Below are 55,481 nucleotides of genomic sequence, written 5' to 3' on the forward strand. Positions count from 1 at the left end.
CGCCTGCTATAATTCGGCGGCTTCGCAGGACGGTTTTCGCAACCGCCCTGCGATTCCGTGCCAATACAGGCTGATTTTGCAGGGAACGTCCGCGTGCTCAATTCCGTCAACGCGGGCTGGCGGCTGGCGCTGCGGGTGGTGGTCTTCCAGATCATCGCCACGCTGGCGACGGCAGCAGCCTGCTACATCAGCGGTCCGCGGGCCGCGCTCGCCGCATTGGCGGGTGGTGGTGCGATGGCGCTGGGCAGCCTGTTGGCGGCCTGGGGTGCTTTCGGTGGCGGGGTTGCCGGTGCCGGCGTGGCGCTGGGGCGCCTGCTGCTGGGCACCGCGGTGAAGTGGCTGGTCGTGATCGTCGGGCTCTATCTGGCGATGGCGGTGTGGAAATTGCCGGCGGTGCCGGTACTGGCCGGGGCGGCGATGGCCGCGGCGGCCTTCGTGGTTTCGATGAAATTCGTGGCACAGCGCAGTACGACGAGGACGAACGCGTGATCCTGGAAGCTATGGGACTGGCACCTGAAGGCGGCGACACCGGCGGCGGCCTGACCGGCTATATCGTCCACCACCTGACCCACAACACCAAGCAGTTCTCGTTCGGCACGGTCCACATGGACTCGTGGGTGGTCGCGCTTGCGCTGGGTCTGCTCGCCAGCTTCTGGCTGTGGTGGTATGCCCGCAAGGCGACCGCTGGCGTGCCGTCGAAGGGGCAGGCATTCGTCGAGCTGGTGGTCGAGTTCGTCGACTCCGAAGTCAAGAACACCTTCCATGGTGACCGCCGCTTCATCGCGCCGCTGGCGCTGACCATCTTCATCTGGGTGGTCTTCATGAACGCGATGGACCTGCTGCCGCTGGACATCCCCAGCGCCGCCGTGCAGGCCGTGGCCGGCGAGGAAGTCGCCCACCACACCTACTTCCGCTGGGTGCCGACCGCCGACATCAACACCACCTTCGGCATGTCGCTCACCGTCCTGCTGCTGATCATCTTCTACTCGATCAAGGCCAAGGGCGCAGGTGGCTTCACCAAGGAGCTGTTTACCGCGCCGTTCCACGCCGAGGGCACCTTCGCCAAGATCGTGCTGGCGCTGCCGAACCTGTTCCTCAACGTGGTCGAGTACCTGTCCAAGCCGGTCAGCCTGGGCATGCGACTGTTCGGCAACATGTACGCCGGCGAGCTGGTGTTCATGCTGATCGCGGGCCTGTTCGTGTCGTGGTTCACCTTCCTGCCGGGCATCGTGTTCCAGTCGATGTGGGCGATCTTCCACATCCTGATCATCCTGCTGCAGGCTTACATCTTCATGGTGTTGACCGTCGTCTACCTGGCGATGGCGCACGAGCACCACTGATCCATCGCTGTACCCCGGTTCCGTTCCACCTTCCGTCGTTCCACCTTCAATTCACCGCAAGCACCGCAACTGGAGATCCACCATGGAATTCATCGCCCAAGTCCAGGCCTACACCGCCATCGCCATCGGCATCATCGTCGGCCTGGGTGCCCTCGCCGCCGCCCTCGGCATCGGCATCATGGGCAGCAAGTTCCTCGAGTCCGCCGCCCGCCAGCCGGAGCTGGTGCCGATGCTGCAGGGCCGCATGTTCCTGCTGGCCGGCCTGATCGACGCGGCGTTCCTGATCGGCGTCGGCGTCGCGATGATGTTCGCGTTCGCCAACCCGCTGCTGGCCGCCGTCCAGGCTGCTGCCGGCGCCTGATCGCGTCGCGTGGTGAAGGTGCGCGCCGCCCGTGGGTGGCGCGTGCCTGCAACATCGCGCCGCGGCATGTCGCCGCGGCGCAGCCTTGAAGAAAGCCCCGCAGCGCCGGGTCTTCTGAAACGTCAGGTCACGACATGAATCCGAATATCACCCTGCTGGGCCAGATGATCAGCTTCGCGATCCTCATCTGGTTCTCCGTCAAGTTCATCTGGCCGCCGCTGATCAAGGCGATCGAGGAGCGCCAGCAGAAGATCGCCGAAGGCCTGGCCGCCGCCGACAATGCGCAGAAGAACCTCGCGCAGGCCGACGCCAAGGTCGCCGACGAACTGAAGGCTGCCCGCGCCAAGGCCAACGAGATCATCGAACAGGCCCACCAGCGCGCCAATGCGCTGATCGACGCGGCCAAGGCCGATGCGATCGCCGAAGGTGCGCGCCAGAAGGCGCTGGCCGAAGCCGAGATCGAGGCCGCCGCCAACCGTGCCAAGGAAGACCTGCGCAAGCAGGTGTCCCTGCTCGCCGTCACCGGTGCCGAGAAGCTGCTCACGCGCGAGATCAATGCCAACGACCAGAAGGCGCTGATCGACGAACTGGCCGCGCAGCTCTGAGGCCCGGACCATGAGCCAGGCCCTCACTCTTGCCCGTCCCTACGCCCGCGCCGCATTCGCGGTGGCGCGCGAGGCCGGTGCGCTTGCCGGCTGGTCCGCCGCGCTGGGCTTCGCCGCCCGCGTCGCCGCCGAGCCGCAGGTCGCCGTGCTGCTGGACAACCCGAAGCTGACCCGCGCCGACGTGGTCGCCCTGCTGTCGCCCGATGGCGCTCAGGACGCGTTCCACAACCTGCTCGGCCTGCTGTTCGACAACCGCCGGCTACCGCTGCTGCCGGAGATCGCCGGCCTGTTCGACGAGCTCCGCTTCGAAGCCGAGCGCGTGGTGCGGGCGAAGGTCACTTCCGCCGCCACGCTGGCGGACGCCGAGCTCGAGACGATCAAGGCGGCGCTGCGCAAGCGCTTCGGCCGCGAGGTCGAGGTCGAAACCGCGATCGACGAAAGCCTGATCGGCGGCGCGCTGATCGACGCAGGCGATGTCGTGATCGATGGTTCGGTCAGGGGCAAGCTGGAGCGCCTGCAGTCGGCGCTGTCGAACTAATTCATTTGCATACGCGGGCGGCAACGCCGGCACCAAGGAAACCAAGATGGCCACCACCACGCTCAACCCGTCCGAAATCAGCGAACTGATCAAGACCCGCATCGAGAAGGTCGCGCTCGCCGCCGAAGCCCGCAACGAAGGCACCGTGACCTCGGTGTCCGACGGCATCGTGCGCATCCACGGCCTGGCCGACGTGATGCAGGGCGAAATGATCGAACTGCCGGGCAACACCACCGCGCTGGCGCTGAACCTGGAGCGCGATTCGGTGGGCGCAGTGGTGCTGGGCGACTACGAGCACCTGCGCGAAGGCGACGTGGCCAAGACCACCGGGCAGATCCTCTCCGTCCCGACCGGTCCCGAGCTGCTGGGCCGCGTGGTCAACGCGCTGGGCGAGCCGATCGACGGCAAGGGCCCGATCGACGCCAAGACCCATTCGCCGGTGGAAACCATCGCGCCGGGCGTGATCTGGCGCAAGTCGGTCGACCAGCCGGTGCAGACCGGCTACAAGTCGGTCGACAGCATGATCCCGATCGGCCGCGGCCAGCGCGAGCTGGTCATCGGCGACCGCCAGACCGGCAAGACCGCGCTGGCGATCGACGCGATCATCAACCAGAAGAACTCCGGCATCCGCTGCGTGTACGTGGCGATCGGCCAGAAGAACAGCACCATCGCCAACATCGTGCGCAAGCTCGAGGAGTTCGGCGCGATGGCCTACACCACCGTCGTCGCCGCCTCGGCTTCCGAATCGGCCGCGATGCAGTACATCAGTGCCTACTCGGGCTGCGCGATGGGCGAGTATTTCCGCGACCGCGGCGAAGACGCGCTGATCGTGTACGACGACCTGTCCAAGCAGGCCGTGGCCTACCGCCAGATCTCGCTGCTGCTGCGCCGCCCGCCGGGCCGCGAAGCCTACCCGGGCGACGTGTTCTACCTGCACAGCCGCCTGCTGGAGCGCGCCGCGCGCGTGTCCGAGGACTACGTCGAGAAGTTCACCAACGGCGCCGTGAAGGGCAAGACCGGTTCGCTGACCGCGCTGCCGATCATCGAGACCCAGGCCGGCGACGTGTCCGCGTTCGTGCCGACCAACGTGATCTCGATCACCGACGGCCAGATCTTCCTCGAGACCGACCTGTTCAACGCCGGCATCCGCCCGGCCGTGAACGCCGGCATCTCGGTGTCGCGCGTGGGTGGCGCGGCACAGACCAAGATCATGAAGAAGCTGTCCGGCGGCATCCGCATCGCGCTGGCGCAGTACCGCGAGCTGGCGGCGTTCGCGCAGTTCGCCTCCGACCTGGACGACGCCACCCGCAAGCAGCTGGAGCGTGGCCAGCGCGTCACCGAGCTGATGAAGCAGAAGCAGTACGCGCCGATGTCGGTCGCGCAGCAGGCGCTGTCGATCTACGCGGTGGACAAGGGCTACCTGGACGACGTGCCGGTGAACAAGGTGCTGGCGTTCGAGGAAGGCCTGCAGGCCCACTTCGCCAACACCGCCGGCGAGCTGGTCGCCCAGATCGACGCCACCGGCAACTGGAACGACGACATCGAGGCCGCTTTCAAGAAGGGCATCGAAGAGTTCAAGACGACCGGCAGCTGGTAATCCGGGCATCCATGTAGGAGGGGTTTCGGCCCCGACCGGATATGGCAGTCGCGGCTGAAGCCGCTCCTACAGAACAGCAGCAGCGAGAGAAGAGATGGCAGGCGGACGCGAAATCAAAACCAAGATCAAGAGCGTGCAGAACACCCGCAAGGTGACGCGCGCGCTTGAAATGGTCTCGGCCTCCAAGATCCGCAAGGCGCAGGACCGGATGAAGGCCTCGCGCCCCTATGCGCGGGCGATGAAGCAGCTGATCGGCCACCTGGCGCAGGCCAACACCGACTACCGCCATCCGTACCTGGTCCAGCGCGCGGACGTGAAGCGCGTCGGCTACGTCGTGGTGTCGTCGGATCGCGGCCTGGCCGGCGGCCTGAACAACAACATGTTCCGCAAGCTGCTGGTCGAGTTCCGTGCGCTGCAGGAGCAGGGCATCGAAGTCGACGTGGTCACGATCGGCCAGAAGGCGTCGGTGTTCTTCCGCCGGATCAAGGTCGGAATGCTGGCGTCGGTCACCCACCTCGGCGATGCGCCGAAGCTGGAGCAGCTGATCGGCGTGATCAAGGTGATGCTGGACGCCTACACGGACGGCAAGGTCGACAAGGTGTTCCTGGCCTACAACGACTTCGTCAACACCATGACCCAGAAGGCCACCTTCGACCAGCTGCTGCCGCTGCCGCCGGCGGAAACGCAGATGGCCAAGCACGAGTGGGATTACATCTACGAGCCGGACGCGGAGTCCGTGCTGGAGCACGTGCTGACCCGCTACATCGAGTCGCTGGTGTACCAGGCCGTGATGGAGAACGTGGCCTCCGAGCATGCCGCGCGCATGGTCGCGATGAAGGCGGCGAGCGACAACGCCAGCAAGCTGATCGATACCTTGAACCTCGTCTACAACAAGGCGCGGCAGGCGGCGATCACCCAGGAAATTTCCGAGATCGTCGGCGGCGCCGCGGCGGTTTGACCCAAACATTCCTGTAGGAGCGGCACCAGCCGCGACCGGGAACAGATCGCGGCGGATGCCGCTCCTACAAAAGCAGCATTAGAGAGTCTTGAGGAAACAACCATGAGCAACCAGGGCAAGGTCGTACAGATCATCGGCGCGGTCGTCGACGTCGAATTCCCGCGCGAGAGCGTGCCGAGGGTGTATGACGCGCTGAAGGTGCAGAACACCGCCATCACGCTGGAAGTGCAGCAGCAGCTGGGCGACGGCGTGGTGCGCACGATCGCCCTCGGCTCGACCGACGGCCTGAAGCGCAACCTGATTGCCGAAAACACCGGCCGCGCGATCTCGGTGCCGGTCGGCATCGGCACGCTGGGCCGCATCATGGACGTGCTGGGCAACCCGATCGACGAAGCCGGCCCGGTGCAGGCCGACGCGACCTGGGAAATCCACCGCGCGGCGCCGTCGTACGAAGACCAGGCCTCGACCACCGAGCTGCTGGAAACCGGCATCAAGGTGATCGACCTGATGTGCCCGTTCGCCAAGGGCGGCAAGGTCGGCCTGTTCGGCGGTGCCGGCGTGGGCAAGACCGTCAACATGATGGAGCTCATCAACAACATCGCGACCGAGCACAGCGGCCTGTCCGTGTTCGCCGGCGTGGGCGAGCGCACCCGCGAGGGCAACGACTTCTACCACGAGATGCAGGAGTCGGGCGTCGTCAACGTGCAGGAGCACGCCAAGTCCAAGGTGGCGATGGTGTACGGCCAGATGAACGAGCCGCCGGGCAACCGCCTGCGCGTGGCGCTGACCGGCCTGACCATGGCCGAGTACTTCCGCGATGAAGGCCGCGACGTGCTGCTGTTCGTCGACAACATCTACCGCTACACCCTGGCCGGTACCGAAGTGTCGGCGCTGCTGGGCCGCATGCCGTCGGCGGTGGGCTACCAGCCGACCCTGGCCGAGGAAATGGGCGTGCTGCAGGAGCGCATCACCTCCACCAAGACCGGTTCGATCACCTCGATCCAGGCCGTGTACGTGCCCGCGGACGACCTGACCGACCCGTCGCCGGCGACCACCTTCGCCCACCTTGACGCCACCGTCGTGCTGTCGCGCAACATCGCCTCGCTGGGTATCTACCCGGCGGTCGACCCGCTCGACTCGACCTCGCGCCAGCTGGACCCGAACGTGATCGGCAACGAGCACTACGAGACCGCGCGCCGCGTGCAATCCACCCTGCAGAAGTACAAGGAACTGAAGGACATCATCGCGATCCTGGGCATGGACGAGCTGTCCGAAGAGGACAAGCAGGCCGTGGCCCGCGCCCGCAAGATCGAGCGCTTCTTCAGCCAGCCGTTCCACGTGGCGGAAGTGTTCACCGGCTCGCCGGGCAAGTACGTGCCGCTGAAGGAAACCATCCGCGGCTTCAAGGGCATCGTGGACGGCGACTACGACCACCTGCCGGAGCAGGCGTTCTACATGGTCGGTTCGATCGATGAAGCGGTCGAGAAGGCCAAGAAGATCGCCGCCTAAGCGCAGGCGTCCGAGTAAGGGCGGGCTCCTGGCCCGCCGATGCGGCACACCCACGGCGGGCCCCGGCCCGCCATACGGAAACGAAAGACATGGCATCCACCATCCGTTGCGACATCGTCAGCGCCGAAGCCGAGATCTTCCACGGCGAAGCCGAACTGGTCGTCGCCACCGGCGAGCTGGGCGAGCTGGGCATCGCGCCCAAGCACGCGCCGCTGATCACCCGCCTGAAGCCGGGCAAGGTCGTCGTGACCCTGCCGGGTGGCGAAAAGCTCGACTTCGCGATTTCCGGCGGCATGCTGGAAGTGCAGCCGACGGTCGTGACCGTGCTGGCCGACACCGCGATCCGTGCCGACGAGATTGACGAGGCCGCGGTGCGCGCCGCCAAGGAAGAAGCCGAGCGCATCATCGCCCGCCGCGGCGAGGCGATGGAAATCGCCGAGGCCCAGCAGCGCCTGGCCGAGGTCACCGCGCAGCTGCAGGCGCTGGAGCGCCTGCGCAAGAACCTGCGCCACTGATCCGGGCTTCCCGCCGGCAGAATGCAGAACCCCGCTCCGGCGGGGTTTTGTTTTTTGCGCCGCCCGGCGTGCCGTCGTTCATGCGCCATCTCCACGCCGATGCGATCATCATGGGCCTACGTCCCGTCGGGAGAACCACCATGCGTTCCATCAGGATCCTTGCCTGCGCCTTGCTGGCCGCCGCCACGCTGGGGCTTTCCGCCTGCGCCACCGGCCCGATCGTGCGCACCGACGCGGACCCCACCGCCAGCTTCGCGCAGTACCGCACCTGGGGTTTCTACAAGCCGATCGCGATGGAGCAGTCCGGCTACTCCAGCTGGATCTCCGAGCGCATCCGCGAGGATGTGCGCAGGGAGATGGAAGCGCGCGGTTACCGCTACACGGCCGAAGGTGCGGACCTGCTGGTCAATTTCCAGGGCGTGGTGGAAGACCGCACCGCGGTCTGGAGCATGCCGCGCAGCGACGTGCAGTGGTTCTACAGCTATCGCCATCGCAGCTATGTCGCCGTGCCGGTGTGGTACGACGAAACCCAGGTGAGCCGGTACCGCGAAGGCACCCTGACCGTCGATCTGGTCGACGGCAAGCGCAACCGCATGGTGTGGACAGGCGCGGCCAGCGCGCCGGTGGCCGGCAAGAAGGCGCCGCCGGAGAAGCGCATGGCCGAGATCGACCGCGCCATCGCGGCCATCTTCGCCAAGTATCCGCACCGGGCAGCGCCGTAAGCGCCTGACTAACGCGGGCCATGGCGACCGGTTCGTGGCGTGCGCGGCGGTGGCGGGTGGTGGCCCGGCGCCACCCGTCCGCATTCCTGCTGGCGGCGCAGCTGCTGAGCCTGTTCGTCTATCCGCTGATGGATGACGGCAGTGGCGGGCGCCTGCTGTTCGGCGCTGTTGCCCTGGTGGTGGTGCCGCTGGCGCTGTGGGTAGTGATGCGCAGCCCGCTGATGAACTGGATCGGCTGGCTGCTGGCGATCCCGGCGATGGTGCTCACGGTGCTCGGGGTGCTGTTCGGCCACCAGTCGGTGCTGCCGTATTCCGCACTGCTGGAGGCTGCGCTGTATTTCTACGCCGCCGGCGGCCTGATGATCTACATGTTGGGTGACCACAAGGTCACGTCCGATGAGCTGTTTGCCGCAGGCGCCACATTCACCCTGCTGGCCTGGGGCTTCGGCTACGCATACCTGGCCTGCCAGGCGTGGTTTCCCGGCAGCTTCTCCGGCATCGAGCCGGAGCGGCAGCGGCGCTGGCTGGACCTGCTGTTCTACAGCTTCAGCAATCTGTCGGCGACCGGGCTGGGTGACACCCTGCCGCTGACCGCGCCGGCGAAAGTCCTGACCATGCTGGAGCAGTTCGCCGGCGTGGGCTACATCGCCACCGTGGTGTCGCGGTTGATCGGACTGACCGTCCTCCACCACGAGCGGCGCGACTGAGAACCCGCCGCGCCGCCTTTCCCCGGTGCGGGCGGCTCAGAACCTGGGCTTGTCGTCGCTGGCCTGGTAGCGCGCCATCGCGTCGATCAGGATCTGCTTGGCTTCCGCCGCGCCGCCCCAGCCGTCCAGTTTCACCCACTTGCCGTCTTCGAGGTCCTTGTAGTGCTCGAAGAAGTGGCCGATGCGCTGCAGCCAGTGCTTGCTGACTTTTTCGATGTCGTCGATGTGGGAATAGCCGGCGAACACCTTGTCGATCGGCACGGCGAGGATCTTCTCGTCGCTGCCGGCCTCGTCGCTCATCTTCAGCACGCCGACCGGGCGGCAGCGGATCACCGAGCCCGGCACCAGCGGCAGCGGCAGGATCACCAGCACGTCGGCGGGGTCGCCGTCGCCGCAGACGGTGTACGGCACGTAGCCGTAGTTGCACGGGTAGCGCATCGGCGTGGACAGGATGCGATCCACGAAGATCGCGCCCGAGGCCTTGTCCACCTCGTACTTGACCGGCTCGGCGTCCTTGGGGATTTCGATGATGACGTTGATTTCTTCCGGCGGGTTCTTGCCGGTGGGGACGAGGTCCAGGCCCATGTTGGTCGCTCCGACGTGCGTGCCGCACCCGGCTGGGCGCGGCTGTGAATAGAGGGGGGAGGCCTCGCATTTTACCCGTTGCGCGCGGTAGCGGTGCGCAGCGGAAGGAGCGCCGGGATAGAGCCTGTATCCTTGCAGCGCCCTTCGCCGACGCTTTCGCGGCGTGGCACGGGCGGATCCGCACCGTTTCAGGATGGCTCCGATGACGCAAAACCTCCGCATCGCGATGGCGCAGTTCGATTTCCCGGTCGGCGATGTCGCCGGGAACGCGGCGCGCATCGCCGAGATGATCGCCTTTGCCCGCGACGAATACGCCGCCGACCTGGTGCTGTTCCCCGAGCTGGCGCTGTCCGGCTATCCGCCGGAAGACCTGTTGCTGCGGCCGGCCTTCCTGCGTGCCTGCGAGACCGCGATGGCGGACATCGCGGCGCAGGCGCGCGGCATCGTCGCCGTGGTCGGCTGGCCGCAGGCGGCCGGCAGCGTGGTCTACAACGCCGCCAGCGTGTTGCGCGACGGCGCCATCGAGGCGACCTACCGCAAGCGCGAGCTGCCGAACTACGCGGTGTTCGACGAGCGCCGCTGGTTCGATGTCGACCCGGATCGCGAGGACTGCGTGTTCGAGGTCAACGGCACCCGGGTCGGCCTGGTGATCTGCGAGGACCTGTGGTTCGCCGAGCCCATCGCCTCCACCGTCGCCGCCGGCGCGCAGCTGGTGCTGGTGCCGAACGCCTCCCCCTACGAGCACGACAAGCACGCCGAGCGCGATGCCCTGCTGGCGCAGCGCGCCAGCGAGACCGGCGCCGCGTTCGCCTACCTCAACCTGGTCGGCGGGCAGGACGCGCTGGTGTTCGATGGCGCGTCGGTGGTGGCGGACGGCGACGGTACCGTGCATCCGGCCGCACTGGCGTTCGACGAGCAGTGGCTGGTGGTGGACTTCGACCCCGAGCTGCGCCGCTTCGCGCCGCTGCAGTGGACGGTGGATGGCGACGAAAGCCGCGATGCGCTGGCCTGGCGCGCGGTGGTGCGCGGTACCCGCGACTACTGCAGGAAGAACGGGTTCGACAAGGTCTGGCTGGGGCTGTCCGGCGGCATCGACTCGGCGCTGGTGCTGGCGATTGCCGCCGACGCGCTGGGCGCGGAGAACATCACCGCGGTGCGGATGCCCTCGCGCTATACCGCCGATCTGTCCAACGACCTGGCGCGCGAGCAGTGCGATGCGCTGGGCGTGGCGATGGTCACCCTGCCGATCGAAAAGCCGTTCCAGGGCTATCTGGAGGCGCTGGACCACGTCTTCGCCGGCCAGCCGGTGGACGTCACCGAGGAGAACCTGCAGTCAAGGGTGCGCGGGGCGCTGATGATGGCGCTGTCCAACAAGTTCGGCGGGCTGCTGCTGACCACCGGCAACAAGAGCGAATACGCCGTCGGCTACGCCACCATCTATGGCGACATGTGCGGCGGCTATGCGCCGCTCAAGGATCTGTACAAGACCGAGGTGTTCGCGCTGGCGCGCTGGCGCAATACGGTCGGCGACCGGGTGATCCCGCAGGCGGTGATCGACCGGCCGCCGTCCGCGGAGCTGCGGGAGAACCAGCTCGACCAGGATTCGCTGCCGCCCTACGACGTGCTCGACGCGATCCTGCAGCGGCACATCGACCAGGAGCAGTCGCGCGCCGACATCGTGGCCGCCGGCTTCGACGCCTCCACCGTGGACAGGGTGCTGCGACTGGTGCGGATCGGCGAGTGGAAGCGCCATCAGGCGGCGCCGGGGCCGAAGGTCAGCCGGCGTGCATTCGGTCGCGAGCGTCGTTATCCGGTCAGCAACGGCTGGCGCGAATGACCGCGCCGCACCCATGACGCAACAGGCCGGCGAAAGCCGGCCTGTCCATTTGCAGCCTGCGTTGCCGCTGGCTCAGCGCGATTCGCCGGTGAACGGGTTCAGGCGCTTGAGCATGTTCGGGTCCTTCGGCCAGTGGCCGGCCAGCCATGGGTGCTGCGGATCATTCTGCTCCAGCACGCGCTTGGCGTCGGCGGCCAAAACGGTATTGCCCAGCCGCGTATAGGCTTCGCCCAGCAGCGCCACCGCGTCGTTCTGGTATTCGCTTTGCGGGTAGGTTTCCAGCAGGTAGGTCGCGCGGTCGGCGGCAGAAACCCAGGCGCCGCGGCGCAGGTAGTACAGGCCGGTGTTCAGCTCGAAGCGGGCGAACTCGTTGCGCAGGAACACCATGCGCTGGCGGGCATCGCCGGCATAGGCACTGTTGGGGTAGCGGGTGGCGACGGTATTGAAGTCCGCGTAGGCCTGCTGCGGCGCGGCCAGGTCGCGGGTGCTGGTGTCGAGGTTGAACGCGCGTGCCATGAAGACCGTGTTGCGCGCCATGTTGGACAGGCCGCGCAGGTAGTACAGGTAAGCGATGTTCCTGTGGGTCGGGTAGGTGCGGATGAAGCGGTCGATGGTGGAGATCGCGTCCTCGTGCTTGCCGGCCTTGTACTGGGCGTAGGCCTGCTCCATCAGCGCCTGCTCGGTGAACGGGCCGTACGGATACTGCGCGATCAGCCGGCCGAAGACCTCGCTGGCATTGGCCCAGCGGCCCATCTGCATGTTCTCGTGGGCGCGGTCGTAGAGCTCGCCCACCGGCAGGCCCTCGTTCTTGTTCTTGTCCTTGAACATCGTCTTGATGCCCGAGCAGCCGCTGGCGGCGACGACGAGCGCAAGCACAAGGGCGGGGCGCAACAGGACGGAACGCTGGATCATGGGCATCGAACGGGCGCCGGGGGCATGAAGGCTGGATAATAGCAGCCCCCGGCGACGATCAAGGCCGGGCGCTTCCCGCCCCTGCCGGCGGCTAACGGAATCTTCATGCACCCGACCGGACCCCGCACCGCCCTTGTTCCCGACCACTGCGCCGGCCGCCGGCTCGACGCGGTCGTGGCCGAACTGTTTCCCGAATATTCCCGCTCGCGGCTGTCGGCCTGGATCAAGTCCGGCGACCTTGCCGTGGACGGCGCGCCCGCGCGACCGCGCGACCCGGTGCGTGGTGGCGAGACCATCGCCCTGACCGTGGTCGAGGACGTGCAGACCCATGCGGTGGCCGAGGACATTCCGCTGAGCGTGCTGTACGAGGACGAGCACGTCTTCGTGATCGACAAGCCCGCGGGGCTGGTGGTGCATCCCGGCGCGGGCAATCCCGCCGGCACCCTGGTGAACGCGCTGCTGCACCGTGATCCTGGCCTCGACAAGCTGCCGCGCGCCGGCATCGTCCACCGCCTGGACAAGGACACCAGCGGCGTGATGGTGGTGGCCCGCACCCTGCCGGCACATACCTCGCTGGTGGCGCAGCTGTCCGCGCGCGAGGTGCACCGGCAATACCTCGCGGTGGTGGTGGGCGCGCTGGTGTCGGGCGGCACCGTCAATGCGGCGATCGACCGCCACCCGCGCGACCGCCTGCGCATGGCCGTGCGCGAGGATGGCAAGGATGCGGTGACCCACTACCGCCTGCGCGAACGCTTCCGCGCCCATACCGCGCTGGAGTGCCGGCTGGAAACCGGTCGCACCCATCAGATCCGCGTGCACATGGCGCATCTGAAGCACCCGATCCTCGGCGATCCGCTGTACGGCGGATCGCTGCGGTTGCCGAAGGGCGCTTCGGAGGAGCTGATCGCCGTCCTGCGCGGCTTCCGGCGGCAGGCGCTGCATGCCGAGGTGCTGGAGTTCACGCATCCGGTCAGTGGCGAAGCGGTGCGCTGCGAGGCGCCGGTGCCGGAAGACATGCGCGAGCTGATGCGGGTGCTGCGCGAGGACGCCGCCGCGCACGTCGAAGCCGAGCGTACGCGGCGATGACCGCGTTCCTCCCGGCCGACTGGCCGGCGCCGCCCGGCGTGCGGGCGCTGACCACGCTGCGGCACGGGCTGGGCGGATCACAGTCGCCGTTCGATACCTTCAACCTCGGCTCGCGCTGTGGCGATGAGGTCATGGTGGTGGCGGAAAACCGCCGCCAGCTCGAAGCCGCGCTGGCGCTGCCGTCCCCGCCACGCTGGCTGCGCCAGGTGCATGGCATGGCGGTCGCCGTCGAGCCCGGGGACGACGAGCCCGAGGCCGATGCGGCGGTGACTGCCACGCCGGGCACCGTGCTTGCCATCCTCACCGCCGACTGCCTGCCGGTCGTGCTGGCGGCCAAGGATGGCGGCGAAATCGCCGCTGCCCACGCCGGCTGGCGTGGCCTGTGCACCGGCGTGCTGGAGTCCACGGTGGGGGCGATGCGCACGCCGCCCGACCAGCTGGTGGCCTGGCTCGGCCCGGCGGCCGGGCCGCAGGCGTATGAAATCGGCACAGAGGTCTTCGAGGCCTTCACCGCCCGCGACGGACGCGCGCGGATGGCCTTCGTGCCCACCCGCCCCGGCCACTGGCGGGTGGACCTGTACATGCTGGCGCGGCAGCGCCTGCTGGATGCCGGCATGACCGACGTCCACGGCGGCGGTCTGTGCACCATCTCCGATCCGTCCCGATTCTTCTCGCATCGTCGCGATGGCCGCAGCGGCCGCATCGCCACCCTGGCCTGGATCACGCCTTGACCGTCGCACCGGCGGCGACGCTGTTCCAGCAGGCACTGGGCGCGGCCTTTTACACCCTGCCCGAAGCAGTGCGCCGACTGCACGCGGTGCGCGGGACCACGCGCTATGCCGGCATCGCCAGCGTCGAGCGCGGCCGCAACCCGCTGGCCAGGCTGTGCGCGCGCATCGCCGGGCTGCCGAAGGCGATGCGGGACGTGCCGCTGGCCGTCGAGTTCACCGCCGACGCGAAACGCGAGACCTGGTGTCGTGATTTCGCTGGCACGCGCATGCAGACGCGGCTTGGGTGCAAGGGCGGCCTGCTGCGGGAACGGTTGGGGCCGCTGCAGTTCCGCTACCACCTGCATCCTGGCAACCAGGCGCTGTGGTGGCAGGTGGCCGGGGTGCGCCTGTTCGGCCTGCTGCCGCTGCCCGCAGGCTGGTTCGATGGCGTGCGTTGCCGCGAGCGTGAGCACGACGGCCGCTACGAGTTCCTGATCGAGGCGCGGCTGCCGCTGGTCGGACTGGTGGTGCGTTACGAAGGCTGGCTGGCGCCGGCCTGAGCGGCGTCGGCGCCGTCCAGCAGCCACGCCAGCTTGCGCTCGCGCGGCAGCTGCTTGAGCGCCCATTCCGCACGCAGCGCACTGCCACGGTCGGGATAGGCGCGGCTAGCGAGCACGCAGTCGGGCGGGTGCGCGCGGGTGTACTTCGCGCCCTTGCCGGCCGCGTGCTGGCGGAACCGGCGTTCGACGTCGGTGGCGATGCCGGCGTACAGGCTGCCGTCACGGCAGCGCAGCAGGTACAGGTGCCAGCCCGCGGTCATCGCGGCGTGCGCGCCAGCCGCCCCATCAGCACCGCGCTGCGCAACGCCTGCCGCTGGATGCTTGCCAGGTCGACCGTCTCGCCCTCGGCGTGCGCGCGCGACCCGGCTGCGCCCATCCCGGCAAGCACGTCCACGTCGGCGGCGACGAAGCTGGAGTCGGCGGCGCCGCGCTTGGCCGGGTCCCACTCACCCATCACCGGCAGGCCGAGATCGGTGTTGACCTGGTTGAGCAGGGCGAGCAGCGCGCGATTTCCGGCGGTGGGCGCCATCGGCGGATAGGCGTCCGCGAACACCAGCGTCGCGCCCGTCTTCGGCAGGTGCTGCGCCACGATCGCCTGCATCCGCGCGCGTGCGCGTGCTTCCTGCTCCGGCGTGAGCGCCCGCAGGTCGCCCACCGCGACCGCGCGTTCCGCCACGATGTTGGTCTTGCCTGCGGCGCTGCCGCGGGCGCCGTCCGGCGCGAGCGCCGCCGGCGTCCCGCCGACCATGAGGCCGACATTGAGGGTGAGGTTGGGCTCGGGGAGCTCGCGCCGGAATCCGTCGAGGATGCGCGCCAGTTCGTAGTTCGCACCGTAGCCGAGCGCGTCGCCGAACACGCCGCTGGAATGGCCGGTCAGGCCGGTGGCGGTGAGCTCCCAGTCGGCCACGCCGCGCCGCGCGATGGTCGCGTGGTCGCGGCCGCCATCGACGATCAGGCCCTCGTATTCCAGCGCCACGTCGGCCCATTTGCCGGCCGCGACGAGATCGGCGCGTGCCGCCTCCAGCGGCGTACCGGCGGACTCCTCGTCGCCGGTCAGCACCACCTTGATGTCGGCGTCGCGCAGCGTGCCGGCGGCATGCATGGCGCGCAGCGCGGCGACGATGATCACCACGCCGCCCTTGTCGTCGCCGATGCCGGGGCCGGTGGCGGTATCGCCGTTGCGGGCGAAGCGCTGGAACGGCGAGTCCGGCTCGAACACGGTGTCCAGGTGGCCGATCAGCAGGATGCGCTTGCCGCGCCCGTTGCCCGTATGGGTCGCGACGAGGTGGCCCGCGCGCCCGGTCGCGCGCATGTCGATCCATTGCACGTCGAAGCCCAGCGGCTCCAGCTCGGCGCGGACCATGTCACCCGCGGCCTTCACGCCGGGCAGGTTGAGCGTGCCCGAATTCTGGTTGACCAGCCGCTCGAGCAGCGCCACCGCGTGCGGCTGGTCGGCCTCGATCGAGGCGCGCAGGCGTTGCTCGCCGGACGGGGGCGTCGCCCCGGCACAGGGAGCGGCGGACAGTGCGAGCAGCAGGCCGAAGGCCAGGGCGCGGGTACGGGACATCGGGCAGGATTCCAGCAGGGAAAGCGGCGACCATAACCCAGTCTCAACGAGTGATGCGATTTGACTTGAATCACGGCGCGGCAGCCGCATGTGGAGGACATTGGGCCGCGCCGGCCCCGACTCACAGGATCCCGTCATGCGAATGGACAAGCTCACGTCGCGTTTCCAGCAGGCGATCAGCGACGCCCAGTCGCTGGCCGTCGGCCGCGACCACACCATCATCGAACCCGTCCACCTGCTGCTGGCGCTGCTGGACCAGCAGGGCGGCGGCACCCGGCCGCTGCTGGCGCAGGCCGGCGTCAACGTGCCGGTGCTGCGCGAGCGCCTGGCCGAGGCGCTGGATCGACTGCCCAAGGTCACCGGCCAGGCCGGCAACGTGCAGGCCGGCAACGATCTGGTCCGCCTGCTCAACGTGACCGACAAGCTGGCCCAGCAGCGCGGCGATGCCTACATCGCCAGCGAGCTGTTCCTGCTGGCGGCACTGGAGGAGTCCGGCGAGGCCGGCAAGGCGCTGAAGGCCGCCGGCGCCAACAAGGCGAAGCTGGAAGCGGCCATCGACAAGCTGCGGGGGGGCGAGAAAGTGACCGACGAGAATGCGGAAGACGCGCGCCAGGCGCTGGAGAAGTACACCATCGACATGACCGCCCGCGCGGAGAGCGGCAAGCTCGATCCGGTGGTGGGGCGCGACGAGGAGATCCGCCGCACCATCCAGGTGCTGCAGCGGCGCACCAAGAACAACCCGGTGCTGATCGGCGAACCCGGCGTGGGCAAGACCGCGATCGTGGAAGGCCTGGCCCAGCGCATCGTCAATGGCGAAGTGCCGGAAGGCCTGCGCGGCAAGCGCCTGCTGTCGCTGGACATGGGTGCGCTGATCGCCGGCGCCAAGTTCCGCGGCGAGTTCGAGGAGCGCCTGAAGGCGGTGCTCAACGACCTGTCGAAGAACGAGGGCCAGATCATCCTGTTCATCGACGAGCTGCACACCATGGTCGGCGCCGGCAAGGCCGAAGGCTCGATGGACGCCGGCAACATGCTCAAGCCCGCTCTCGCGCGGGGTGAACTGCACTGCATCGGCGCGACCACGCTGGACGAGTACCGCAAGTACGTGGAGAAGGACGCCGCGCTGGAGCGCCGCTTCCAGAAGGTGTTCGTGGGCGAGCCGTCGGTGGAAGACACCATCGCCATCCTGCGCGGCCTGAAGGAGCGCTATGCCGTGCACCACGGCGTGGAGATCACCGACCCGGCCATCGTCGCCGCGGCCACGTTGTCGAACCGCTACATCGCCGACCGCCAGCTGCCGGACAAGGCCATCGACCTGATGGACGAGGCGGCCTCGCGCATCCGCATGGAGATCGACTCCAAGCCGGAGGAGATGGATCGCAAGGAGCGCCGGCTGATCCAGCTGAAGATCCAGCGCGAGGCGCTGAAGAAGGAGAAGGACGCCGAGTCCAGGCAGCGCCTGGCCGACCTACAGACCGAGATCGACGCGCTGGAGCGCGAGTACAGCGACCTCGAGGAAGTGTGGAAGGCCGAAAAGGCGACCTTGCAGGGCGCGACGAAGATCAAGGAGCAGATCGAGGCCGCGCGCCTGGAACTGGAGGCTGCGCAGCGCAAGCAGGATTTCGCGGCGATGAGCGAGATCCAGTACGGCCGCATCCCCGAACTGGAAAAGCAGCTGGCCGCCGCGCAGGAAGCCGAGACCAAGGGCTTCACCCTCCTGCAGGACAAGGTCACCGCCGAGGAGATCGCACAGGTGGTGGCGCGCTGGACCGGCATTCCGGTCAGCAAAATGCTGGAGGGCGAGCGAGAGAAGCTGCTGCAGATGGAGGCGCAGCTGCACGCCCGCGTGGTGGGACAGGAGGAGGCCATCAAGGTGGTGTCCGATGCGGTGCGCCGCTCGCGCGCCGGCCTGTCCGATCCCAACCGGCCGTCCGGCTCGTTCCTGTTCCTGGGCCCCACTGGCGTCGGCAAGACCGAACTGTGCAAGGCGCTGGCCGAGTTCCTGTTCGACAGCAGCGACGCGATGGTCCGCATCGACATGAGCGAGTTCATGGAGAAGCACGCGGTGAGCCGGCTGGTCGGCGCGCCTCCGGGCTACGTGGGCTACGAGGAGGGCGGCTACCTGACGGAGGCGGTGCGCCGCCGCCCGTACAGCGTGATCCTGCTGGACGAGGTGGAGAAGGCACATCCGGACGTGTTCAACATCCTGCTGCAGGTGCTGGACGACGGTCGCCTGACCGACGGCCAGGGCCGCACGGTGGACTTCCGCAACACCGTGATCGTGATGACCTCCAACCTCGGCTCGCACCAGATCCAGGCGCTGGATGGCGACGATTCGCCGGAGGCCTATACCCAGATGAAGGCCGCGGTGATGGGCGTGGTGCAGGCGCACTTCCGGCCGGAATTCATCAACCGCCTCGACGACATCGTGGTCTTCCACGCGCTGGACAAGGCGCAGATCAAGGCCATCGCGCGGATCCAGCTGAAGGGCCTGGAGAAGCGGCTGGCGGAGCGCGGCATCCGCATCGAACTGACCGACAAGGCGTTCGACCTGCTGGGCAACGTCGGCTTCGACCCGGTGTACGGCGCCCGTCCGCTCAAGCGCGCGATCCAGCAGCAGCTGGAAAACCCGCTGGCCCAGCAGATCCTGTCGGGCGCGTTCGGCAGCGGCGACACCGTCCGCGTGGACGCCGACGGCGGGAAGCTGGTGTTCGTCAAGTAAGCCGCGAAACCCCGCCGGCAGCGGCGGGGTTCTCGTTTGGGTGGCGCTGGCCGGACTCTAGCCGGCTGCGGGCACCGTCGTCGCCCGCAGCGCCCGGTAGGGCGGCGTGGCCATCACCATTTCAGTCAGCGAATAGGCCAGCTCGCGCTCCGCCAGCACTGCCGCATCTGCGCCGTGTTCCAGCAGGTGCTTGACCTGGGCTTCGCTGTGGGCCCGGGCGAGCACGCTCAGTGCGGGATTGAGCGCCTTCAACCGTTCGATGGCCTCGCCGGCCTCGAGCGCCTGCGGCATCGCGAAGATCGCCAGGTTGGCGCGCTCGGGCGCCGCTTCCTGCATCACCCGCCGGTTGGCGACGTTGCCACGGACGGTGGGGAAGCCGCTGGCGCGCGCCTGCACCACGCGGTCGGCATCGTCCTCCACCACCACCACCGGGACGCCGCGCTCCTTGAGCAGCTGGGCCAGCTGGCTGCCGACGCGGCCGTAGCCGACCACGATCGCGTGGCCACCGATGTCCAGCGGCACCACGTCCGGCTCCGGCGGCGTGTTGGCGAGGACGCGCGCGTCCTCCCGCAGCTGCCAGCGGTCCAGCACCATGAACAGCAGCGGGTTGAGCATGATGGTGATCAGCGCGCCCGCCAGCACCAGGTCGTGGCCGTCCTTCGGAAGGATCTTCAGCGACAGGCCCAGCCCGGCGATGATGAAGGCGAACTCGCCGATCTGCGCCAGACTGGTGGAAATGGTCAGCGCGGTGGCATTGGGATGCCCGAACGCGCGCACGATGGCGTAGGCGGCGATCGACTTGCCGAACACGATGATCAGGGTGGTCGCCAGCACCTGTAGCGGATGCTCGACCAGGATGCGGGGGTCGAACAGCATGCCCACCGACACGAAGAACAGCACCGCGAAGGCGTCGCGCATCGGCAGCGAGTCCTGCGCGGCCTGGTGGCTGAACTCGGACTCGTTGAGCAGCATGCCGGCGAAGAACGCACCCAGCGCGAAGCTGACCCCGAACAGTTCCGCCGAGCCGAACGCCACGCCCATCGCGATCGACAGCACCGCCAGCGTGAACAGCTCGCGCGAGCCGGTACCGGCGATCCGCTCCAGCACCCACGGGATCGCGCGGCGGCCCACGATCAGCATGAACGCGACGAAGGCTGCGACCTTGCCGAAGGTGATCGCCAGCGCCTTGATGATGTCGCTGGCGCCGACTTCCTCGCCACCACCCAGTGCGCCGGCCAGCGCCGGGATCAACACCAGCGCGATCACGCAGGCCAGGTCTTCCACGATCAGCCAGCCCACCGCGATCTTGCCGCGGCGGGTATCCAGCAGGCGTCGTTCCTCCATCGCCCGCAGCAGCACCACGGTGCTGGCGGTGGCCAGCGAGAAGCCGAAGATCAGGCCCTGGACATGGCTCCAACCCATCAGTTTGGCCAGGCCCCAGCCCAGCAGTGTGGCCATCGCGATCTGTCCCACCGCGCCGGGGATGGCGATGTTCTTCACCGACATCAGGTCGCGCAGCGAGAAGTGCAGGCCCACCCCGAACATCAGCAGGATCACGCCGATCTCCGCCAGCTGCGGCGCCAGCTCTGCATCACCCACGAAGCCGGGCGTGAACGGCCCGGCCAACACCCCCGCCAGCAGGTAGCCGACCAGCGGCGACAGCCGCAGACGGTTGGCCAGTGCGCCTAGCCCGAAGGCGAGCACGAAACCGAACACAAGCATGGCGATGAGCGAGGTGTGATGCTGCATGGGGGCTCCGAGGGGGCGATGTCCCGATGATCGCACGGCCCGGGGGCGGTCCGGAGACAAAAACGCCCCGGAAATCCGGGGCGTCGTGGCGGAAAATGAACGCGGGTTCAGTTCACCATTTGAAGGCGACCTTGCCGTACACGTAGCGGCCGTTGAAGCCGAACGGCGAGTACAGGCTGTACGGGAACATGCCGAAGGTGGAGTTGGCGTAGGTGTTCCGGTCCGGGTATTCGTCCAGTGCGTTGTCCGCCCCCAGTGTCGCCACCCAGTGCTGGTTCGGGCGGAAGTTCACCGACAGGTCCAGCGTCCACTTGCCGCCGTAGGTCTGGTCCTGCGCCGGGTTGGTGGCGTGGCGGGCGGTCACTTCACCGTAGCGGGTCGCGCCGGCATTGAAGTCCCAGCGCTGCAGGTTCCAGCCGGCGGTCAGCGCGAACTTGTCGCGCGGCGAGCCCTCCTCGATGCGTCCGCGCTCGTCGCGGCCCATGCGTTCCAGGTTGGCGCCAAGCGCCGACAGCGCCGCCGGGTTCGGCGCGATCCGGGTCACGTCGGTCTTGTTGTAGTTGTAGCTAGCGGTCAGGTTCAGGCTGCTCGCCTCCAGCGGCACGTTCCAGGTGCCGACCACGTCCACGCCGCGTGTGCGGGTGTCGATGGCGTTGTTGAAGTAGCGCGCGCTGGTGACGTTGGTGATGCCGAGCCCGGCCAGCAGCGCCTGGGCCGCCGCGTTGTTGGCGATGTTGAGGTTGGAGGACAGGACGATGCGGTCGTCGATCTCGATCCGGTAGGCGTCGATCGTCAGGTAGATGCGTTCGGCCGGCTGCAGCACCAGGCCCAGGCTGTAGGACAGCGAGGTTTCCGCCTGCAGCGGGTCCGCGCCCAGCGCCTGCGCCGCCGCGCCAGCTGCGGGGAAGGTGCCGGTCTCGTAGGCGACGCCGCTGGTGATGTTGGTGGTGACGGCCTGGTAGTGCTGCTGCGCCAGCGAAGGCGCGCGGAAGCCGGTGGCGACGGTGCCGCGCAGGGCGGCCGTCTCGGTGAACGCGTAGCGTGCCGACAGCTTGCCGGAGAACTGGTCACCGAAGTCGGAATAGTCCTCGTAGCGCCCGGCCAGGCCCGCGGAGAACTTCTCGGTGAAGTCGCCTTCAAGGCCCGCGTAGACCGCGTAGTTGTGGCGCTCGTAGTTGCCTGCGTTGCGCGGGGTGAATCCGCCGAAGCCCTGCGCGCCCGAGCCGAAGTAGGAATCCGCTTCGCCCGCGGTCTGCTCCCAGGTTTCCTGCCGGTGCTCGGCGCCCACCGAGAACGTGGCCGGATATTCCAGGCCGATGTTCACGGCCTTGGAGAAGTCCGCGTTCACCACCTGCTGGGTGTACTGCAGTGCGCCATCGTAGAAGCTGCGCGGGCTGGTGGCGCCGAGGGCGTAGTTGATGGTGTTCTGGGTGCGGAAGTCCAGCCGGCTGTCGCCAAGGTTGTAGCTCAGGTCCCAGTTCCAGCCGCTAGCGCTCACGCCCTTCAGGCCCACCACCACGCTGCGGTCGCGCGCGTCCTGGTTGATCTCCGGGACGTAGCCGTTCGGGTAGACCTGCGCCAGCAGGGCGCCTTGGCCGCTGTGGTTCTTCGAGCGGTAGAACGCGAACGAGGTGATGTCGCGCGCGCTGGACATCGCGCTGAGATACAGGTTGTTCTCGCCGATCTTCAGATTGGCGTTCAGCGAGAGCGCCGACTGGTCGACGTCGGGGTCGCCCAGCTTGAATGCCGTCTGGCCGACGTTAGGGAAGTTGCCGGTGTTCGGTGCGCTGCCCTGATAGGGACCGGCACGGTTGGTCATGTCCTGGTGGCCGGCCTGTGCCGCCACGTGGATGGTGCCGGCGTCGCCGCTCAGGGTCAGGCCGGTATCGCCCGAGAGCTGCCATTGCTTGCCGTCGCCTTCGGAATACTGGCCGCCGCCGAGGGCGATGCTGCCGCCGTCGCCGGAGCCCTTGAGCACGATGTTGACCACGCCGCCGATGGCGTCCGAGCCGTACTGCGCGGACGCGCCGTCGCGCAGCACCTCCACGCGCTCGATGGCGGCCACCGGGATGGTGTTCAGGTCCACCGCCGACGAGCCGCGGCCGATGGTGCCGTTCACGTTCACCAGCGCCGAGATGTGGCGACGCTTGCCGTTCACCAGGATCAGCACCTGGTCCGGCGAGAGCCCGCGCAACTGCGCAGGGCGCACGCCGCTGGTGCCGTCGGCCATGCCGGGGCGCGGGAAGTTCAGCGAGGGCAGGGCGCGCGCCAGCGCGGTGGCCAGCTCGGTGGTGCCGGTGGCCTCCAGCGTTTCCGGGGTCAGGATGTCGATGGGCGACTGCGACTCGGCCACGGTGCGGTCGGCCACGCGGGTGCCGGTGACGATCAGGGTGTCGAGGGTGCGGGCTTCCTTGTCGGCCTGCTGCGCCAGCGCCGGGGTGGCGGCCAGCAACGAGGACAGGGCCAGGGCGAGCGGGGTGATGCGGGGCATGACCAACTCCATCAGGGGGTTCCCGCATTGTTTAACACCCGTTTAACCGGGCTGCAAACACATCCCATGCATGCAGATATGCAGTAACGTACGTTGTTTTCCGGGGCGGTTCGCGCGCCGGCTTTCCCGTAGACTCGCCGCCCCATGATTTCCTTCCGCAATTTCGCCCTCCGGCGCGGCGAACGCCTGCTCCTGTCCAACGTCGACCTGACCCTGCACGCCGGCTGGCGCGTGGGCGTGGTTGGCCGCAACGGCGCCGGCAAGTCCAGCCTGTTCGCCGCACTCATGCGCGAGGTCGAGCCCGACAGGGGCGACCTCGACCTGCCCGGCAAGGCCCGCGTGGCCTCGGTGGCGCAGGAAACCCCGCACCTGCCGGACCCGGCCATCGACTTCGTGCTGTCCGGCGACGAGGCCGTGCACGCGGCCATCCAGATGGAAGCCAACGCCTTCGCCGCCGAGGATTGGGAGGCGGTGGCCGAGGCCCACCATCGGCTGGAGGAAGTGAACGGCTACGACGGCACCGCCCGCGCCGGCAAGCTGCTGCATGGGCTCGGCTTCCCGGCGGAGACGCACGAGAAGCCGGTGTCCGATTTCTCCGGCGGCTGGCGCGTGCGCCTGAACGTGGCGCGCGCGCTGATGACGCCGTCGGACCTGCTGCTGCTGGACGAACCCACCAACCACCTCGACCTCGACGCCGTGGTCTGGCTGGAAGAGTGGTTGAAGCGCTACGACGGCACGTTGCTGGTCATCAGCCACGACCGCGAGTTCCTCGATAACGTCACCACCCACATCCTGCACCTGCACGACGGCACCGCGAAGCTGTACGTCGGCAACTACACCGATTTCGAGCGCCAGCGCGCCGAGCACCTGCGCCAGCAGCAGATCGCGCACGAGAAGGAGCAGGCCGAGCGCGCCCACCTGCAGAGCTTCATCGATCGATTCAAGGCGAAGGCCAGCAAGGCGAAGCAGGCGCAGTCGCGGGTCAAGCGGCTGGCCAAGCTGGCCGGCACCGAGGCGGTGCGCGCCGAGCGCGCGCTGCACATCACCCTGCCCGAACCGCTGAAGCTGCCCAATTCCCTGCTGTCGCTGCACGATGCCGATTGCGGTTACGGCGCGGGGGCGAAGATCCTGACGAATGCGAACTTCGGCCTCGAAGCCGGCGATCGCATCGGCCTGCTCGGCCCCAACGGCGCCGGCAAGTCGACGCTGGTGAAGACGCTGGTGGGCGAGCTGGCGCCGATGTCCGGCGAGCGCAAGGCGCACCCGGACCTGCGCATCGGCTATTTCGCCCAGCACACAGTGGAGTCGCTGGTGTCCGGTACCACGCCGCTGGACCACCTGCGCAAGCTGGATGCGGACGCGCCCAACCAGGTGCTGCGCGACTTCCTGGGGCGGTGGAATTTTCCCGGCGACCGCGCCTTCGAAGTGATCGACACCTTCAGCGGCGGCGAGAAGGCGCGGCTGGCGCTGGCGCTGATCGCCTACCGCCGGCCCAACGTGCTGCTGCTGGACGAGCCCACCAACCACCTCGACCTCGACATGCGCGAGGCGCTGGCCGAGGCGCTGTCGGATTTCGATGGTGCCATCGTGATGGTCAGCCACGACCGCCACCTGATCGGCCTGGTCTGCGACAGCTTCTGGCGCGTGGCCGGCGGCAGGGTCGAGCCGTTCGACGGCGACCTCGACGAATACGCCGCGTGGCTGCGCTCGCGGCCCGGCAGCGACAATCCCAAGACCCCGGCGCCGAAGGCCGAGCCGGTGGTCGCCAAGCCGGCGCCGGCGCCCGCGCCGGCCAAGCCCAAGATCAACCCGCACAAGCTGCAGAAGGCCGAAGAGCGGGTGGCGCGGCTGGAAGGCAAGCTGGCAGAGTGCGAGGCGCAGCTGACCGATCCTGCGGTCTATGCCGATGCCGGCAAGGTGGCCGACCTGGGCCGCACCCAGCTGCAGCTGCGCGCGGAGCTGGAAACCGCGGAGGCCGAACTGCTGGCGCTGTACGAGGCCTGACGCCTGTCCGCGGCGTCGGTCGGTCGGGTAGGCTGCGGCGATGAGCCGTGAATTGACCTACCTGCTGCTGATCTTCGCCCTGCTGGTGATCCCGCGCGCGCTGCAGCGCTTCCGTGTGCCGGCCCCGATCACCTGCCTGCTGTTCGGCCTGGTTGCCATGCTGTGGCTGGGCGACCGCACGCACGACCCGGTGGTGGTGCTGCTGTCGACCCTCGGGATCTCCTCGCTGTTCCTGTTCGCCGGGCTGGAGGTCGACCTGCACGCCTTGCGCCGCGGGCTGTGGCCGCTGGTGGCCCACCTCGCCCTGCGCGTCGGCACCCTGGTGCTGCTGGGCTGGCTGGCCTGGCGCTATGCCGGGCTGGGCTGGCAGGCCGCGGGACTGCTGGCGCTTGCCCTGCTCACGCCGTCCACGGGTTTCATCCTCGACACGCTGGAGCGGTTGGGACTGGACGAGGAGGAGCGCTTCTGGGTGACCAGCAAGGCGATCGCCGGCGAACTGCTGGCGCTGGCGGCGCTGTTCGTGGTGCTGCAGGCCGGCGATCCGGTGCAGCTTGGCATGTCCTCGCTGGCGATGGTGGGCCTGCTGGTGGGCCTGCCGCTGCTGTACATGGCGTTCGGGCGCTGGATCGTGCCGCATGCGCCGGGTTCCGAGTTCTCGCTGTTGGTGATGGTGGGCGTGGTGGCCGCGTACATCACCTACGCGCTGGGCGTGTATTACCTGGTCGGCGCCTTCATCGCGGGCCTGGTTGCGCGCCTGCTGCGCGACCGGATGCCGCGCATGGCCTCGGACGAGAACATCCGCGCGCTGCGCCTGTTCGCCACGTTCTTCGTGCCGTTCTATTTCTTCCATGCCGGCACCCAGATCGCCCGCGATGCCCTGAGCCTGGAGGCGCTGGGGCTGGGCCTGCTGCTGACCGCGGTGGTGGTGCCGCTGCGGGTGGGAATGGTGTGGCTGCAGCGCCGCGTGCTGTTCCGCCGCGAACACCAGCGCAGTACGTTCCGCGTGGCCGTCGCGCTCACCCCCACGCTGGTGTTCACCCTGGTGCTGGCCGAGATCCTGTACAGCCGCTTCGGGCTGTCCGGCACCTGGGCCGGCGCGCTGGTGCTCTACACGACGCTCAACACCCTGCTCCCCTCTTTGCTGCTGCGGGTGCCCTTCGATCTTGCGCAGGTCTCCACCGGCGATCTGCCGGCACTGCCGGCCCCGCAGCCCGTGCCGCTTGAAAACCCGCCGGCCATCCCCACCCAAGGGGCCTGATTCCCGGGTTCCGAGGTTCGACGTCCATGCCGATCTACGCCTTCGCCTGTGCCGCCTGTGGCCATTGTTTCGACAGGCTGCAGAAGCTGTCCGATGCCGATCCATCCGCCTGCCCGTCCTGCGGCGCGGAGGGGCGGGTGCACCGCCAGCTGACCGCGCCGCAGTTCCGCCTGGCTGGCGGCGGCTGGTACGAGACCGATTTCAAGAAAGACGGCGACAAGAAGCGCAACCTTGCCGGCGATGCCGCCAAGCCGGCGGAGAGCAAGCCCGAGGCGAAGCCGGAAGCGGCCAAGGCTGGGGCGGACAGCAAGCCCGCCAGCGGCGCATAACGCGCGTCGCTCTGGCGCCGTCATGTCCGCGCAGGCGGCTTGAAACGAAAAGCTGGACTCCCGCTTGCGCAGGAGTGACGGGCATTCCTGCGCGAAGGGACGGACGTTCAGGGCTCGCCCCCCCGAAGCCGCCAGGATCTCGCCAGCGGGGCAGGGGCGGCATCGCAACCAAGCGAGTAACGGGGAGCGACTTGCGATGCCGTCCCTGCCCCGCCCGCTTAGCCGCGCCTTTCTGCTCCCACGCATCGGCTAAAATGCCCGGCTCGCGCCGGCGCCACGCCCGCGCGCCCCTGCGTCCCCCCGGAGCTTCCATGCGTACCCATTTCTGCGGCCTGATCGACGATGCGTTGATCGGCCAGACCGTCACCCTCTGCGGCTGGGCCGACGTCGCCCGCAACATGGGCCAGATCGTCTTCATCGACCTGCGCGACCACGAAGGCATCGTGCAGGTCGTCGCCGAGCCGGCCGATGCCGTCGGCAACGCCGCGATGCTGGCGGCCGCCGCTGCGGTGGGCTACGAGGACTGCCTGCGCATCAGCGGCACCGTGCGCCGCCGCCAGTCGGTGAACGACAAGATCCGGACCGGTCAGGTCGAAGTGGTGGCCGAGACGATCGAGCTACTGAACAAGGCCGAGCCGCTGCCGTTCCACCACCACGAGAACCCGGGCGAGGACATCCGCCTGAAGTACCGCTACCTGGACCTGCGCAGCCCGGACATGCAGCGCAAGCTGCGCACCCGCACCAAGCTGGTGTCGGCGCTGCGCCACTACCTCGACGCGCGCGGCTTCCAGGACATCGAAACGCCGATCCTGACCAAGGCCACGCCGGAAGGCGCGCGCGACTTCCTGGTGCCGGCGCGCATGCATCCCGGCGAGTTCTACGCGCTGCCGCAGAGCCCGCAGCTGTTCAAGCAGATCCTGATGATGGCGGGCTTCGACCGCTACTACCAGATCGCCCGCTGCTTCCGCGACGAAGCGCTGCGCGCCGACCGCCAGCTGGAGTTCACCCAGCTCGACATGGAGTTCGCGTGGGTGTCCGAGCGCGACGTGCAGGACCTGACCGAGGACATGGTCCGCCATGTGTTCCGCGAGGTGGTCGGCGTCGAACTCGACGCGCAGTTCCCGCGCATGACCTGGGCGGAAGCGATGCGCCGCTTTGGCTCTGACAAGCCCGATCTGCGCATCGCGCTGGAACTGGTCGATGTGGCTGATCTTGTGAAGAATTGCGAGTTCGCAGTGTTCAGCGCCGCCGCCAACGATGCCGACGGCCGCGTCGCCGCGCTGCGCATCCCCGGCGGCGCGTCGCTGTCGCGCAAGCAGATCGACGAGTACGCCGCCCACGCCGCCAAGTACGGCGCCAAGGGCTTGGCCTACGCCAAGATCGACGACGCCGGCGCGGTCAATTCGCCGGTCGCCAAGTTCTTCGCGGAAGGCGCGTTCGCCGCGCTGCTCAAGCACGTCGGCGCCGGCAACGGCGACATCGTGTTCTTCGGTGCCGGCGCGTACAACAAGGTCAGCGACTTTATGGGCGCGGTGCGGCTGAAGGCGGGCAAGGATTTCAATCTTGTCGCCGACGGCTGGGCGCCGCTGTGGGTGACCGACTTCCCGATGTTCGAGTGGGACGCCGAGGAAAACCGCTACGTGGCCTTGCACCACCCCTTCACCGCGCCGGCGGTGGATTCCATCGACGACCTGCGCGCGAATGCGAAGACCGCGGTGTCGCGCGGCTACGACATGGTGCTCAACGGCAACGAGATCGGCGGCGGTTCGATCCGCATCCATCGCCCGCAGATGCAGGCGGCGGTGTTCGACCTGCTGGGGATCGGCGCCGACGAGCAGCGCGCCAAGTTCGGCTTCCTGCTGGACGCGCTGAAGTACGGCGCGCCGCCGCACGGCGGCATCGCCTTCGGCATCGACCGCATCGCCGCGCTGATGGCCGGCACCGAGTCGATCCGCGACGTCATCGCCTTCCCCAAGACCACCGGCGCGCAGTGCCTGATGACCGATGCGCCGTCGCCGATCGCGGACGCGCAGCTGGCCGAAGTGCACGTGCAGGTGCGGCCGCAGGCGTGAGCGCCACGATCCGCCGCGCCGCGCCTGCCGATGCCGCCGCGCTGGCGGAGCTGGGCGCGGCGACCTTCGTGGAGACTTTCGGGCATCTGTACACGCCCGAAGACCTGCAGGCGTTCCTCGACGAAAGCCACGGCGTCGGAGCGTATGCCAAGACCCTGGCGGATCCGCGCTACGCGCTGTGGATCGCCGAAGACGATGCGGGCCGCGCCATCGGCTATGCGCAGGCCGGCCCGTGCGGGTTGCCGCATGCCGATGTGCGGCCGGAGGACGGCGAGCTGAAGCGCCTGTACGTCCGTGCGGGCATCCAGAACGCCGGCACCGGCCGCGCGCTGATGGACGCGGCGATGGCCTGGCTGCTGCGGGACGGCCCGCGCACGCTGTGGCTGTCGGTGTGGTCGGAGAACTCCGGTGCGCAGCGCTTCTACGCGCGCTACGGCTTCGCCTTCGCCGGCGAATACGAATTCATCGTGGGCGCGCAGCGCGACCGCGAGTTCATGTACCGGCGCCCGGCACAGGCCTGAGTGAACCGCCTGCCGGCCCAGTTCAGTCGTGGTCGCGCGGGACTTCCTGCAGCGCCGGCAGCGCCTCGCGGCGGCCGTCCAGCAGGCCGCGGCTGAGCCGGTCGCCCTCGATGAACAGCAGTTGCCCGCTGGTGCCGCGCTTGAGGCCGCCGTCGATGGCGATCACCCGGCCGTCGTGGAAGCTGGCCACTTCGCCGACCGTGGTGTGGCCGACGACGATCCGCGCAACGCCCAGCTTCGCTGCCAGCGCCCGCACCGCGGGCGTGTCCAGCTGGCCGTCGAAATAGCCGCGGTACCAGATCGGGCTGGTCTTGTGGTCGTACAGCGGCGCGAGCGCGGGATCGGCCTCGACCTGCTTGCGTGGGGTGCCGAGGCTGTGCTGGTAGGCCGCATTGGTCGCGGCCGCGGCGACCGCGAGTTCCAGGTTGGCCGGCGAAATGCCGCCGTGCACGAACAGCGTGTCGCCCAGTCGCAGCAGTACCGGCCGCGTGCGCAACCACTGCCCGAGCACCGAGTCGGCGGCGTACAGGGCGTCGTACTTGCGACCCAGCCGGCGGGCATTGTCGATCAGCGCCGGGTGCACGTAATGGGTGCTGCCGTACAGCGCCATCGTTTCGTGGTTGCCCAGCAGGAAATGCACGGCGCCGCCGGCGGCGCGTGCCTGCTGCTGCAGCTGGAACAGCAGCCACAGCGTTTCGGTCACGTCCTCGCCGCGATCGAACACGTCGCCGGCCACCACCAGGTGGTCGCGCCCGGCGCCCCAGCGGTCCTGGCCGTCGATCACGCCGTTGGCGCGCAGCAGCCGCACCAGCAGCCCGTACTGGCCGTGGATGTCGGAGACCGCGATGATGCGGGCGCCGGCCGGCAGCGGCGTTGCGCCGCCAGCGATGCGCGCCGGGATCGCCAGTGCATGCGGATAGCCGCAGCGCGGCCGGATCAGCGCGCCGTCGCGCGCGGGCAGGCTGCTGCGCACCACCTTGCCCCTGCACACCCACAGGGCATCCAGGCGGTTGCCCGGCGCATGGAATATGTACGGCCCGTCCCCTGCGGCAGCCGTGGGCGCCGGCCCGCTGGCAGCGCAGGCGGTGGTCGCCGCCGCCAGGCAGCCCAGCAGCAGGCCGCGGCACAGGGTGGCGAGGAGGATGCGGTAACGGTTGGCCATGCGGATTCAGGCTTGGGGTGTGCGGCACGGTACGACGGGCGACGTTAAGCGGCGCCTGAGATTCGAGCGCGCAGTCGGACCAGCCGCCGTATAATCCGCCGCTTCGCATTTCCGGCCGGATATTGTCATGGGACGTGGCCCCTCCATCGAAGCCCGCAAGAACGCGCAGGACGCGCAGCGCGGCAAGATCTTCACCAAGGTGATCCGCGAGATTTCGGTGGCGGCACGCGCCGGAGGCGGCGACCCGCACAGCAATCCGCGGCTGCGCTCGGCGATCGACAAGGGTCTGGCGGTCAACATGACCAAGGACGTGATCGAGCGCGCCATCAAGAAGGCCACCGGCGAGCTGGAAGGTGTGGTTTACGAGGAGATCCGCTACGAGGGTTACGGCGCGGGCGGGGTGGCGGTGATCGTCGATTGCCTGACCGACAACCGCGTGCGCACCGTGGCAGACGTCCGCCACGCCTTCGGCAAGTTCGGCGGCAACCTCGGCACCGAGGGCTCGGTGTCCTTCATGTTCCACAAGGTCGGCGTGCTCAGCTACGACGCCGGCGCGAACGAGGACGCGATCACCGAAGCCGCCATCGAAGCCGGTGCCGACGACGTGGTGGTGTACCCGGAAGACGGCGCCATCGACGTGCTGACCTCGCCCGAGGCCTTCGCGGGCGTGAAGGCGGCGATGGAGGCGGCCGGGCTGGCGCCGGGCTTCGCCGAAGTCACCATGCGCGCCGACAACGACAGCGCGGTGGAGGGCGAAACCGCGGAGCAGGTGCAGAAGCTGCTCCGCTGGCTGGAAGACATGGACGATGTGCAGGACGTCTATTCCAACGCGGCCGGCCTCGGCTGAATCCGCCTGACGCTGCGCCGACCGATGGTTTCCGATCTGCAATCCGGTGGTGCGCGCGCGGCGACGGTCAGGGTGCTGGGGATCGACCCCGGCTCGCAGCGCACCGGCGTGGGCATCATCGATGTCGCCGCCGACGGCAGGATCACCCATGTACACCACCAGCCGCTGGTGCTGCTGGACGCCGAATCCTTCCCGCTGCGCCTGCGCAAGTTGCTGGACGGATTGTGGGCGCTGATCGAGCAGTACCGGCCGGACGAGGTCGGGGTCGAGCAGGTGTTCCTGTCCAACAACGCGATGAGCGCGCTCAAGCTCGGGCAGGCGCGCGGCGCGGCGATCGCCGCCTGCGTGGCGCGGGACCTGCCGGTGAGTGAATACGCCGCCAAGGAAATCAAGCTGGGGCTGGTGGGCAGTGGCGGGGCCGATAAAAAGCAGGTGCAGCACATGGTGGCCGTGATGCTGGGCCTGACCGGGAAGTTGCAGGCCGACGCCGCCGACGCGCTGGCAGTGGCGATCACCCACGCCCACGTGCGCGCCAGCGCCAACCGGCTGGGCGTCGACGCACGCGCGGCCTGGGGCCGCAAGGGCAGGGGAAGGCGATGATCGGGCGACTGAAAGGCATCCTCATCCACAAGGCGCCGCCGTGGCTGGTGGTCGATGTGCACGGCGTCGGTTACGAGCTGGAGGCGCCGATGAGCACGTTCTACGACCTGCCGGACGTGGGCCGCGAGGTGTTCCTGTTCACCCACTACGCGCAGAAGGAAGACAGCGTCTCGCTGTACGGCTTCCTGCGGGAAGCCGAGCGCCGGCTGTTCCGCGACGTGCAGAAGGTCTCCGGCATCGGCGCGAAGATTGCGCTGGCAGTGCTCTCCGGTGTGTCGGTGGACGAGTTCGCGCGGCTGGTGCAGACCTCCGACGTGACCGCGCTGACGCGCATCCCCGGCATCGGCAAGAAGACCGCCGAACGCATGGTGGTGGAACTGCGCGACCGCGCGGCCGACCTGGCCGGCGGCCCGGTCGCGGCCAGCACCGGGCTGCCGGGCGATCCGCTGTCCGAGGCCATTACCGCCCTGCAGGCCTTGGGCTACAAACCCGCCGAGGCCGAGCGCATGGCGAAGAAGGCCGCCGCCGACGGCGACGCCGCCGAAACCATCATCCGCAAGGCGCTGCAGTCGGCGCTGCGCTGAGCCGCCTCCCGCCGCCCCGTCTTTCCCTGCGAGCACCCATGAGCACTCCCGCACAGCCGTCGCATGCGCATGGCGTCCAGTCCGGCAAGGCTGCCGGGCTGGCGCTGGTGGTGGGCGCCATCGGCGTCGTCTTCGGCGACATCGGCACCAGTCCGCTGTACACGCTGAAGGAGGCGTTCTCGCCGCACTACGGCCTGCGCAACGACCACGACACCGTGCTGGGCGTGCTGTCGCTGGCGTTCTGGGCGCTGAACATCGTGGTCACCCTGAAGTACGTGACCATCATCATGCGCGCCGACAACGACGGCGAGGGCGGGATCATGGCGCTGATGGCGCTGGCCCAGCGCACCCTGCGCAAGGGTTCGCGCTCGGCCTACGTGGTCGGCATCCTCGGCATCTTCGGCGGCTCGCTGTTTTTCGGTGACGGCGTCATCACCCCGGCCATCACGGTGATGGGCGCGGTGGAAGGGCTGGAAGTGGCCGCGCCCGGGCTGGGGCGTTTCGTGGTGCCGATCGCGCTGGTGGTGCTGGCGGGGCTGTTCGCCGCGCAGCGCTTCGGCACCGAGCGCGTGGGCAAGGTGTTCGGCCCGGTGATGGTGCTGTGGTTCCTGGCGCTGGCGGCGATCGGCGCGTGGAACGTGGTGGCCGCCCCCGAGGTGCTGAAGGCGTTCAACCCGTGGTGGGGGGCGCGGTTCTTCGTCGAGCACGGCTGGCACGGCGTGTTCATCCTCGGCGCGGTGGTGCTGGCCGTCACCGGCGGCGAAGCGCTGTATGCCGACATGGGCCATTTCGGCGCGCCGCCGATCCGCCACGGCTGGTACTTCTTCGTGCTGCCCTGCCTGATGCTGAACTACCTCGGCCAGGGCGCGGTGGTGCTGCAGCGCCCCGGCGCGGTGTCCAACCCGTTCTACGAGGCGGTGCCGGAGTGGGCGCTGTATCCGATGATCGTGCTGGCGACGATGGCGGCGGTGATCGCCTCGCAGTCGGTCATCACCGGCGCGTTCTCGGTGTCGCGGCAGGCCATGCAGCTGGGCTACATCCCGCGCATGCGGATCAAGCACACCTCGCACGACACCATCGGGCAGATCTACATCCCCGGCATCAACTGGGGGCTGGCGCTGCTGGTGTTCGGGCTGGTGCTGGCGTTCCGCAGCTCTTCCAACCTGGCGGTGGCCTACGGCATCTCGGTGTCGGCGACGATGCTGATCGACACCCTGCTGCTGGCGCTGGTGGCACGGATGCTGTGGCCGCGCGCGCGGCACTGGATCGTGGCGCTGTGCCTGGGCTTCCTGGTGGTGGACGTGGCCTTCGTGGCCGCCAACGGCGCCAAGCTGCTGCAGGGCGCATGGTTCCCGGTGGTGCTGGGCATCGTGCTGTTCACCATGATGCGGACCTGGCGGCGCGGCCGCGAGCTGCTCAACGCCGAGATCCACAAGGAAGGCATCCGGCTGGATACCTTCCTGCCCGGGCTGATGCTGGCGCCGCCGGTGCGCGTGCCCGGCACCGCGGTGTTCCTGACCGCCAGTCCCGACGTGGTGCCGCACGCGCTGCTGCACAACCTCAAGCACAACAAGGTGCTGCACGAACGCAACGTGTTCCTGACCGTGGAAACGCTGGCGGTGCCGTACGCGCCGCAGGAGAAGCGGCTGAGGATCGAGCCCATTGCCGGCGACGATTTCCACCGGGTCATCATCCGCTACGGCTTCATGGAAACGCCGGACGTGCCGCTGGCGCTGATGCGCAGCTGCGACCAGTGCGACCTGGTCTTCAATCCCATGGACACCACCTATTTCGTCAGCCGCGAAAGCATCGTCGCCGCCCGCCGGCGCGGCATGCCGACCTGGCGCGACAAGCTGTTCGCCTTCATGCACCGCAACGCCGCGCCGGCGACGACCTTCTTCCGCATTCCGGGCAACCGGCTGGTGGAGTTGGGCGCGCAGGTCGAGATCTGAGGCGCGGGCCGGATTCGCACCCGCTCAGGCGTTGCCGTCGCAGTCGTTCGGGCCTTCGGCCACTGCCAGCCGCCAGGTGTCGCGGCCTGCGGCCTTGGCCTGGTACAACGCGCCGTCGGCGAGCTGTACCAGCGCGGCGGCGTCGGTCTGGCCGCATCCGCTCATGCCCACGCCGATGCTGGCGGTGACATGCAGGGTCAGCTCCCCCAGCGTCATCGGCTCGCGCATGGCGGTCGCCAGCTTGTTCGCCACGAACTGCAGGCTTTGCGTGGTGGCGATGTCCTCCACCAGCACCGCGAATTCGTCGCCGCCCAGCCGGACGCCCAGGTCCACCGAGCGAATGCAGCCGCTCAGGCGCCGCGCGAACTCGCGCAGCACCAGGTCGCCGACCGCGTGGCCGTGGTTGTCGTTGACGGACTTGAAGTAATCCAGGTCGATGTACAGCAGTCCCACCCGGGTGCGGTTGCGCCCGCCGCGCGCCAGCGCCAGCGCCATGCGCTCGTCGAACAGCAGGCGATTGGCCAGCCCGGTGAGCGGGTCGCGCCGGACCTGCTGCTCCAGCGCCAGTTCGGCTTCCACGCGCGAGGTCACGTCGCGGCCGGAATACACCAGCGCGGCGCGGCCGTTGGCGTCGGTGACGCTGCGCACGTTGGCCGCCAGCCAGATGTAGGACCCCTGCTTGTGTCGGCAGCGGTACACGATGCTGGCCATGCCGCCCTTCTCGTACAGGGGGTCCATGGTGTCGCGCAGGATCGCCACGTCATCCGGATGGACCAGCTCCCAGCGCAGGCGGTCGTATTCCTCGCGTGTCCAGCCCAGCAGCTCGGTCACCGACGGCGATATGTACTCAAGGGTGCGGCCGGGCCCGATGCGGATGATCAGGTCGCGGGAATAGTCGGCCAGCATCCGGTACTGCTGCTCGCTGCGGGCCACCCGATGGGTCAGGATCCTGCGCTCGGTCAGCACCGATGCGACCGGGAACGCGGCCCAGCAGCAGCACAGGATGAACAGCTGCAGCATGCGCGCCCGCGCCACTTCGTCGGTGGCGCCGGCGCCGAGCACGAACGGGCCATGGCCGGCCGCGGTGGCCGTCGCCGCAATCACGGCAATCAGCGCTATCGCCGGCACGAACCCGCTGAACCGGTGCCGCAGCACGCAGAACATCAGCGGCGGTAGCAGCAGGAAGGTGATCGACAGGCTGGCCTGCATGAAGATGAGCCAGGCGCTGGCCGCCACCAGCGCCACCGTCGCCAGCAGCTCCAGCCGGCGCTTCGGCGGGCCCAGCATGCGGTGCCCCTCGATCCGCGTGATCACCGTCAACGCGCCGAAGATCACCATGCCCAGCGCGTGCGAGGCCAGCCAGGTCTCGAACAGCACGCCGAAGCCGTGCTGCTGCGGCATCAGCGCCTGCCGCGCGGTGGCGGCGGCCAGCGCGGAGAGCGTGCAGGCGAGCAGGGTGGCGATGCCGCCGACCCGCAGCGTGCGGTTGATGCTCGCCAACTGGCCGACGTCGCCCACCCGCGATGCCACCAGCCGCGCCGCGAACCAGGCATCGAAGAGGTTGCACAGGCTGAGCGCCAGGGTCAGGAGGCCGGCGCCGTTGCGCTGCAGGTTCGAGGCCAGGAACGCCAGTAGCGCGCAGGCCAGGTAGGCGGGCCAGTGGCCGCGCGGCGAGGTCATCAGGACGCCGAACAGGATGCCGCTGGGAATCCACAGCATCGAAAAGCCCGACGGCCCCAGCGCCATGTGGATGGACCACCACCCGGAAACGGCAACCACCAGCGTGAACAGGGCCAGTCCCGGCAGTCTGGCAACGAGCGGAGCGTTGCGTTCCAAGGCTTGCGTCATCGCCGCAGCTTAAGCGTGGGGCAAGGGGAGGACAACGCCAGGCCACGCGGTGGCGATGGCTGCCGGTACGCAGGCGGGGCCGCCGGTCGCGCCACGGCCGCGGCAAAAGCCGCGATAATCCGGGCATGAACGATCCCCGCATCATCGCCCCCGGCGCCACTCGCGAAGACGAGGCGCTGGAAGCCAGCATCCGCCCGAAGCGGCTGGACGAGTATCTCGGCCAGCAGCCGGTGCGCGAGCAGATGCAGATCTATATCGAGGCCGCCAAGGGCCGCGGCGAGGCGCTCGACCACGTGCTCATCTTCGGTCCGCCGGGCCTGGGCAAGACCACGCTCTCGCACGTGATCGCCAACGAGCTGGGCGTCAACCTGCGCGTGACCTCTGGCCCGGTGATCGAGAAGGCCGGCGACCTGGCCGCGCTGCTGACCAACCTGCAGCCGCATGACGTGCTGTTCGTGGACGAGATCCACCGCCTGTCGCCGGTGGTCGAGGAGATCCTCTACCCGGCGATGGAGGACTGCCAGATCGACATCATGATCGGCGAGGGCCCGGCCGCGCGTTCGATCAAGCTCGACCTGCCGCCGTTCACCCTGATCGGCGCCACCACCCGCGCCGGCCTGCTGACTGCGCCGCTGCGCGACCGCTTCGGCATCGTGCAGCGGCTGGAGTTCTACTCGGCCGAGGAGCTTGCGCGGATCGTGCGCCGCTCCGCGCAGATCCTCGGCATCGCCTGCGACGCCGAGGGCGCCGGCGAACTGGCGCGGCGCTCGCGCGGCACCCCGCGCATCGCCAACCGGCTGCTGCGGCGGGTGCGCGACTACGCGCAGGTCAAGGGCAACGGCACGATAGATGCGGCCATCGCGCGCGCGGCGATGGACATGCTGAAGGTCGACCCGGAAGGCTTCGACGAGCTCGACCGGCGCATGCTCGGCATCATCATCGACGCCTTCGACGGGGGGCCGGTCGGGGTGGAATCGCTGGCCGCGGCGCTGAGCGAGGAGCGCGGCACGCTGGAAGACGTGATCGAGCCCTACCTGATCCAGCAGGGCTTCCTGGTGCGCACCGCGCGCGGCCGCATGGCCACCCCGAAGGCGTACCGCCACCTCGGCTTCAAGCCGAAGGCGGCGACGCCGGGGCTGTTCGAGGCCGACAATGGCTGAGCCGTTCACCTGGCCGGTGCGCGTGTACTGGGAAGATACCGACGCCGGCGGCGTGGTCTACCACGCGCAGTACCTCGCCTTCATGGAGCGCGCGCGCAGCGAATGGCTGCGCGGGCTTGGCCTGCACCAGGACGCGATGAAGCGCGACGCCGACCTGGTGTTCGTGGTGCGCGCGATGGACGTGGACTTCCGCGCCCCGGCCCGGCTGGACGATCAGCTGTCGGTCAGCGTGCACCTGCTGGAATGCCGTGGCGCCAGCCTGGTGCTGGCGCAGCGGATCGAGCGCGACGGCGCGCTGCTGGTCGGAGCCTCGGTGAAGATCGCCGCGTTGCGCGCCTCCAGCTTCCGTCCGTGCCCGTTGCCGGATGCCCTTTCATCGAAACTCAAGCCGCTGTTGGAGAACCCTTGATGCCCGCATCGACGATGCTGCAATCGCTGCCGCAGGCGCTGCCCGATACCGCCGCCGCCGGCACCGTGGAACTGGCCGACACCGGCGTGCAGGTCGCCGCCGCCCAAGGCGACCAGGGCATCGACATCCTGCAACTGGTGCTGCATGCAAGCCTGCCGGTACAGCTGGTGATGCTGTTGCTGCTGCTGGCCTCGCTGGCGTCGTGGGTGATTATCCTGCGCAAGAAGCGGGTGCTGGACCGCGCCGAGCGCGAGGCCGACCGCTTCGAGGAAAGCTTCTGGTCCGGCACCGAGCTGGCCAAGCTGTATGCCGCCGCCACCGAACGCCACCGCAGCGTCGAGGGGCTGGAGGCGATCTTCGAGGCCGGCATGCGCGAGTTCAATCGTATCCGCCAGCGCCGCGGGGTCGACGCGCGGATGCAGCTGGAAGGGGCGCAGCGCGGCATGCGCGCGGCCACCTCGCGCGAGCTGGATGGGCTTGAGCGCAACCTCGAGTTCCTCGCCAACGTCGGTTCGATCAGTCCCTACGTCGGCCTGTTCGGCACCGTCTGGGGCATCATGATTTCGTTCCAGGGCCTGGCCAGCATGAAGGAGGCGACGATCGCGACGGTCGCGCCGGGCATCTCCGAGGCGCTGGTCGCCACCGCGATGGGCCTGTTCGCCGCGATCCCGGCGGTGTGGGCCTACAACCGCTTCGCCACCCGCGCCGAACGCATGGCGGTGCGCTACGAGACCTTCAGCGAGGAGTTCTCCTCGATCCTGCAGCGCCAGACCCACGAGGACTGAGGCGAGCATGGCCACCGCTTCTCCCCGTCGCGCGCGCAAGCGCAGGCTCAAGGCCGAGATCAACGTCGTTCCCTACATCGACGTGATGCTGGTGCTGTTGATCATCTTCATGGTCACCGCGCCGCTGCTCAACGTGGGCGTGGACGTCAACCTGCCGCAGGCCGATGCCAAGACGCTGGAGCAGAAAAAGAAGCAGCCGGTGGTGGTGCAGGTCGGCAAGGACGGGGCGCTGGCGCTGACCTATGAAGGCGTGGATCGGCCGCAGGCGGTGGATGCACAGCAGCTGGTGGCGAAGGTGCGCGCGTTCGTGGAGGCTGACCCGGAGCTGGCGGTGTACGTGGCCGGCGACCGCGACGTCAGTTATCAGTCCGTCTATGAAATCCTGTCGCTGCTGCAGCGCGATGCCAAGGTCTCGCGCGCCGGGCTGATGGGCGAACCGAAGCCGTGACGGGCCGCGGGTGAAGCAGACGCGCGCCGACACCTGGACCGCCGTCGCGCAGGCACTGGGCCTGCACGTGCTGCTGTTCGTGCTGATGTTCGCCGGACTGCGCTGGTCGCAGCACAACGTGGCCGAGGCCGCGCAGGGCGACCCCATCGAAGCCGACCTGGTGGCGGTGTCCGACCTCAGCGCCTCGATGCAGCGCGCGCTGCAGCGCACGCCCAAGGCGCAGCCCGCGCCGCCGCCGACGGAGAAAACCGAACCGCTGCCCGAGCCGGTGCCGGACGCCGTGCCACCCCCGCCGCAATCGAAAGCCCTGCCGCCACCGGTACCGGATCCGGCGCCGGTGGAACAGGAAAAGGTGCAGCGCGACGCGCCTTCGCCGGAGGTGGCCAAGCTGCCGCGCGAGCAGGAGCAAAAGCGCAGGCAGCCCGACCAGGCCGAACTGGATGCGAAGAAGCAGGCCGAGCAGGAACGCGAGAAGCAGCGCCAGCTGGCGGAAATCCGCAGGCTGCGCGAGCAGGCCGCGCGCGAGCGCAGCATGGCCGAGCAGCGCGCCCAGCAGCTGGCCGATGCGCGCAATCCGGGCACCTCGGCCGCGCCGCCGCCGCCCGGCAACCGCGGCACCGATCCGAGCCTGCAGGCCAAGTACGCCGCCGCGCTGCAGCAGGCGATCCTGCGCCAGTGGATCCGTCCGGAAACCGTGGCGCTTGGCCAGAAGTGCCGCATCTCCATCCGCCAGCTGCAGGGGGGCGAGGTGGTCGATGTCAGCGTGTCGTCGTCGTGTCCGTACGATGCGGCCGGCCGGCAGTCCGTGGAGCGCGCCATCTACAAGGCCTCGCCGCTGCCCTATGCCGGCTTCGAGACGGTGTTCAACCGCAACCTCGACCTGAACTTCGTGGCGGAAGACCGTTGACCGTCACCGCGGCTTGCACCTGCACATGGCAAGCTCCCGCAGTCCGCTGGCGTTCATCCAGCCGTCGCCCCGATCGTCCAACCTATTCATCTTGTTCCTGCCAGTGAGGCCGCATGAAGCGCATCGCCCGCCGCCTGCTTGTCCCGCTGCTGTTGCTGCCCGCCTGCGCGGTGCTGGCGCAGTCGCGCAGCCTTGAAATCGACATCGTCGGCGGCAATGCCGCGGCCCTGCCGATCACGGTGGTACCGTTCGGCGGCAATTGCGGCGAGACCGACGTGGGTGGGGTGGTCCGCGCCGATCTCGGCCGTTCCGGCCAGTTCCGCAGTCCCGACCCCGCCAGCCTGCCGGAGCGCCCCACCCAGGGCAGCGAGGTGGCCTATCCCACCTGGCGCATGCTCAAACAGGACTATCTGCTGATCGGGCGTTGCGTCCCCGGCGGCGACGGCTACCGCACCGAGTACGAACTGTTCGACGTGGCCAAACAGGAGCGCCTGCTCGGTTTCGCGCTGAGCGCACCGGCCGGGGCCATGCGCGATGTGGCCCACCAGATCAGCGACGCGGTCTACGAGAAAATCCTCGGCGTGCCGGGTGCGTTCTGGACCAGGATTGCCTACGTCACCGCCAGCGGGCTGGGCCGCAATACCCGCTATGCGCTGGTGGTGGCCGACTCCGATGGCTACAACCCCCGCACCGTGGTCAATTCCACCGAGCCGCTGTTGTCGCCGTCGTGGAGTCCGGACGGACGCAGGCTGGCCTACGTCAGCTTCGAGGGCGGCAACTCAGGGATCTGGATCCAGGACATCGCCACCGGCAGCCGCGACAAGGTGACCAGCTTCCGCGGCATCAACGGCGCCCCGGCGTTCTCGCCGGATGGCGGCCGACTGGCCATGACCCTGTCCAAGGGCGGCAACCCCGACATCTACGTGATGGATCTGGGCAGCAAGCACCTGACCCAGCTCACCAACCATTTCGGCATCGACACCGAGCCGACCTGGAGCCATGACGGCGCCACCCTCTACTTCACGTCCGACCGTGGTGGCCGACCGCAGATCTACCAGATGCCGGCCAGTGGCGGCAGCGCCACCCGGGTCAGCTTCGACGGCAGCTACAACGCCAGCCCGTCGCTGTCGTCCGACGACAAGAAGCTGGCTACCGCGCAGGGCGCCGGCAATACCTACCGCATCGCGCTGATGGACCGCAGCACTGGCGGTGCGCGTTGGAGCATGCTCTCGCCCGGCTCGCTGGACGAGTCGCCGAGCTTCGCGCCGAACGGGGCAATGCTGCTCTACGCAGCCCGCGAAGGCCGCCGCGGCGTGCTCTACGCGGTGTCCGCAGACGGTCGCGTGCGCCAGCGCCTGACCCTCGGCGATGGCGACGTGCGCGAGCCGGCCTGGTCGCCGTACCGCAAGCGCTGACTCACGGCACGGTCACGCCGGAAACGGCTAGACTGCCTGTTCATCTTCAGCTTCACCGTACCCAAGACGAGGATATTCCGATGACTGTTTCGCTTTCGCACGTGGGCCGCTTCCTCACCCTCGCCGTGCTGGCTTCCGCCGTGGCGGTGGGCTGCTCCAAGAAGGTCAAGGAAACCCCGCCGGCCGAAACCCCGGTCGATTCCGCGGCCACCACCGCCCCGGTCACCAGCACCACGCCCGGTGCCTACACGCCGGCCGATCTCGACAGCGACGCCTGCCTGCGCCAGCGGGTGGTGTACTTCGATCTGGACCAGGATGCGCTGAAGCCGGAGTTCCAGGCCGCCATGTCCTGCCATGCCAAGTACCTGCGCGACCGTCCGAGCGCGCGCCTGCGCCTGGAAGGCAGTGCCGACGAACGCGGCAGCCGCGAGTACAACATGGGCCTGGGCGAGCGCCGCGGCAATGCCGTGTCCTCCGCGCTGCAGGCCAATGGCGGCAGCGCCAGCCAGCTCACCGTCGTCAGCTACGGCGAAGAGCGCCCGGTCTGCAACGAGTCCGGCGAGGACTGCTGGTCGAAGAACCGCCGCGTCGAACTGGTCTACAGCGAGAAGTGATGCGCCTGCGCATGACCGTGGTGGCGGCGGCGGTGCTTCTGGCATCGCCGCTGGCCATGGCCCAGCGCGCCAGCCTGGCCGACCGCGTCGCGGCGCTTGAAGCCCGCGGCGCCAGCGACCAGAACGGTGTGGCGCTGGTCAACCAGGTATCCGCCCTGCAGGCGGAAGTGCAGGCGCTGCGCGGCCAGCTCGAAGAGCTGCAGCAACAACTGGAGCAGGCGAAGCAGAGCCAGCGCGTGCAGTATCTGGACCTGAGCGGTCGGCTGGACCGGCTGGAGGGCGGTGCTCCTGCGCCGACCTCCGCGGCCCCGCCCGCCGAGCCCGCTGCCACCATGCCACCGGTGCCCATGCCCGCCGCCTCCACAGCGCCATCGGTGCCGGCTGCGGGAACCCAGAACGAGCAGGGTGCGTACGCCCATGCCTTCGAAGCACTCAAGAGCGGTGACTACGTCGAGTCGGCCCGCCGCCTGCGTGACTTCCTGGCCGCCTTCCCAGCCGGGCAGTTGGCTCCGAATGCGCTGTACTGGCTGGGCGAGAGCTATTACGTCACCCAGAACTATGCGCTGGCCGCCGACCAGTTCCGCAGCCTGCTGGACCGTTATCCGGGCAACGACAAGGCGCCCGGCGCACTGCTCAAGCTGGGCCTGGCCCAATACGGGCTGAGGCAGAACGAAGCCGCCATGGACACCCTGCGCCAGGTGGCCCAACGCTACTCGGGCAGCGATGCCGCCCGCATCGCCGACGACCGCCTGCGCTCGATGCAGCTGGCCGGCAGCCGCTAGAATGCCCGCATGAACGTCGTCGCCGATGCGGCCGCCGCATCGGCGGCGGGCCAGACCGAGCGCCTCAAGCTCACCGAGATCTTCCTGTCCCTGCAGGGCGAAGCCCGCGATGCCGGCTGGCCCACCGTGTTCGTGCGCCTGACCGGCTGCCCGCTCCGCTGCCAGTACTGCGACACCGCCTACGCCTTCCACGGCGGGCAGTGGTGGGAGATCGACGCGATCCTCGCCGAGGTCGCCCGGCACGGGGCGCGCCACGTCTGCGTCACCGGCGGCGAGCCGCTGGCCCAGAAGCGCTGCCTGCAGCTGCTGGAAAAGCTCTGCGACGCCGGTTACGTGGTCTCGTTGGAAACTTCCGGCGCGCTCGATATCGCCGGCGTCGATCCGCGTGTCTCGCGCGTGCTGGACATCAAGACGCCGGGATCGGGCGAGGTGGCGCGCAACCTGTGGAGCAACCTGCCGCTGCTGACCGCACACGACCAGGTCAAATTCGTGATCTGCTCGCGCGAGGATTACGACTGGGCCAAGACCGTGGTCGCCGAGCACCGCCTGTGCGCGATCTGCGACGTGCTGTTTTCACCCAGCGCCTCGCAGGTCGGCGCGCGCGAGCTTGCTGACTGGATCGTGGCCGACCGGCTGCCGGTGCGCTTCCAGGTGCAGCTGCACAAGCTGCTGTGGAACGACGAGCCGGGTCGCTAGGCCGGCGCCGCGCCGGACCGGCGCAAGGACGACAAGGCAATACCCTGACATGAACGCATCATCCAAGCCCGCGGTCGTCCTGGTGTCGGGCGGCATGGACTCCGCCGTCGTACTGGCCATTGCCCGCGAGGCCGGTTTCGCCCCGCACGCCCTGAGCGTGCGCTACGGCCAGCGCCACACCTCCGAGCTGGACGCCGCCGAGCGGGTGGCGCGGGCGCTTGGCGCGGTGGCCCACAAGACCGTCAACGTGGACCTGCGCAGCATCGGTGGGTCGGCGCTGACCGATGACATCGACGTGCCCACCGATGCCGACGGCCACGTGATCGGGGAGGGCATCCCGTCCACCTACGTGCCGGCGCGCAACACCATCATGCTGTCGGTGGCGCTGGGCTGGGCCGAGGTGCTGGGCAGCACCGACCTGTTCTGCGGCGTCAACGCGGTGGACTATTCCGGCTATCCGGACTGCCGCCCCGAGTTCATCGCCGGCTTCGAGGCGCTGGCGAACCTGGCCACCAAGGCCGGCGTCGAAGGCAGCCGCTTCCGCGTGCATGCGCCGCTGATGCGGATGTCCAAGGCCGATATCGCCCGCGAGGGCCTGCGCCTGGGCGTGGACTTCTCGCAGACGGTGAGCTGCTACCAGGCCGAAGCAGACGGCCGCGCCTGCGGCCACTGCGACGCCTGCCGCCTGCGCGCGCAGGGCTTTGCCGAGGCTGGCATCGCCGATCCGACCCGCTACGCCGGCGCCGGCATCGGTTAGAATGCGCCCCCCGGTGCAACGCCGGGCGTTCTTTTCGTGGGCCGTTAGCTCAGTCGGTAGAGCATCGGACTTTTAATCCGCTGGTCGATGGTTCGAATCCATCACGGCCCACCATTCCTCGGAGCAGTCGGTCTCCGAATCGGACTCAACCCGCTGGTCGATGGTTCGAATCCATCACGGCCCACCATTCCTCGGAGCAGTCGGTCTCCGAATCGGACTCAACCCGCTGGTCGATGGTTCGAATCCATCACGGCCACCATTCCTCGGAGCAGTCGGTCTCCGAATTGGACTCAACCCGCTGGTCGATGGTTCGAATCCATCACGGCCACCATTCCTCGGAACAGTCGGTCTCCGAATCGAACTCAACCCGAGGTCGATGGTTCGAATCCATCATGACCCACCATTTCTCGGAGCAGTCGGTTTCCGATTCCGACCCCTGACAATTCTGGGATCGGGCGCTGGCGCCAGCGGCGCGCCGGGGTCAGGCGTCGCCCTGTCCGGCCATCTCCTGCGTGGACAAGTACGGCATGGCCAGTGCGGCGCCGGCCTGCTCGGTGGAACGGGCGGCGTAGCGCGATGCGAAGCGCACGTGCTCGACGAAGGCGCGGTCGGGGTGTTGCACCAGCGAAGCGGCCAATGCGCCGTTGAAGGCATCGCCGGCGCCGGTGGTGTCGATGGCCTGCGCGGGCTCCGCGGACACCCGGTAGCAGGGTGCGCTGTCGCCGCGCGGCATCGACTCGGCGTGCGAGACGAAGCAGCCGCTGGCGCCGAGGGTGACGATGACGCTGCCGTGCGGCAGCAGCTCGCGGCAAAGCGCATGCAGGCGCGGCTGGTCGAGGCTGGCCACCGCATCGGCATCGATGCGCTCGCCCACGTGGCGGCCGACCAGGGCCGCGAACTCGGTTTCGTTCGGGGTCAGGATGTCGGCCCGCACCAGCATGGTTTCGTCGATGGCGACGTTGGCGGGTGCCGGGTTGAGCATCGCGGTGGCGCCGGCGGCACGGGCCGCATCCAGCGCCCGGGCGACCGCGTCCAGCGGCGACTCCAGCTGCGCCAGCACGAGGTCGGCGGCCGCTGCGTCGCCCAGCGCGCCGGCAACATGCTCGGGCGCCAGGGCGGCGTTCGCGCCGGCACCGATCACGATGCAGTTGCGGCCCTGCGCATCGACGTAGATGCCGGCGGTGCCTGTGGGATCGGCGACCACCGCGGCGTGCAGATCGATCCCGTCGGCGGCGCAAAGGGTACGCGCGAGTTGCGCGCCCACGTCCTCGCCTAGCGCGCACGCAAAGCGCGTATCCGCGCCGGCACGGCGGGCGGCAACGGCCTGGTTGAAGCCCTTGCCACCGGGGCCGCTGGCGTAGTTGCCGCTCAGGGTGGCGCCAGGGGCGGGCAGCGAGGCAACCCGCCAGACGTGGTCGACGTTGAAAGAGCCGATGACGAGGACGCGCGCCATGCTCAGGGATTGCCCACGTCGGCCGGACCGTGCGCCGGTACCACCCGGTGCGGCTCGTGGCGGTGCTTGAACAACGGGACGAAGGCCGCCGCCATCGCCAGCGAGTACAGCGCGAAGGCGGTCCAGATGCCCCGCCAGTCCTTGACCCCGTCCGGCGCGGTGAACCAATGGTCGATCACGAAGCCAGCCACCAGGCTGCCGAGCACCGCGCCGATACCGTTGGTCATCAGCATGTACAGGCCCTGCGCGCTGGCGCGGATCTTCGGGTCGGCCTGCTGTTCCACGAACAGCGAGCCGGAGATATTGAAGAAGTCGAACGCCATGCCGTAGACGATGCACGACAGCACGATCATCCACAGGCCGGCGCCCGGATCGCCGTAGGCGAACAGGCCGAAGCGCAGGAACCACGCCAGCATGCTGATCGTCATCACCGTCTTGATGCCGAAGCGGCGCAGGAAGAACGGGATGGTGAGGATGAACAGGGTTTCGCTGATCTGCGAGATGGACATGATGATGGCGGGATAGCGCACCGCCAGCGTGTCCTTGTAGGCATCGACGTTCGCGAAGTCGTGCAGGAAGGTGTCGCCGTAGGCGTTGGTGAGCTGCAGCGCCGCGCCCAGCAGCATCGCGAACACGAAGAACACCGCCATGTTGCGGTCGCGGAACAGGCGGAAGGAGGACAGCCCCAGCACGTCCACCAGCGAGCGCTTGCCGGCGTCCTTGCCCAGCGTCGGCGGGCAGGGCGGCAGGGAGAAGGCGTACAGGCCCAGCACCAGCGCGGCGGCGGCAGCGATGTAGAACTGGCCGGGCGAGGTCTCCAGCTTCAGCAGGCTGGTGGTCCACAGGGCGGCGATGAAGCCCACCGTGCCCCACACGCGGATTGGCGGATAGTCGCGCACGACGTCCAGCCCCTCGCGCTTGAGCGCGTTGTAGGCCACCGCGATCGCCAGCGAGATCGTCGGCATGTAGCAGATCATCGTCGCCAGCATCACCCAGAACATGGTGTGCGGGTCGTCCACCGTGGGCACCAGGAACAGCATCACCGCACCAGCCAGGTGCAGTGCGCCGTAGAGCTTCTGCGCGCTGATCCAGCGGTCGGCCACCACGCCCATCAGTGCCGGCATGAACAGCGCCGAGATGCCCATGGTGGAGAAGATCGCGCCGAAGCTGGTCCCGGACCACTGCTTGTGCTGGAACCAGTACGCGCCGATGGTGATCAGCCACGCCCCCCAGATGAAGAACTGGAGGAAGTTCATGATGGTCAGGCGCAGCTTCAGGCTCACGTAGGCTCCCAGGCCAGGCGGCTGGGATGCGCCTGCAGCGCGCAGGTTAGTCATGGCGGGCATTGCCGGCAAGCGGCGTGGCGGGTCAGCGCACCACCACCCGGTTGCGGCCTTCCAGTTTGGCCCGCGACAGCCGCAGGTCAGCGCGCCGCATCATCTGCGACAGGTCGGCGCCATCCTGCGGCCAGCAGGCAAGGCCGGCGCTGAAGGTGATCCGCAGCGGATCGGCATCGGCATCGGCCACGAACGGCCGGGTGGCCAGGTCGCGGCGCAATGCTTCCAGCCGCTCCCACGCACGTCCGGCCGGCAGCGGCATCAACAGCACGAACTCCTCGCCGCCCAGCCGGACCAGCAGGTCGCCTTCCTCCAGTCCTTCGCGCAGCACGCCGACGGCATGCCGCAGCGCGCGATCGCCGATGGCGTGGCCGGCCTCGTCGTTGATGCGGCGGAAATAGTCCAGGTTGATCAGGCCCAGCGCAAGGGAGCCGCCGTGCTCGCGCGCGCCTTCCAGCAGGGCGGGGAAGTGGTGCACCAGCAACGTGCGGTTGGGCAGTCCGGTCAGGCCGTCGCTGCCGGAAAGTTCCACCAGCCGCTGCATGCGGTAGACCACCGCGGCGGTGATCGCGGTGACGATGGCGATCAACATCACGCGCTGCAGCACGTTGGACACGCGGGCGGTGCCGTAATCGGCCGATGCCAGCTGCTCCGGCGTCTGCGCCAGCGCGAACACCGCCGCCGCCAGCGCTGCGTACTGCAGCATCGCCAGGGCGCCGGTGTAGAGCGTCAGCCGGCCGTCATTGCGCAGGGCGGTCATGCACACGGCGACCAGATAGAACGCCCACACCACCATGCTGTTGAGGCTGGCCGCCAGCGAGGACGGCGCCAGTAGCGCCAGTACGAAGGTTGTCAGCGAGACGTCGTAGCTGGTGGTCACCCACGGCAGCCAGCGGAAACGGCGCTGCTGGCGCGCCAGCAACAGCAGCACCTGCGAAGCGGCCACCGCCAGGATCACCCCGAACATCCCGGCGATGCCTTCGGTGGGCATGTATTCGCCGGTGACGATGTTGACCAGCGGCAGCAGCAGCAGCGCCAGCGACAGCGCAGCGCGCAGCTTCGCCACCAGCAGCTCGCCGCCGGCCCCGAGCTCCAGCATCAGCGCGTCGGGCGGTGCGCGCAGCTGCTGCCAGAACTCCCGCAGTCCCAGTCCGATGTTGTTCACGCATCTCCCCCGTAGGCCGGCAGGATAGGGCGCAGGCCGCGGCGGCTCAAATGCCGGCCATTGGCGATGGCCGGAACCTGCCACGGGTCCGGCCGTTGCGCGGCTGCGCCCACCTGCGGGCACGGGTACCTATACTGGACGCATCATCCAGGGAGGACATCCGATGGCACCCGCACTTGCTCTGATCCTGCTGCTCGCCGGCATCATCCTGCTGTCCAAGACCGTGCGCATGGTGCCGCAGGGCTACCAGTGGACGGTGGAGCGGTTCGGGCGCTACACCCACACGATGGAACCGGGGCTGCACTTCCTGATGCCGGTGGTGTACGGCGTGGGTCGCAAGATCAACATGATGGAACAGGTGATGGACGTGCCCAGCCAGGACGTCATCACCAAGGACAACGCCGTGGTGAAGGTGGACGGCGTGGTCTATTTCCAGGTGCTGGACGCGGCCAAGGCGGCGTACGAAGTGGCGCAGCTGGAGGTGGCCATCCTCAATCTGGTGATGACCAACATCCGTACCGCGATCGGTTCGATGGACCTGGACGAGTCGCTGTCCAAGCGCGACGAGATCAACACCAAGGTGCTGCATGCGGTGGACCAGGCCACCCATCCCTGGGGCCTGAAGGTCAACCGCATCGAGCTGAAGGACATCCAGCCGCCGCGCGATCTGGTCGATTCGATGGCCCGGCAGATGAAGGCCGAGCGCGAGAAGCGCGCCAACATCCTGGAGGCCGAGGGCTTCCGCCAGGCCGAGATCCTCAAGGCCGAAGGCGAGAAGCAGTCGGCGATCCTGTCCGCGGAAGGCCAGAAGGAGGCGGCGTTCCGCCAAGCCGAGGCGCGCGAGCGCCTGGCCGAAGCCGAGGCCAAGGCGACCCAGATGGTGTCCGACGCGATCGCCTCCGGCAACGTGCAGGCGATCAACTACTTCGTGGCGCAGAAGTACATCGAGGCGTTCAAGGAGCTGGCGCAGGCGCCGAACCAGAAGTTCGTGATGATGCCGATGGAGTCGTCCGGGATCATCGGCTCGCTGGGCGGCATCGCCGAGCTGGCACGCGAGGCGATGGCCAAGCAGCCGTCGGTCCCGGCGAAGCAGGGGAACTGACGATGCGCTGGGACGTGTTCGCCTGGGCGGCGTTCGCGCTGCTGCTGTTCGCGGCCGAGGCGATGGCGCCCGGCGCCTTCATGCTCTGGCTGGGATTTGCCGCGGCGGCGGTGCTGCTGGGCGTGCTGCTGGTCCCGGGGATCCCGCTGCTGGTGCAGGTGGCGGCGTTCGTCGCGCTCAGCTTCGTGTCCATCCAGGTGTATCGGCGCTGGTTCCGCAGCAGCGAACGACCCAGCGACCAGCCGGCGCTGAACCGCCGCACGGCCGCGCTGGTCGGGCAGGTGGTGATGCTGGAGCGCGCCATCGTCGATGGCCGCGGCCGCGTCCAGATCGCCGATGCCTTCTGGAACGTCACCGGGCCGGACCTGCCGGCCGGGACCCGTGTGCGCATCACCGGGGGCGATGCCATGACCCTGCAGGTCGAGCCGGCGCCACATACGGGCGCGTAGGGCGCACCCGTCTGGGATAATGGCATCCCCCACGCAGCAGGCTGCCCCCATGACCAACAAGACCATCCTCAACGACACCCATCGCGCGCTCGGCGCCAAGATGGTCGATTTCGGCGGCTGGGACATGCCGATCCACTACGGCTCCCAGCTCGACGAGCACCACCAGGTGCGGCGCGAGGTCGGCATGTTCGACGTCAGCCACATGACCGTGGTCGATCTGGAGGGCGCGCGCACCCGCGAGTTCCTGCGCCATCTGGTCGCCAACTCGATCGACAAGCTGCAGAAGCCGGGCAAGGCGCTGTACACCGCGATGCTCAACGAGCGCGGCGGCGTGATCGATGACCTGATCGTCTATTTCATGTCCGAGGAATGGTTCCGCCTGGTGGTCAACGCCTCCACCCGCGACAAGGACCTGGCGTGGATCGGCGAGCAGGCCAGGGCGTTCGGGGTCGAGGTGAAGGAGCGCCCCGAGTTCGGCATGGTCGCCGTGCAGGGTCCCAGCGCCCGCGAGAAGGTGATCGGCCTGCTGCGCGAGGACGACCGCGCGCCGGTCTCCAAGCTCGCGCGCTTCTCCGCGCGCGCCGCGCAGACCGTGGACGGTGTGGAGGTGTTCATCGCCCGCACCGGCTACACCGGCGAGGACGGCTTCGAGGTGATCGTGCCGGAAGCGCGGACCGTGGCGTTCTGGAACGCGCTGCTGGCGGCAGGCGTGAAGCCGGCCGGCCTCGGCGCGCGCGACACCCTGCGTCTGGAGGCCGGCATGAACCTGTACGGTCAGGACATGGACGAGGACGTCACTCCGTTCGAGGCCGCGCTGGCCTGGACCGTTTCGCTGGACGAAGGTCGGGACTTCATCGGTCGCGCCGCGCTGGAGGCCCAGCAGGCGGCCGGCACCGCGCGCCAGATGATCGGCCTGGTGATGGATGAGAAGGGCGTGCTCCGCCACGGCCAGAAGGTGCTGACCGCCAATGGCGAGGGCGAGATCCTGTCCGGCACCTTCTCGCCGACCATCGGCAAGGCGATCGCGTTCGCCCGCGTCCCGGCCGGCGAGCCGGGCGAAGTGCGCGTGGACATCCGCGGCAAGGAAGTTCCGGTGCGGGTGGTGAAGTTCCCGTTCGTCCGCGACAACACCGTGCAGCCCGGCATCTGACCTTTCCGCCTCCGCTTCGCTAGACTTCCCCAACCCCCACGCACTGCGCAACAGGAGCCACCCGATGAGCGACATCCCCGGCGATCTCAAGTTCCTCAAATCCCACGAATGGGTCCGCGCCGAAGGCAATGGCCGGGCCGTCATCGGCATCTCCGATCACGCCCAGGGCCTGCTCGGCGACTTGGTCTACGTGGAGCTGCCCAACATCGGCGACACGGTCGAGGCCGGCAACGCCTGCGCGGTGGTGGAGTCGGTGAAGGCGGCTTCCGATGTCTACGCCCCGGTCAGCGGCAAGGTCCTCGAGGTCAACGAGGCGCTGGCCGACAAGCCGGAGACCATCAACGAGGATGCCTACGGCGATGGCTGGCTGTTCGTGGTCGAAGTTTCCGATGCCGAGCAGCTCAACGAGCTGCTGGGTCCGGACGAGTACGCGGAGCTGCTGGAAAGCGAAGAGCACTGATCGCCCTTCCAGCGCGCACCCGGAAACCCGCGGCGGAAACGCCGCGGGTTTTTTCTTGCCCGCCGACAGGTTGCCGGCGCATCTTCCGCGACGCCGTCGTGGTCATGCGGCACAGTGCGAACACCTGTGCGATGCGCGCTGCCAACGCCGCGCGCGCGGCGGATGGCCGCGGAAAGTTCGCGCAGTTTTCGCGCAAACGCACTTGTGCGACGCGAAATCCGGCGTCGAATCGCAACGGCACGCGTCCTGTCGACGAACGTCGCACGCGCGCACCCGGCGAGTAGCGCGATGACGTCCGTGACTCCGCGTGCGGATCACGGGGAATCGCTGCAAGCCGCGCCGTTGCTTGCGTGCGTGGCATCCACCTGGCGTGTGTCATTGCATCGCGCACGCGGGTGGCATGCGCGCACGCGGTGTGAACATGGTGACGTGCGCAGCGTTCTCGCACGCCACGGAAAAAAACTTCGCGAAAGATTGTTGACACTAGAAAAAAGCGTGATTAGGTTTCGCCCAGCAGACATTTCCTGCAGAAGCAAGTGAGCAAGCAGAACGCAAGAGCCGACGGCGCCACAACCAACTCCACCCGCTGCTGCGGAAAGTGGATGCAGGTGCCCCGTCTCTCACGCGGATGCCGGCTCGCCGGTTCCGGAGGTGTCCACTTCGAAGCCTGCCGCGTATCGCGCCGCAGGTTTTTTAGTGGCAAGGAAAAGTCGTTTTTCGATGCGGCGCCTGCCGTCGGCATTGAAGCAGCATCCGGTCCGGTGCGCCTGGCGCGCCGGCGGTCGATCGCAGGTCCGATACCTGCGATGTCTTTCGTAACTGGGCTTTACCGATTTACCCAATGACGAGGAGCCATCCCATGGCTGTTAAGAAAGCTGCGAAGAAAGCCGTTGCCAAGAAACCGGCGGCGAAGAAGGTTGCCAAGAAGGCTGTCGCCAAGAAGCCGGCGGCCAAGAAGGTTGCAAAGAAGGCTGTCGCCAAGAAGCCGGCCGCCAAGAAGGCGGTGAAGAAGGCCGTTGCCAAGAAGCCGGCGGCCAAGAAGGTCGCGAAGAAGGCTGTTGCCAAGAAGCCGGTCGCCAAGAAGGCCGCAAAGAAGGCCGTCGCCAAGAAGCCGGCGGCGAAGAAGGCTGTTGCGAAGAAGGCCGTCGCCAAGAAGGCCGTCGCCAAGAAGCCGGCGGCGAAGAAGGCCGTTGCCAAGAAGGCCGTCGCCAAGAAGCCGGCAGCGAAGAAGGCTGTCGCCAAGAAGCCGGCGGCGAAGAAGGCCGTTGCCAAGAAGCCGGCTGCGAAGAAGCCTGCTGCCAAGAAGGCCAAGCCTGCCGCTGCTCCGCAGATGCCGGCTGCTCCGGTGCCGACGCTGTAAGAAAGTCGCGACCGGCGCGGGCGCTGCCTACGTCGGCGTCAGCAAGATCCTGAAGACCCCTTCCCGTTGCCCAGGCGGGAGGGGTTTCTTTTTGGCGCGGCTATGCGCGGATCAGGGGGGCGAGGCCTTGGACGCGGACGCGCTTGCGCCGGACGGCGTGGCGTTGCGGTCGGCATAGAGCATGTCTTCGGAACCATCGAGGGTTTCGTCGTCCAGCCACTGGCCGGCGCTCATCCCCAAGGCATTGTCCAGAATGGTCGGCAGCAGGCCGCCGGGCAGGGCGCTTTCGCTGTTCCAGAGGATCACCACGCCTAGGTCCTGCTCCGGCACCAGCGCCATCGCACCGCGATAGCCCTGCACAGCGCCGCCGTGGAAGACCACTTGGTGCCCGGAATAGTTGTAGGCGCGCCAGCCGAGCGCGTAGCCGGCAGTGCTCAGCCGGCTGCGCCGCCAGGAAGCGCCCCGGATCTCGCTGGGCGTCGCCACGACTGGCGTGTGCAGGGTTGCCAGCAGAGGCGCCGGGAGCACTTCCGGGCGGTGGCCGGTGTGTGCAAGCAGCCATTGCGCCATGTCGCTGATGCTGGCGTTGACGCCGGCGGCCGGCGCCACCCGGTAGTAGGTGGGCTTGGGCGTCAGCGACACCCAGCCGCCGCGTCCGCGCACGTGCGGTCGCGCCCACCGCGCACTGGCCTCGATGCCTTCCAGGCCGTAGCTGGCGTCGTTCATGCCCAGTGGCTTGAAGATGCGGCGCGCCACCGCCTCGCTGTAGAACTGGCCGGTGGTGGCGAACACGATGTCGCCGATCAGGCTGAACGCCACGTTCTGATAGGCGTAGCAGTCGCCCGGCGCGCAGGTCATCGGCGCGTTGGCCATGCGCAGGGTCAGGTCGTGGTAGTTCGCATTGCCTTCCAGGTCGCGGTCGAACGCGTTGTGGGTCAGGCCCATGCGGTGGCTCAGGATGTCCGCAACGGTGATCCGCTGTGCCGCGTCGGGCATCGACATCCGGAACGAGGGCACGTAGTCGGTGAGCCGGCTGTCCCAGCGCAGCATGCCGTCGTTGACCAGGATCCCGGTCATGGTGCCGGCGAAGGACTTCGACAGCGAGGCCAGGCGGAACACCGTGTGGGCGTCCACCGGCTCCGGTGCGCGGGTGTCGGTGATGCCGTAACCACGCGCGCTGAGGATGCGGCCATCCTTGACGATCGCCATCGCCAGGCCGGGAATGCGGCCATTGGCGACGAGCGCTTCGGCAATCGCCTCGAAGCGTGCGATGTCGAGACTGGTGGCCGCGGCCGGCAGCGGCAGGGCAGGCGGCAGGTCCGTCGCCATGGCGGCGGCTGTGCGGGCGATGGTACCGCTGGACGGTACACCGCCCTGGGTGGCGGAACCGGCCGCCAGCGGCAGCAGGGCCGCGACCAGACCGGCTTTCCAGATATGTGCCCGGGTGCGCTCTTTCATCGGCTGTGCCCCCTGCGTATGCTGCGACGACGGGTCGATTCTAGCGCCTGTTTCCGCGATTGCATGAACAAGGGGAGCTTCAATGGTTAGCCTTCTGATTTTCCTGGCGATTGTGGCCGTGCTCGTGTTCTGGGCCGTCGGCATCTACAACGGCCTGGTGACGGCGCGAAACGCCTACAAGAACGCCTTTGCGCAGATCGACGTGCAGCTGCAGCGCCGCTTCGACCTGATCCCGAACCTGGTCGAGGTGGCGAAGAAATACATGGCGCACGAGCGCGAGACGCTGGAGGCGGTGATCGCCGCCCGCTCGGCCGCGCAGTCGGGCCTGGCCGCGGCCAAGGCCAACCCCGGCGATCCGGAGGCGATGGCGCAGCTGGCGGCCGCGCAGGGCCAGCTCAATGCCGGGTTGGGCCGCCTGCTGGCGGTGGCCGAGGCCTATCCTGACCTCAAGGCCAACCAGAACATGATGCAGCTCACCGAGGAGCTGACCAGTACCGAGAACAAGGTCGCGTTCGCGCGGCAGGCCTTCAACGACATGGTGATGGCCTACAACAACAAGCGCGAAGTGTTCCCCAACAGCGTGTTCGCGGGCATGTTCGGCTTCCAGCCGGCCACCCTGCTGGAGATCCCGGCCGACAAGCAGGCGCAGGTGCGCGAAGCGCCGAAGGTGCAGTTCTGATCGCACCCGCTCCTTCTCCCTGCCGCGCGGGGAGAAAGTCGCCAACGGCCGGATGAGGGACGCCTTCCAGCCATGAATTTCTTCGAGCACCAAGCCAATGCGCGCCGCGCTTCGGCGCGGCTGGTTTTCCTGTTCGGGCTGGCGGTGGCCGGCATCGTGGCCGCGGTCGATCTGGCCGCCTGGCTGGTCGCGCCATCGTGGAAGATGCTGGCCTTCACCACCGGGATCACCCTGCTGACGATCCTGTTCGGCTCGCTCTATCGCATCGCCAGCCTGGGCGGTGGAGGCGAGGTGGTCGCCCAGCAGATGGGCGGCACGCTGGTGCCGGCGGACACCACCGACCTGTCGCTGCGGCGGCTGCGCAACGTGGTGGAGGAAATCGCCATCGCCTCCGGCGTGCCGGTGCCCAAGCTCTACGTGCTGGAGGAGGAGGCCGGCATCAACGCCTTCGCCGCCGGCTTCAGCCCGTCCGATGCGGTGGTGGCGGTGACCCGCGGCACCCTGGAGCGGCTCAACCGCGACGAGCTGCAGGGCGTGATCGCGCACGAGTTCAGCCACATCCTCAATGGCGACATGCGGCTCAACGTGCGCTTGATCGGGGTGCTGTTCGGGATCCTGATGATCGGCCTGATCGGCCGCAAGGTGCTGGA

General features: G+C 68.5%; 54 protein-coding genes and 1 tRNA gene (1 of these 55 only partly in view). 43 read left to right on the top strand and 12 right to left on the bottom strand.

What is annotated here, in order from left to right; translation table 11 throughout:
* Positions 1–93: 93 nt before the first annotated feature.
* From ICG51_RS09825 to ICG51_RS09875, 11 genes are all read left to right on the top strand, one after another.
* Positions 94–489, top strand: coding sequence for an ATP synthase subunit I (locus ICG51_RS09825; protein WP_171033461.1), 396 nt, complete (start codon positions 94–96; stop codon positions 487–489).
* Positions 490–500: 11 nt separating this feature from the next.
* Positions 501–1,340 (top strand): F0F1 ATP synthase subunit A, encoded by an 840-nt coding sequence (gene atpB / locus ICG51_RS09830; RefSeq protein ID WP_190282440.1) that lies wholly within the window; start codon positions 501–503, stop codon positions 1,338–1,340.
* An 82-nt stretch (positions 1,341–1,422) separates the two neighbouring features.
* Positions 1,423–1,701: a F0F1 ATP synthase subunit C gene (atpE, locus tag ICG51_RS09835; protein WP_028838711.1), complete on the top strand. Its 279-nt coding sequence runs from the start codon at positions 1,423–1,425 to the stop codon at positions 1,699–1,701.
* Between the two features lie 134 nt (positions 1,702–1,835).
* Complete coding sequence (locus tag ICG51_RS09840; RefSeq protein WP_190280195.1) at positions 1,836–2,306, top strand: F0F1 ATP synthase subunit B; 471 nt, start codon at positions 1,836–1,838, stop codon at positions 2,304–2,306.
* Between the two features lie 10 nt (positions 2,307–2,316).
* Positions 2,317–2,844: a F0F1 ATP synthase subunit delta gene (locus ICG51_RS09845; protein WP_190280196.1), complete on the top strand. Its 528-nt coding sequence runs from the start codon at positions 2,317–2,319 to the stop codon at positions 2,842–2,844.
* Positions 2,845–2,890: 46 nt separating this feature from the next.
* The gene (gene atpA, locus ICG51_RS09850; RefSeq protein ID WP_190280197.1) at positions 2,891–4,441 is read left to right on the top strand and encodes a F0F1 ATP synthase subunit alpha; all 1,551 of its coding nucleotides are present in this window, start codon (positions 2,891–2,893) and stop codon (positions 4,439–4,441) included.
* Between the two features lie 94 nt (positions 4,442–4,535).
* Positions 4,536–5,399: a F0F1 ATP synthase subunit gamma gene (gene atpG / locus ICG51_RS09855; protein ID WP_190280198.1), complete on the top strand. Its 864-nt coding sequence runs from the start codon at positions 4,536–4,538 to the stop codon at positions 5,397–5,399.
* Positions 5,400–5,501: 102 nt separating this feature from the next.
* Positions 5,502–6,908: a F0F1 ATP synthase subunit beta gene (gene atpD / locus ICG51_RS09860; protein ID WP_190280199.1), complete on the top strand. Its 1,407-nt coding sequence runs from the start codon at positions 5,502–5,504 to the stop codon at positions 6,906–6,908.
* Between the two features lie 89 nt (positions 6,909–6,997).
* Positions 6,998–7,423 (top strand): F0F1 ATP synthase subunit epsilon, encoded by a 426-nt coding sequence (locus tag ICG51_RS09865; RefSeq protein ID WP_190280200.1) that lies wholly within the window; start codon positions 6,998–7,000, stop codon positions 7,421–7,423.
* A gap of 140 nt (positions 7,424–7,563) precedes the next feature.
* The gene (locus tag ICG51_RS09870; protein ID WP_190280201.1) at positions 7,564–8,145 is read left to right on the top strand and encodes a DUF4136 domain-containing protein; all 582 of its coding nucleotides are present in this window, start codon (positions 7,564–7,566) and stop codon (positions 8,143–8,145) included.
* Positions 8,146–8,165: 20 nt separating this feature from the next.
* Positions 8,166–8,852 carry a potassium channel family protein gene (locus ICG51_RS09875; protein ID WP_190280202.1) on the top strand — a complete coding sequence of 229 codons (687 nt, stop codon included), beginning with the start codon at positions 8,166–8,168 and terminating at the stop codon, positions 8,850–8,852.
* Between the two features lie 36 nt (positions 8,853–8,888).
* On the opposite strand, the gene ppa is transcribed toward ICG51_RS09875, so the two are convergent.
* The gene (gene ppa, locus ICG51_RS09880; protein ID WP_190280203.1) at positions 8,889–9,437 is read right to left on the bottom strand and encodes an inorganic diphosphatase; all 549 of its coding nucleotides are present in this window, start codon (positions 9,435–9,437) and stop codon (positions 8,889–8,891) included.
* A gap of 202 nt (positions 9,438–9,639) precedes the next feature.
* Here ppa and ICG51_RS09885 point away from each other — a divergent pair, with 202 nt between their 5' ends.
* A complete protein-coding gene (locus tag ICG51_RS09885) occupies positions 9,640–11,274 on the top strand; it encodes an NAD+ synthase (protein WP_190280204.1) in 1,635 nt (544 codons plus the stop codon).
* A gap of 72 nt (positions 11,275–11,346) precedes the next feature.
* Here the strand turns inward: ICG51_RS09885 and ICG51_RS09890 are convergent, their stop codons facing one another.
* A complete protein-coding gene (locus ICG51_RS09890) occupies positions 11,347–12,186 on the bottom strand; it encodes an outer membrane protein assembly factor BamD (protein ID WP_190280205.1) in 840 nt (279 codons plus the stop codon).
* Between the two features lie 105 nt (positions 12,187–12,291).
* Here ICG51_RS09890 and rluD point away from each other — a divergent pair, with 105 nt between their 5' ends.
* Genes rluD through ICG51_RS09905 form a run of 3 tightly spaced genes read left to right on the top strand, consistent with a single transcriptional unit; the run spans position 12,292 to position 14,542 of the window.
* Positions 12,292–13,272, top strand: coding sequence for a 23S rRNA pseudouridine(1911/1915/1917) synthase RluD (gene rluD, locus ICG51_RS09895; protein ID WP_190280206.1), 981 nt, complete (start codon positions 12,292–12,294; stop codon positions 13,270–13,272).
* Complete coding sequence (pgeF, locus tag ICG51_RS09900; RefSeq protein ID WP_190280207.1) at positions 13,269–14,003, top strand: peptidoglycan editing factor PgeF; 735 nt, start codon at positions 13,269–13,271, stop codon at positions 14,001–14,003. The genes rluD and pgeF overlap by 4 nt, the downstream gene beginning before the upstream one ends.
* Positions 14,000–14,542, top strand: a complete 543-nt coding sequence (locus tag ICG51_RS09905; RefSeq protein WP_223809427.1) for a DUF4166 domain-containing protein — start codon at positions 14,000–14,002, stop codon at positions 14,540–14,542. The genes pgeF and ICG51_RS09905 overlap by 4 nt, the downstream gene beginning before the upstream one ends.
* Here ICG51_RS09905 and ICG51_RS09910 read toward each other — a convergent pair.
* Positions 14,515–14,802, bottom strand: coding sequence for a GIY-YIG nuclease family protein (locus ICG51_RS09910; RefSeq protein ID WP_190280208.1), 288 nt, complete (start codon positions 14,800–14,802; stop codon positions 14,515–14,517). The two genes, ICG51_RS09905 and ICG51_RS09910, sit on opposite strands and share 28 nt — an antisense overlap.
* A complete protein-coding gene (locus ICG51_RS09915; protein WP_190280209.1) occupies positions 14,799–16,109 on the bottom strand; it encodes a M20/M25/M40 family metallo-hydrolase in 1,311 nt (436 codons plus the stop codon). Before ICG51_RS09915 ends, ICG51_RS09910 begins: the two co-directional genes overlap by 4 nt.
* A 136-nt stretch (positions 16,110–16,245) precedes the next feature.
* Between ICG51_RS09915 and clpB the strand changes: the two genes are divergently transcribed.
* Positions 16,246–18,828: an ATP-dependent chaperone ClpB gene (clpB, locus tag ICG51_RS09920; protein ID WP_190280210.1), complete on the top strand. Its 2,583-nt coding sequence runs from the start codon at positions 16,246–16,248 to the stop codon at positions 18,826–18,828.
* Positions 18,829–18,885: 57 nt separating this feature from the next.
* Here the strand turns inward: clpB and ybaL are convergent, their stop codons facing one another.
* Together ybaL and ICG51_RS09930 are read right to left on the bottom strand one after the other, a co-directional pair.
* On the bottom strand, positions 18,886–20,577 hold the full coding sequence (gene ybaL / locus ICG51_RS09925; protein ID WP_190280211.1) for a YbaL family putative K(+) efflux transporter: 1,692 nt from the start codon (positions 20,575–20,577) through the stop codon (positions 18,886–18,888).
* A 112-nt stretch (positions 20,578–20,689) separates the two neighbouring features.
* Entirely contained in the window at positions 20,690–23,068 is a 2,379-nt protein-coding gene (locus tag ICG51_RS09930) for a TonB-dependent receptor (RefSeq protein ID WP_190280212.1), read from the bottom strand.
* Between the two features lie 144 nt (positions 23,069–23,212).
* On the opposite strand from ICG51_RS09930, the gene ICG51_RS09935 reads away from it, so the two are divergent.
* The 5 genes from ICG51_RS09935 to ICG51_RS09955 all read left to right on the top strand — a co-directional run bounded on the left by ICG51_RS09935 (position 23,213) and on the right by ICG51_RS09955 (position 29,252).
* Positions 23,213–25,072, top strand: a complete 1,860-nt coding sequence (locus ICG51_RS09935) for an ABC-F family ATP-binding cassette domain-containing protein (protein ID WP_190280213.1) — start codon at positions 23,213–23,215, stop codon at positions 25,070–25,072.
* 40 nt (positions 25,073–25,112) lie between these two features.
* Positions 25,113–26,330: a cation:proton antiporter gene (locus ICG51_RS09940; protein WP_190280214.1), complete on the top strand. Its 1,218-nt coding sequence runs from the start codon at positions 25,113–25,115 to the stop codon at positions 26,328–26,330.
* Between the two features lie 26 nt (positions 26,331–26,356).
* The gene (locus ICG51_RS09945; RefSeq protein WP_190280215.1) at positions 26,357–26,659 is read left to right on the top strand and encodes a zinc ribbon domain-containing protein; all 303 of its coding nucleotides are present in this window, start codon (positions 26,357–26,359) and stop codon (positions 26,657–26,659) included.
* Between the two features lie 311 nt (positions 26,660–26,970).
* Positions 26,971–28,731 carry an aspartate--tRNA ligase gene (aspS, locus tag ICG51_RS09950; protein ID WP_190280216.1) on the top strand — a complete coding sequence of 587 codons (1,761 nt, stop codon included), beginning with the start codon at positions 26,971–26,973 and terminating at the stop codon, positions 28,729–28,731.
* Positions 28,728–29,252, top strand: coding sequence for a GNAT family N-acetyltransferase (locus tag ICG51_RS09955; protein WP_190280217.1), 525 nt, complete (start codon positions 28,728–28,730; stop codon positions 29,250–29,252). Before aspS ends, ICG51_RS09955 begins: the two co-directional genes overlap by 4 nt.
* Positions 29,253–29,274: 22 nt before the next feature.
* On the opposite strand, the gene ICG51_RS09960 is transcribed toward ICG51_RS09955, so the two are convergent.
* On the bottom strand, positions 29,275–30,414 hold the full coding sequence (locus tag ICG51_RS09960) for a metallophosphoesterase (RefSeq protein WP_190280218.1): 1,140 nt from the start codon (positions 30,412–30,414) through the stop codon (positions 29,275–29,277).
* Positions 30,415–30,541: 127 nt separating this feature from the next.
* Here ICG51_RS09960 and ICG51_RS09965 point away from each other — a divergent pair, with 127 nt between their 5' ends.
* Genes ICG51_RS09965 through ICG51_RS09980 form a run of 4 tightly spaced genes read left to right on the top strand, consistent with a single transcriptional unit; the run spans position 30,542 to position 34,397 of the window.
* Positions 30,542–31,261 carry a YebC/PmpR family DNA-binding transcriptional regulator gene (locus tag ICG51_RS09965; protein WP_190280219.1) on the top strand — a complete coding sequence of 240 codons (720 nt, stop codon included), beginning with the start codon at positions 30,542–30,544 and terminating at the stop codon, positions 31,259–31,261.
* Positions 31,262–31,285: 24 nt separating this feature from the next.
* On the top strand, positions 31,286–31,861 hold the full coding sequence (ruvC, locus tag ICG51_RS09970) for a crossover junction endodeoxyribonuclease RuvC (protein ID WP_190280220.1): 576 nt from the start codon (positions 31,286–31,288) through the stop codon (positions 31,859–31,861).
* Positions 31,858–32,445: a Holliday junction branch migration protein RuvA gene (gene ruvA, locus ICG51_RS09975; RefSeq protein ID WP_190280221.1), complete on the top strand. Its 588-nt coding sequence runs from the start codon at positions 31,858–31,860 to the stop codon at positions 32,443–32,445. Before ruvC ends, ruvA begins: the two co-directional genes overlap by 4 nt.
* 38 nt (positions 32,446–32,483) lie before the next feature.
* Positions 32,484–34,397 carry a potassium transporter Kup gene (locus ICG51_RS09980; RefSeq protein ID WP_190280222.1) on the top strand — a complete coding sequence of 638 codons (1,914 nt, stop codon included), beginning with the start codon at positions 32,484–32,486 and terminating at the stop codon, positions 34,395–34,397.
* A gap of 24 nt (positions 34,398–34,421) precedes the next feature.
* Here ICG51_RS09980 and ICG51_RS09985 read toward each other — a convergent pair whose 3' ends face one another.
* Positions 34,422–36,245, bottom strand: a complete 1,824-nt coding sequence (locus ICG51_RS09985) for a sensor domain-containing diguanylate cyclase (RefSeq protein ID WP_190280223.1) — start codon at positions 36,243–36,245, stop codon at positions 34,422–34,424.
* A 125-nt stretch (positions 36,246–36,370) separates the two neighbouring features.
* On the opposite strand from ICG51_RS09985, the gene ruvB reads away from it, so the two are divergent.
* The 11 genes from ruvB to ICG51_RS10040 all read left to right on the top strand — a co-directional run bounded on the left by ruvB (position 36,371) and on the right by ICG51_RS10040 (position 44,332).
* Entirely contained in the window at positions 36,371–37,405 is a 1,035-nt protein-coding gene (gene ruvB / locus ICG51_RS09990; RefSeq protein ID WP_190280224.1) for a Holliday junction branch migration DNA helicase RuvB, read from the top strand.
* Positions 37,398–37,814, top strand: a complete 417-nt coding sequence (gene ybgC, locus ICG51_RS09995; RefSeq protein ID WP_190280225.1) for a tol-pal system-associated acyl-CoA thioesterase — start codon at positions 37,398–37,400, stop codon at positions 37,812–37,814. Before ruvB ends, ybgC begins: the two co-directional genes overlap by 8 nt.
* A gap of 14 nt (positions 37,815–37,828) precedes the next feature.
* A complete protein-coding gene (gene tolQ / locus ICG51_RS10000; protein ID WP_190282442.1) occupies positions 37,829–38,599 on the top strand; it encodes a protein TolQ in 771 nt (256 codons plus the stop codon).
* A 7-nt stretch (positions 38,600–38,606) separates the two neighbouring features.
* The gene (tolR, locus tag ICG51_RS10005) at positions 38,607–39,047 is read left to right on the top strand and encodes a protein TolR (RefSeq protein WP_190280226.1); all 441 of its coding nucleotides are present in this window, start codon (positions 38,607–38,609) and stop codon (positions 39,045–39,047) included.
* A 10-nt stretch (positions 39,048–39,057) separates the two neighbouring features.
* Positions 39,058–39,954, top strand: a complete 897-nt coding sequence (locus ICG51_RS10010) for a cell envelope integrity protein TolA (protein ID WP_190280227.1) — start codon at positions 39,058–39,060, stop codon at positions 39,952–39,954.
* Between the two features lie 113 nt (positions 39,955–40,067).
* Entirely contained in the window at positions 40,068–41,369 is a 1,302-nt protein-coding gene (gene tolB / locus ICG51_RS10015; protein WP_190280228.1) for a Tol-Pal system beta propeller repeat protein TolB, read from the top strand.
* A gap of 80 nt (positions 41,370–41,449) precedes the next feature.
* Positions 41,450–41,983 carry a peptidoglycan-associated lipoprotein Pal gene (gene pal / locus ICG51_RS10020; RefSeq protein ID WP_190280229.1) on the top strand — a complete coding sequence of 178 codons (534 nt, stop codon included), beginning with the start codon at positions 41,450–41,452 and terminating at the stop codon, positions 41,981–41,983.
* Positions 41,983–42,765 carry a tol-pal system protein YbgF gene (ybgF, locus tag ICG51_RS10025; RefSeq protein WP_190280230.1) on the top strand — a complete coding sequence of 261 codons (783 nt, stop codon included), beginning with the start codon at positions 41,983–41,985 and terminating at the stop codon, positions 42,763–42,765. The genes pal and ybgF overlap by 1 nt, the downstream gene beginning before the upstream one ends.
* 9 nt (positions 42,766–42,774) lie before the next feature.
* A complete protein-coding gene (queE, locus tag ICG51_RS10030) occupies positions 42,775–43,461 on the top strand; it encodes a 7-carboxy-7-deazaguanine synthase QueE (protein WP_190280231.1) in 687 nt (228 codons plus the stop codon).
* A gap of 49 nt (positions 43,462–43,510) precedes the next feature.
* Positions 43,511–44,218 carry a 7-cyano-7-deazaguanine synthase QueC gene (queC, locus tag ICG51_RS10035; RefSeq protein ID WP_190280232.1) on the top strand — a complete coding sequence of 236 codons (708 nt, stop codon included), beginning with the start codon at positions 43,511–43,513 and terminating at the stop codon, positions 44,216–44,218.
* A 38-nt stretch (positions 44,219–44,256) separates the two neighbouring features.
* A tRNA-Lys gene (locus ICG51_RS10040) sits at positions 44,257–44,332 on the top strand.
* A 367-nt stretch (positions 44,333–44,699) separates the two neighbouring features.
* Here the strand turns inward: ICG51_RS10040 and ICG51_RS10045 are convergent.
* The 3 genes from ICG51_RS10045 to ICG51_RS10055 form a co-directional block, all read right to left on the bottom strand.
* Positions 44,700–45,671 carry a ribokinase gene (locus ICG51_RS10045; protein ID WP_190280233.1) on the bottom strand — a complete coding sequence of 324 codons (972 nt, stop codon included), beginning with the start codon at positions 45,669–45,671 and terminating at the stop codon, positions 44,700–44,702.
* 2 nt (positions 45,672–45,673) lie between these two features.
* On the bottom strand, positions 45,674–46,954 hold the full coding sequence (locus tag ICG51_RS10050; protein WP_190280234.1) for a nucleoside permease: 1,281 nt from the start codon (positions 46,952–46,954) through the stop codon (positions 45,674–45,676).
* An 85-nt stretch (positions 46,955–47,039) separates the two neighbouring features.
* Positions 47,040–48,173 (bottom strand): GGDEF domain-containing protein, encoded by a 1,134-nt coding sequence (locus ICG51_RS10055; RefSeq protein WP_190280235.1) that lies wholly within the window; start codon positions 48,171–48,173, stop codon positions 47,040–47,042.
* Positions 48,174–48,336: 163 nt separating this feature from the next.
* Between ICG51_RS10055 and ICG51_RS10060 the strand changes: the two genes are divergently transcribed.
* From ICG51_RS10060 to ICG51_RS10080, 5 genes are all read left to right on the top strand, one after another.
* Positions 48,337–49,275, top strand: a complete 939-nt coding sequence (locus ICG51_RS10060) for an SPFH domain-containing protein (RefSeq protein ID WP_190280236.1) — start codon at positions 48,337–48,339, stop codon at positions 49,273–49,275.
* A gap of 2 nt (positions 49,276–49,277) precedes the next feature.
* A complete protein-coding gene (locus ICG51_RS10065) occupies positions 49,278–49,724 on the top strand; it encodes an NfeD family protein (protein WP_190280237.1) in 447 nt (148 codons plus the stop codon).
* A 49-nt stretch (positions 49,725–49,773) separates the two neighbouring features.
* Positions 49,774–50,874, top strand: a complete 1,101-nt coding sequence (gcvT, locus tag ICG51_RS10070; RefSeq protein ID WP_190280238.1) for a glycine cleavage system aminomethyltransferase GcvT — start codon at positions 49,774–49,776, stop codon at positions 50,872–50,874.
* A gap of 64 nt (positions 50,875–50,938) precedes the next feature.
* Positions 50,939–51,334 carry a glycine cleavage system protein GcvH gene (gcvH, locus tag ICG51_RS10075; protein ID WP_190280239.1) on the top strand — a complete coding sequence of 132 codons (396 nt, stop codon included), beginning with the start codon at positions 50,939–50,941 and terminating at the stop codon, positions 51,332–51,334.
* 859 nt (positions 51,335–52,193) lie between these two features.
* Positions 52,194–52,694, top strand: a complete 501-nt coding sequence (locus ICG51_RS10080; protein WP_223809585.1) for a histone H1-like repetitive region-containing protein — start codon at positions 52,194–52,196, stop codon at positions 52,692–52,694.
* 111 nt (positions 52,695–52,805) lie between these two features.
* Here ICG51_RS10080 and ICG51_RS10085 read toward each other — a convergent pair whose 3' ends face one another.
* Positions 52,806–54,152 carry a serine hydrolase domain-containing protein gene (locus ICG51_RS10085; protein ID WP_190280241.1) on the bottom strand — a complete coding sequence of 449 codons (1,347 nt, stop codon included), beginning with the start codon at positions 54,150–54,152 and terminating at the stop codon, positions 52,806–52,808.
* Positions 54,153–54,234: 82 nt separating this feature from the next.
* Here ICG51_RS10085 and ICG51_RS10090 point away from each other — a divergent pair, with 82 nt between their 5' ends.
* Entirely contained in the window at positions 54,235–54,831 is a 597-nt protein-coding gene (locus tag ICG51_RS10090) for a LemA family protein (RefSeq protein ID WP_190280242.1), read from the top strand.
* Between the two features lie 72 nt (positions 54,832–54,903).
* Positions 54,904–55,481: the 5' portion of a M48 family metallopeptidase gene (locus ICG51_RS10095; protein WP_190280243.1), read on the top strand. Its footprint extends 1,309 nt past the window's final position; the window shows 578 of its 1,887 coding nt (coding positions 1–578); the start codon lies at positions 54,904–54,906; its stop codon lies off the right edge, out of view.

Origin of the sequence: Thermomonas sp. XSG (genome assembly GCF_014678725.1) — a bacterium.
Lineage (GTDB): Bacteria > Pseudomonadota > Gammaproteobacteria > Xanthomonadales > Xanthomonadaceae > Thermomonas.

Excerpts from the sequence above, each read along its gene's own strand:
- atpB (WP_190282440.1), top strand. The coding sequence starts at position 501 with ATGGGACTGGCACCTGAAGGCGGCGACACCGGCGGCGGCCTGACCGGC.
- atpE (WP_028838711.1), top strand. The coding sequence starts at position 1,423 with ATGGAATTCATCGCCCAAGTCCAGGCCTACACCGCCATCGCCATCGGC.
- ICG51_RS09840 (WP_190280195.1), top strand. The coding sequence starts at position 1,836 with ATGAATCCGAATATCACCCTGCTGGGCCAGATGATCAGCTTCGCGATC.
- ICG51_RS09845 (WP_190280196.1), top strand. The coding sequence starts at position 2,317 with ATGAGCCAGGCCCTCACTCTTGCCCGTCCCTACGCCCGCGCCGCATTC.
- atpA (WP_190280197.1), top strand. The coding sequence starts at position 2,891 with ATGGCCACCACCACGCTCAACCCGTCCGAAATCAGCGAACTGATCAAG.
- atpG (WP_190280198.1), top strand. The coding sequence starts at position 4,536 with ATGGCAGGCGGACGCGAAATCAAAACCAAGATCAAGAGCGTGCAGAAC.
- atpD (WP_190280199.1), top strand. The coding sequence starts at position 5,502 with ATGAGCAACCAGGGCAAGGTCGTACAGATCATCGGCGCGGTCGTCGAC.
- ICG51_RS09865 (WP_190280200.1), top strand. The coding sequence starts at position 6,998 with ATGGCATCCACCATCCGTTGCGACATCGTCAGCGCCGAAGCCGAGATC.
- ICG51_RS09870 (WP_190280201.1), top strand. The coding sequence starts at position 7,564 with ATGCGTTCCATCAGGATCCTTGCCTGCGCCTTGCTGGCCGCCGCCACG.
- ICG51_RS09875 (WP_190280202.1), top strand. The coding sequence starts at position 8,166 with ATGGCGACCGGTTCGTGGCGTGCGCGGCGGTGGCGGGTGGTGGCCCGG.
- ppa (WP_190280203.1), bottom strand. The coding sequence starts at position 9,437 with ATGGGCCTGGACCTCGTCCCCACCGGCAAGAACCCGCCGGAAGAAATC.
- ICG51_RS09885 (WP_190280204.1), top strand. The coding sequence starts at position 9,640 with ATGACGCAAAACCTCCGCATCGCGATGGCGCAGTTCGATTTCCCGGTC.
- ICG51_RS09890 (WP_190280205.1), bottom strand. The coding sequence starts at position 12,186 with ATGATCCAGCGTTCCGTCCTGTTGCGCCCCGCCCTTGTGCTTGCGCTC.
- rluD (WP_190280206.1), top strand. The coding sequence starts at position 12,292 with ATGCACCCGACCGGACCCCGCACCGCCCTTGTTCCCGACCACTGCGCC.
- pgeF (WP_190280207.1), top strand. The coding sequence starts at position 13,269 with ATGACCGCGTTCCTCCCGGCCGACTGGCCGGCGCCGCCCGGCGTGCGG.
- ICG51_RS09910 (WP_190280208.1), bottom strand. The coding sequence starts at position 14,802 with ATGACCGCGGGCTGGCACCTGTACCTGCTGCGCTGCCGTGACGGCAGC.
- ICG51_RS09915 (WP_190280209.1), bottom strand. The coding sequence starts at position 16,109 with ATGTCCCGTACCCGCGCCCTGGCCTTCGGCCTGCTGCTCGCACTGTCC.
- clpB (WP_190280210.1), top strand. The coding sequence starts at position 16,246 with ATGCGAATGGACAAGCTCACGTCGCGTTTCCAGCAGGCGATCAGCGAC.
- ybaL (WP_190280211.1), bottom strand. The coding sequence starts at position 20,577 with ATGCAGCATCACACCTCGCTCATCGCCATGCTTGTGTTCGGTTTCGTG.
- ICG51_RS09930 (WP_190280212.1), bottom strand. The coding sequence starts at position 23,068 with ATGCCCCGCATCACCCCGCTCGCCCTGGCCCTGTCCTCGTTGCTGGCC.
- ICG51_RS09935 (WP_190280213.1), top strand. The coding sequence starts at position 23,213 with ATGATTTCCTTCCGCAATTTCGCCCTCCGGCGCGGCGAACGCCTGCTC.
- ICG51_RS09940 (WP_190280214.1), top strand. The coding sequence starts at position 25,113 with ATGAGCCGTGAATTGACCTACCTGCTGCTGATCTTCGCCCTGCTGGTG.
- ICG51_RS09945 (WP_190280215.1), top strand. The coding sequence starts at position 26,357 with ATGCCGATCTACGCCTTCGCCTGTGCCGCCTGTGGCCATTGTTTCGAC.
- aspS (WP_190280216.1), top strand. The coding sequence starts at position 26,971 with ATGCGTACCCATTTCTGCGGCCTGATCGACGATGCGTTGATCGGCCAG.
- ICG51_RS09960 (WP_190280218.1), bottom strand. The coding sequence starts at position 30,414 with ATGGCCAACCGTTACCGCATCCTCCTCGCCACCCTGTGCCGCGGCCTG.
- ICG51_RS09965 (WP_190280219.1), top strand. The coding sequence starts at position 30,542 with ATGGGACGTGGCCCCTCCATCGAAGCCCGCAAGAACGCGCAGGACGCG.
- ruvC (WP_190280220.1), top strand. The coding sequence starts at position 31,286 with ATGGTTTCCGATCTGCAATCCGGTGGTGCGCGCGCGGCGACGGTCAGG.
- ruvA (WP_190280221.1), top strand. The coding sequence starts at position 31,858 with ATGATCGGGCGACTGAAAGGCATCCTCATCCACAAGGCGCCGCCGTGG.
- ICG51_RS09980 (WP_190280222.1), top strand. The coding sequence starts at position 32,484 with ATGAGCACTCCCGCACAGCCGTCGCATGCGCATGGCGTCCAGTCCGGC.
- ICG51_RS09985 (WP_190280223.1), bottom strand. The coding sequence starts at position 36,245 with ATGACGCAAGCCTTGGAACGCAACGCTCCGCTCGTTGCCAGACTGCCG.
- ruvB (WP_190280224.1), top strand. The coding sequence starts at position 36,371 with ATGAACGATCCCCGCATCATCGCCCCCGGCGCCACTCGCGAAGACGAG.
- ybgC (WP_190280225.1), top strand. The coding sequence starts at position 37,398 with ATGGCTGAGCCGTTCACCTGGCCGGTGCGCGTGTACTGGGAAGATACC.
- tolQ (WP_190282442.1), top strand. The coding sequence starts at position 37,829 with ATGCTGCAATCGCTGCCGCAGGCGCTGCCCGATACCGCCGCCGCCGGC.
- tolR (WP_190280226.1), top strand. The coding sequence starts at position 38,607 with ATGGCCACCGCTTCTCCCCGTCGCGCGCGCAAGCGCAGGCTCAAGGCC.
- tolB (WP_190280228.1), top strand. The coding sequence starts at position 40,068 with ATGAAGCGCATCGCCCGCCGCCTGCTTGTCCCGCTGCTGTTGCTGCCC.
- pal (WP_190280229.1), top strand. The coding sequence starts at position 41,450 with ATGACTGTTTCGCTTTCGCACGTGGGCCGCTTCCTCACCCTCGCCGTG.
- ybgF (WP_190280230.1), top strand. The coding sequence starts at position 41,983 with ATGCGCCTGCGCATGACCGTGGTGGCGGCGGCGGTGCTTCTGGCATCG.
- queE (WP_190280231.1), top strand. The coding sequence starts at position 42,775 with ATGAACGTCGTCGCCGATGCGGCCGCCGCATCGGCGGCGGGCCAGACC.
- queC (WP_190280232.1), top strand. The coding sequence starts at position 43,511 with ATGAACGCATCATCCAAGCCCGCGGTCGTCCTGGTGTCGGGCGGCATG.
- ICG51_RS10045 (WP_190280233.1), bottom strand. The coding sequence starts at position 45,671 with ATGGCGCGCGTCCTCGTCATCGGCTCTTTCAACGTCGACCACGTCTGG.
- ICG51_RS10060 (WP_190280236.1), top strand. The coding sequence starts at position 48,337 with ATGGCACCCGCACTTGCTCTGATCCTGCTGCTCGCCGGCATCATCCTG.
- ICG51_RS10065 (WP_190280237.1), top strand. The coding sequence starts at position 49,278 with ATGCGCTGGGACGTGTTCGCCTGGGCGGCGTTCGCGCTGCTGCTGTTC.
- gcvT (WP_190280238.1), top strand. The coding sequence starts at position 49,774 with ATGACCAACAAGACCATCCTCAACGACACCCATCGCGCGCTCGGCGCC.
- gcvH (WP_190280239.1), top strand. The coding sequence starts at position 50,939 with ATGAGCGACATCCCCGGCGATCTCAAGTTCCTCAAATCCCACGAATGG.
- ICG51_RS10080 (WP_223809585.1), top strand. The coding sequence starts at position 52,194 with ATGGCTGTTAAGAAAGCTGCGAAGAAAGCCGTTGCCAAGAAACCGGCG.
- ICG51_RS10085 (WP_190280241.1), bottom strand. The coding sequence starts at position 54,152 with ATGAAAGAGCGCACCCGGGCACATATCTGGAAAGCCGGTCTGGTCGCG.
- ICG51_RS10090 (WP_190280242.1), top strand. The coding sequence starts at position 54,235 with ATGGTTAGCCTTCTGATTTTCCTGGCGATTGTGGCCGTGCTCGTGTTC.